Origin of the sequence: Sporocytophaga sp., from assembly GCF_017745095.1 — a bacterium.
In the GTDB taxonomy this organism is placed as follows: Bacteria; Bacteroidota; Bacteroidia; order Cytophagales; family Cytophagaceae; genus Sporocytophaga.
This window is the reverse complement of sequence record NZ_JAGHZZ010000008.1, coordinates 344,515-402,185: the sequence shown is the minus strand read 5'-3', so window position 1 is coordinate 402,185 and position 57,671 is coordinate 344,515. Positions and strand designations below refer to the sequence as shown.

General features: G+C 35.9%; 46 protein-coding genes (2 of these 46 only partly in view). 20 read left to right on the top strand and 26 right to left on the bottom strand.

Features of this window, described 5'->3' with window-relative positions; all coding sequences use genetic code 11:
• The 5 genes from J7604_RS14830 to J7604_RS14810 all read right to left on the bottom strand — a co-directional run.
• Nucleotides 1–1,015: the 5' portion of a RagB/SusD family nutrient uptake outer membrane protein gene (locus J7604_RS14830; protein WP_293897116.1), read on the bottom strand. 521 nt of this gene lie to the left of the window's left edge; 1,015 of the gene's 1,536 nt are visible here — the first part of the coding sequence; the start codon lies at nt 1,013–1,015; the stop codon falls past the left edge of the window.
• A gap of 21 nt (nt 1,016–1,036) precedes the next feature.
• Entirely contained in the window at nt 1,037–4,129 is a 3,093-nt protein-coding gene (locus tag J7604_RS14825; RefSeq protein ID WP_293897115.1) for a TonB-dependent receptor, read from the bottom strand.
• Between the two features lie 474 nt (nt 4,130–4,603).
• A protein-coding gene (gene prfB / locus J7604_RS14820) for a peptide chain release factor 2 (RefSeq protein WP_293897114.1) occupies nt 4,604–5,681 on the bottom strand; the annotation gives its coding sequence in 2 pieces (ribosomal slippage) (nt 4,604–5,620 and nt 5,622–5,681; 1,077 coding nt in all).
• 53 nt (nt 5,682–5,734) lie between these two features.
• Nucleotides 5,735–6,286 carry a cob(I)yrinic acid a,c-diamide adenosyltransferase gene (locus J7604_RS14815; protein WP_293897113.1) on the bottom strand — a complete coding sequence of 184 codons (552 nt, stop codon included), beginning with the start codon at nt 6,284–6,286 and terminating at the stop codon, nt 5,735–5,737.
• Nucleotide 6,287: 1 nt separating this feature from the next.
• Complete coding sequence (locus J7604_RS14810; RefSeq protein ID WP_293897112.1) at nt 6,288–9,308, bottom strand: hypothetical protein; 3,021 nt, start codon at nt 9,306–9,308, stop codon at nt 6,288–6,290.
• A gap of 519 nt (nt 9,309–9,827) precedes the next feature.
• Here J7604_RS14810 and J7604_RS14805 point away from each other — a divergent pair.
• The 3 genes from J7604_RS14805 to nagB all read left to right on the top strand — a co-directional run bounded on the left by J7604_RS14805 (nt 9,828) and on the right by nagB (nt 15,254).
• Nucleotides 9,828–11,201 carry a sugar MFS transporter gene (locus J7604_RS14805; protein WP_293897111.1) on the top strand — a complete coding sequence of 458 codons (1,374 nt, stop codon included), beginning with the start codon at nt 9,828–9,830 and terminating at the stop codon, nt 11,199–11,201.
• A gap of 50 nt (nt 11,202–11,251) precedes the next feature.
• On the top strand, nt 11,252–13,162 hold the full coding sequence (gene acs / locus J7604_RS14800) for an acetate--CoA ligase (RefSeq protein WP_293897110.1): 1,911 nt from the start codon (nt 11,252–11,254) through the stop codon (nt 13,160–13,162).
• Nucleotides 13,163–13,319: 157 nt separating this feature from the next.
• Complete coding sequence (nagB, locus tag J7604_RS14795) at nt 13,320–15,254, top strand: glucosamine-6-phosphate deaminase (protein ID WP_293897124.1); 1,935 nt, start codon at nt 13,320–13,322, stop codon at nt 15,252–15,254.
• A gap of 32 nt (nt 15,255–15,286) precedes the next feature.
• Here the strand turns inward: nagB and J7604_RS14790 are convergent, their stop codons facing one another.
• The 3 genes from J7604_RS14790 to J7604_RS14780 all read right to left on the bottom strand — a co-directional run bounded on the left by J7604_RS14790 (nt 15,287) and on the right by J7604_RS14780 (nt 18,895).
• Entirely contained in the window at nt 15,287–17,407 is a 2,121-nt protein-coding gene (locus J7604_RS14790) for a sensor histidine kinase (RefSeq protein WP_293897109.1), read from the bottom strand.
• 121 nt (nt 17,408–17,528) lie between these two features.
• On the bottom strand, nt 17,529–18,053 hold the full coding sequence (gene idi / locus J7604_RS14785; RefSeq protein WP_293897108.1) for an isopentenyl-diphosphate Delta-isomerase: 525 nt from the start codon (nt 18,051–18,053) through the stop codon (nt 17,529–17,531).
• Between the two features lie 11 nt (nt 18,054–18,064).
• Complete coding sequence (locus J7604_RS14780) at nt 18,065–18,895, bottom strand: squalene/phytoene synthase family protein (RefSeq protein WP_293897107.1); 831 nt, start codon at nt 18,893–18,895, stop codon at nt 18,065–18,067.
• A gap of 253 nt (nt 18,896–19,148) precedes the next feature.
• Between J7604_RS14780 and J7604_RS14775 the strand changes: the two genes are divergently transcribed.
• The 3 genes from J7604_RS14775 (at nt 19,149) to J7604_RS14765 (ending at nt 22,733) form a co-directional block, all read left to right on the top strand.
• Nucleotides 19,149–20,708, top strand: coding sequence for a tetratricopeptide repeat protein (locus J7604_RS14775; RefSeq protein ID WP_293897106.1), 1,560 nt, complete (start codon nt 19,149–19,151; stop codon nt 20,706–20,708).
• 104 nt (nt 20,709–20,812) lie between these two features.
• The gene (locus J7604_RS14770) at nt 20,813–21,793 is read left to right on the top strand and encodes a polysaccharide deacetylase (protein ID WP_293897105.1); all 981 of its coding nucleotides are present in this window, start codon (nt 20,813–20,815) and stop codon (nt 21,791–21,793) included.
• Between the two features lie 175 nt (nt 21,794–21,968).
• Entirely contained in the window at nt 21,969–22,733 is a 765-nt protein-coding gene (locus J7604_RS14765) for an FkbM family methyltransferase (RefSeq protein WP_293897104.1), read from the top strand.
• 65 nt (nt 22,734–22,798) lie between these two features.
• On the opposite strand, the gene J7604_RS14760 is transcribed toward J7604_RS14765, so the two are convergent.
• The 6 genes from J7604_RS14760 to J7604_RS14735 form a co-directional block, all read right to left on the bottom strand.
• Nucleotides 22,799–23,170 carry a hypothetical protein gene (locus J7604_RS14760; protein WP_293897103.1) on the bottom strand — a complete coding sequence of 124 codons (372 nt, stop codon included), beginning with the start codon at nt 23,168–23,170 and terminating at the stop codon, nt 22,799–22,801.
• 131 nt (nt 23,171–23,301) lie between these two features.
• Nucleotides 23,302–23,640, bottom strand: a complete 339-nt coding sequence (locus J7604_RS14755) for a four-helix bundle copper-binding protein (protein ID WP_293897102.1) — start codon at nt 23,638–23,640, stop codon at nt 23,302–23,304.
• Between the two features lie 58 nt (nt 23,641–23,698).
• Complete coding sequence (locus J7604_RS14750; protein WP_293897101.1) at nt 23,699–25,126, bottom strand: cation:proton antiporter; 1,428 nt, start codon at nt 25,124–25,126, stop codon at nt 23,699–23,701.
• A 127-nt stretch (nt 25,127–25,253) separates the two neighbouring features.
• The gene (locus J7604_RS14745) at nt 25,254–26,630 is read right to left on the bottom strand and encodes an FAD/NAD(P)-binding protein (RefSeq protein WP_293897100.1); all 1,377 of its coding nucleotides are present in this window, start codon (nt 26,628–26,630) and stop codon (nt 25,254–25,256) included.
• A 167-nt stretch (nt 26,631–26,797) separates the two neighbouring features.
• Nucleotides 26,798–27,415 (bottom strand): outer membrane beta-barrel protein, encoded by a 618-nt coding sequence (locus J7604_RS14740; RefSeq protein WP_293897099.1) that lies wholly within the window; start codon nt 27,413–27,415, stop codon nt 26,798–26,800.
• A gap of 33 nt (nt 27,416–27,448) precedes the next feature.
• Nucleotides 27,449–28,087: a DUF4136 domain-containing protein gene (locus J7604_RS14735; protein WP_293897098.1), complete on the bottom strand. Its 639-nt coding sequence runs from the start codon at nt 28,085–28,087 to the stop codon at nt 27,449–27,451.
• 168 nt (nt 28,088–28,255) lie between these two features.
• On the opposite strand from J7604_RS14735, the gene J7604_RS14730 reads away from it, so the two are divergent.
• Both J7604_RS14730 and J7604_RS14725 read left to right on the top strand, forming a co-directional pair.
• On the top strand, nt 28,256–28,846 hold the full coding sequence (locus tag J7604_RS14730; protein ID WP_293897097.1) for a hypothetical protein: 591 nt from the start codon (nt 28,256–28,258) through the stop codon (nt 28,844–28,846).
• 74 nt (nt 28,847–28,920) lie between these two features.
• Nucleotides 28,921–29,601, top strand: a complete 681-nt coding sequence (locus tag J7604_RS14725) for a hypothetical protein (protein ID WP_293897096.1) — start codon at nt 28,921–28,923, stop codon at nt 29,599–29,601.
• 73 nt (nt 29,602–29,674) lie between these two features.
• Here J7604_RS14725 and J7604_RS14720 read toward each other — a convergent pair whose 3' ends face one another.
• The 4 genes from J7604_RS14720 to J7604_RS14705 are packed head-to-tail and all read right to left on the bottom strand — an operon-like array spanning nt 29,675 to nt 33,739.
• Nucleotides 29,675–30,400, bottom strand: a complete 726-nt coding sequence (locus tag J7604_RS14720; RefSeq protein ID WP_293897095.1) for a peptidase — start codon at nt 30,398–30,400, stop codon at nt 29,675–29,677.
• Nucleotides 30,401–30,445: 45 nt separating this feature from the next.
• Complete coding sequence (locus J7604_RS14715; RefSeq protein ID WP_293897094.1) at nt 30,446–31,300, bottom strand: transglutaminase family protein; 855 nt, start codon at nt 31,298–31,300, stop codon at nt 30,446–30,448.
• A 9-nt stretch (nt 31,301–31,309) separates the two neighbouring features.
• Nucleotides 31,310–32,251: an alpha-E domain-containing protein gene (locus tag J7604_RS14710; RefSeq protein WP_293897093.1), complete on the bottom strand. Its 942-nt coding sequence runs from the start codon at nt 32,249–32,251 to the stop codon at nt 31,310–31,312.
• A 9-nt stretch (nt 32,252–32,260) separates the two neighbouring features.
• Nucleotides 32,261–33,739, bottom strand: a complete 1,479-nt coding sequence (locus tag J7604_RS14705; RefSeq protein ID WP_293897092.1) for a circularly permuted type 2 ATP-grasp protein — start codon at nt 33,737–33,739, stop codon at nt 32,261–32,263.
• Nucleotides 33,740–34,157: 418 nt separating this feature from the next.
• On the opposite strand from J7604_RS14705, the gene J7604_RS14700 reads away from it, so the two are divergent.
• Both J7604_RS14700 and J7604_RS14695 read left to right on the top strand, forming a co-directional pair.
• Nucleotides 34,158–34,727 (top strand): Crp/Fnr family transcriptional regulator, encoded by a 570-nt coding sequence (locus J7604_RS14700; protein ID WP_293897091.1) that lies wholly within the window; start codon nt 34,158–34,160, stop codon nt 34,725–34,727.
• Between the two features lie 70 nt (nt 34,728–34,797).
• Complete coding sequence (locus J7604_RS14695) at nt 34,798–35,646, top strand: SDR family oxidoreductase (protein WP_293897090.1); 849 nt, start codon at nt 34,798–34,800, stop codon at nt 35,644–35,646.
• Between the two features lie 24 nt (nt 35,647–35,670).
• Here the strand turns inward: J7604_RS14695 and J7604_RS14690 are convergent, their stop codons facing one another.
• Nucleotides 35,671–36,444 (bottom strand): hypothetical protein, encoded by a 774-nt coding sequence (locus J7604_RS14690; protein WP_293897089.1) that lies wholly within the window; start codon nt 36,442–36,444, stop codon nt 35,671–35,673.
• 383 nt (nt 36,445–36,827) lie between these two features.
• On the opposite strand from J7604_RS14690, the gene J7604_RS14685 reads away from it, so the two are divergent.
• The 3 genes from J7604_RS14685 (at nt 36,828) to J7604_RS14675 (ending at nt 39,766) form a co-directional block, all read left to right on the top strand.
• Complete coding sequence (locus J7604_RS14685) at nt 36,828–37,187, top strand: hypothetical protein (RefSeq protein ID WP_293897088.1); 360 nt, start codon at nt 36,828–36,830, stop codon at nt 37,185–37,187.
• A gap of 72 nt (nt 37,188–37,259) precedes the next feature.
• Nucleotides 37,260–38,036: a hypothetical protein gene (locus tag J7604_RS14680; RefSeq protein WP_293897087.1), complete on the top strand. Its 777-nt coding sequence runs from the start codon at nt 37,260–37,262 to the stop codon at nt 38,034–38,036.
• A gap of 98 nt (nt 38,037–38,134) precedes the next feature.
• The gene (locus tag J7604_RS14675; protein ID WP_293897086.1) at nt 38,135–39,766 is read left to right on the top strand and encodes an ATP-binding protein; all 1,632 of its coding nucleotides are present in this window, start codon (nt 38,135–38,137) and stop codon (nt 39,764–39,766) included.
• A 52-nt stretch (nt 39,767–39,818) separates the two neighbouring features.
• Here the strand turns inward: J7604_RS14675 and J7604_RS14670 are convergent, their stop codons facing one another.
• On the bottom strand, nt 39,819–40,475 hold the full coding sequence (locus J7604_RS14670; RefSeq protein ID WP_293897085.1) for a DUF2238 domain-containing protein: 657 nt from the start codon (nt 40,473–40,475) through the stop codon (nt 39,819–39,821).
• A 160-nt stretch (nt 40,476–40,635) separates the two neighbouring features.
• On the opposite strand from J7604_RS14670, the gene J7604_RS14665 reads away from it, so the two are divergent.
• A complete protein-coding gene (locus J7604_RS14665) occupies nt 40,636–42,090 on the top strand; it encodes a glycosyltransferase (protein WP_293897084.1) in 1,455 nt (484 codons plus the stop codon).
• Nucleotides 42,091–42,098: 8 nt separating this feature from the next.
• On the opposite strand, the gene J7604_RS14660 is transcribed toward J7604_RS14665, so the two are convergent.
• The 5 genes from J7604_RS14660 to J7604_RS14640 all read right to left on the bottom strand — a co-directional run bounded on the left by J7604_RS14660 (nt 42,099) and on the right by J7604_RS14640 (nt 46,024).
• Nucleotides 42,099–42,857 carry a universal stress protein gene (locus J7604_RS14660; RefSeq protein WP_293897083.1) on the bottom strand — a complete coding sequence of 253 codons (759 nt, stop codon included), beginning with the start codon at nt 42,855–42,857 and terminating at the stop codon, nt 42,099–42,101.
• An 86-nt stretch (nt 42,858–42,943) separates the two neighbouring features.
• Complete coding sequence (locus J7604_RS14655; RefSeq protein ID WP_293897082.1) at nt 42,944–43,522, bottom strand: lipocalin family protein; 579 nt, start codon at nt 43,520–43,522, stop codon at nt 42,944–42,946.
• Between the two features lie 80 nt (nt 43,523–43,602).
• Nucleotides 43,603–44,475, bottom strand: coding sequence for an MlaD family protein (locus tag J7604_RS14650; protein ID WP_293897081.1), 873 nt, complete (start codon nt 44,473–44,475; stop codon nt 43,603–43,605).
• A gap of 5 nt (nt 44,476–44,480) precedes the next feature.
• Complete coding sequence (locus tag J7604_RS14645; protein ID WP_293897080.1) at nt 44,481–45,212, bottom strand: ABC transporter ATP-binding protein; 732 nt, start codon at nt 45,210–45,212, stop codon at nt 44,481–44,483.
• Nucleotides 45,209–46,024 (bottom strand): ABC transporter permease, encoded by an 816-nt coding sequence (locus J7604_RS14640; protein WP_293897079.1) that lies wholly within the window; start codon nt 46,022–46,024, stop codon nt 45,209–45,211. The genes J7604_RS14645 and J7604_RS14640 overlap by 4 nt, the downstream gene beginning before the upstream one ends.
• A gap of 597 nt (nt 46,025–46,621) precedes the next feature.
• Between J7604_RS14640 and J7604_RS14635 the strand changes: the two genes are divergently transcribed.
• The 6 genes from J7604_RS14635 to J7604_RS14610 all read left to right on the top strand — a co-directional run bounded on the left by J7604_RS14635 (nt 46,622) and on the right by J7604_RS14610 (nt 57,380).
• Nucleotides 46,622–48,988 (top strand): TonB-dependent receptor, encoded by a 2,367-nt coding sequence (locus J7604_RS14635; RefSeq protein WP_293897078.1) that lies wholly within the window; start codon nt 46,622–46,624, stop codon nt 48,986–48,988.
• Between the two features lie 20 nt (nt 48,989–49,008).
• Nucleotides 49,009–49,581: a hypothetical protein gene (locus J7604_RS14630; protein ID WP_293897077.1), complete on the top strand. Its 573-nt coding sequence runs from the start codon at nt 49,009–49,011 to the stop codon at nt 49,579–49,581.
• A 173-nt stretch (nt 49,582–49,754) separates the two neighbouring features.
• Nucleotides 49,755–50,126, top strand: a complete 372-nt coding sequence (locus J7604_RS14625; protein ID WP_293897076.1) for a hypothetical protein — start codon at nt 49,755–49,757, stop codon at nt 50,124–50,126.
• Between the two features lie 100 nt (nt 50,127–50,226).
• Nucleotides 50,227–54,600, top strand: coding sequence for a CusA/CzcA family heavy metal efflux RND transporter (locus tag J7604_RS14620; RefSeq protein ID WP_293897075.1), 4,374 nt, complete (start codon nt 50,227–50,229; stop codon nt 54,598–54,600).
• Nucleotides 54,601–54,602: 2 nt separating this feature from the next.
• Nucleotides 54,603–55,796 (top strand): efflux RND transporter periplasmic adaptor subunit, encoded by a 1,194-nt coding sequence (locus J7604_RS14615; protein ID WP_293897074.1) that lies wholly within the window; start codon nt 54,603–54,605, stop codon nt 55,794–55,796.
• 180 nt (nt 55,797–55,976) lie between these two features.
• Entirely contained in the window at nt 55,977–57,380 is a 1,404-nt protein-coding gene (locus J7604_RS14610) for an aldehyde dehydrogenase family protein (protein ID WP_293897073.1), read from the top strand.
• Between the two features lie 7 nt (nt 57,381–57,387).
• On the opposite strand, the gene J7604_RS14605 is transcribed toward J7604_RS14610, so the two are convergent.
• Nucleotides 57,388–57,671, bottom strand: partial view of an acyltransferase gene (locus tag J7604_RS14605; RefSeq protein WP_293897072.1) — the 3' portion only. 817 nt of this gene lie beyond the right edge of the window; only the last 284 of its 1,101 coding nucleotides appear in the window; its start codon lies off the right edge, out of view — the gene reads right to left on this strand; it ends in the stop codon at nt 57,388–57,390.

Sequence of the window (57,671 nt, the reverse complement as noted above, 5' to 3'; positions counted from 1 at the left end):
GATCTTCCTTGTCATCTTTGGTTTTCTCTTTCTTGAATTCGTCTAGCAGGCTCTTGGTTGGGCAGTTAAATCCCCATCCACCATTATCTCTTCCTCTTGTCATTACGTTAAAGAAAGTTCCTTCATTTCCGCTACCCCAGTTAGAGTTATTGTCACCACCTCTTCCTGCAACTCCTGCTGTGAACTGAATTTCAAATACTGATTCAATTCCATTTTCCTTAGCGAGAGAATGTATTGTAGAGTAATCCGTCTCTAAATCGTATATACCAGAGTTAATAACAGCTTCAGCATTTTTTAATACTTCACTCCATTTTGCAGAATTGTCACGTGTCTGATACAATTGAACTCTTGCAAGAAGGGCTAATGCAGCACCTTTGGTAGCTCTTCCAAGTTCAATTTGTCCTTTATTTGGTAATACTAACGCTTCAGTAAGGTCAGCCTCTATTTGTTTGTAAACATCAGCTTTAGGACTTTTTTCTAGCGTATATTCATCAGGATTTAAGACTTTAGTAACAACAGGCACATCACCAAACATTTTTACGAGTTCAAAATGATAGTACGCTCTTAGGAACTTAGCCTCTGCCATTACACGATTCTTAGTGGTTTCGCTTGCATTTGATTTTGGGGCAAATTGCAATACCAGGTTTGCTCTGTATATACCGGTATAATTCTTTTGCCATACTAAGAGTAGCTCTGGGAAGCTGGATTTTCCATCAAACTTTTCAAAGTAATCAAAATTTACCTGGTCAGGATCTCCACTTCCTCCTTTTAGAGCATCATCTGAAACGACATCTCCAAATAGAAAAGGTAGGCAGAATTGCTGTCCAAGCCTATCAGATTCCATTGTCAATGGGTCATAGGCTGCATTGATAGCCGCAATCATATCCTGATCAGTCTTGTAAAAGTTTTCGTCAACTACTGATACCTGAGGCTTTTTATCAAGGAATTCTTTTTTGCAGCTACTAAATAATGAAGCAGCAAAAATTAAATATATAAGATTAGCTTTTTTTAGCATTTTTTTAGCAGTTTAATTTGATTAAAATGTAGCGCTTACACCAAACATCCAGGTTCTTGCCTGAGGATAAGTACCTCCTTTATCAACTCCAACATCTAGGAAGGATCTTGTACGAGAGAAATCAGGTGTGTATGTTCCAATTTCCGGATCAAGGCCAGAGTATTTTGTAAACGTATACAGATTTTGAGCCATGATATAAACTCTTAGCTTTTCAAGTTTTACCAGCTTTGAATATGTTGCAGGTAAAGTGTAGCCAAGCTGAGCAGATCTAATTCTTAGAAATGACCCATTTTCTATGTAGTAATTAGAGATTTTTCTGTTGTCATTAGGGTCCGCGAATGTTACTCTAGGTACATCATTTGATGTTCCCGGACCAGTCCATCTGTTAAGCATTTCTTCTGAGAAATTTGAGTAAGGAACTCCACCTTCAAGAGTGTACTTGTTACCATTAAAGATTTTGTTTCCGTAAGATCCCTGGAAGAAAATAGAAAGATCGAATCCTTTATATTCTACATCACCGTTGAAACCATAAATGAATTTAGGTAGTGGACTTCCAAGAGTAGTTCTATCATTAGGAGTGATTTTTCCATCTCCATCGCGATCTTTGAATTTGAAGTCTCCTGGACGAACACCTTCTTGCACAGTTTGAAGAGCTGCTGCTTCCTCTGCTGTCTGAACAATTCCGTCAGTTTCCAATCCGTAGAACTGAGCCATTGAAGTTCCTTGCTGAGTGATGTTTGTCAAGAAATTTCTGAATTGACCATCGTAAATGGGATCATCCAGTTTTGTTATTTTATTTTTGATAGCGGTAAAGTTACCACCAACTCTATAGTTTACTTTTCCTATGTTATTTCTGTATTCCGCAGATAATTCAACACCTTTATTGGTCATAGCTCCAGCGTTTACAAATGGAGGCTCTTCAACCCCTGAATATCCAGGTATTCTTCTTTTGTAAATCATGTCTGATGTATTTTTGATGAAATAATCAGCAGAGAAGGTAATTCTGTTGTTTAGGAAACCAAAGTCAACTCCAAAGTTAGACGTTGTTACAGTTTCCCATTTGATGTTTTTGTTTCCTGCTCCAAGTGGTGTGCTACCAAATGCAGATGAGTTATTAAATGAGTAGTTATATCCTTGGTTGATGTTGGTTGTATAAGGATAGTCATTACCTGGGATGTTCTGGTTACCTAATTTACCCCAGCTAGCTCTTAATTTTAAGAAATTTACAATACCTCTGATTGGTTGCATGAAGCTTTCTTCTGAAACAACCCATCCTGCTGCAAAAGATGGAAAAATACCCCATCTGTTTTCTTTGGTGAATCTTGAAGAGCCATCAAGCCTTGTATTTGCAGTAAGCATATATTTGCTCTTGTATGAATAGGTAATTCTGCCTACATAAGAGAATAAGGCTGATTCTGTACCTTCACCCTGAGCGTTAGCGTTTACTGATGCAGAAGTAAGATATTGCTGACTTGGATCATTGCTAAAGGTTCCATCTTTAGATGCTCTGAAATAATTAAATTTAGTGTTTTGCATTCCCACCAAGAATAATCCTTCAAACTGATGATTTTCAGCAAGTGTTTTTGTGTAATTTAATGAGTTTTCCCAAACATAAGTTCTTGTTTGGTTTTGCTGAACAACAACCTGGGCGTTATCAAGCTTTTCACTATTAGAAACATAATACTTTCCATTAAATTGGTTTTGTGTAAAGCGGTTTGAAGTATAGCCAAGGTTAGATTTAATTTTTAACCCTTTTATGATTTGATATTCGGCAAACCAGCTTCCTATGAAGTTCATTCCTCTATACTTATTGTGGTTGTACGTAAGGCGAGCCAATGGATTTGGAATATCGGTTCTAGGAATTCCTGAAGCATATAGAGAGTCTCCTCCACGACCTGAATAAATGTTTGTGACAGGATCCATATTAAGAGCTCCTGAAATTACAGAGTTAAAAGGGTCTGAGTCATATAGCTGGGATCTGTTAAAAGAAGATACGTTCATAAAAGTACCAACTTTTAAATTATCAAGTAGCTGATAATCGATCTTAGTATTAAAGTTTAATCTGTTGTAATCAGAGTTCTTCATGATACCTTCCTGTTGAAGATAGCTTCCAGAAAGATAGTAATTGAGTTTTTCAGTTCCACCAGAAGCACTAAGTGAGTAGTTTTGCATGATGGCTTTTCTGAAAATTTGATCTTGCCAGTCAGTTCCACCTCCGATAGTATCTGTATTATATCTGATTGTTCCATTATCAGCCATTGAAGCTTCATTGGCTAATGTGGCCCACTCTTTTGCATCTAATAAATTATATCTTTTCCATTCACTTGATACACCAGTGAGGGCATTGAACTCATAAGAAGTCTTTCTGTTTGCTCCTGTCTTAGTTGTAACCAGCACAACTCCATTTGCAGCACGAGCTCCATAAACAGCAGCTGCAGATGCATCTTTAAGAATGTTAACTGATTCGATATCACTTGAATTGATAAATCCTAAATCTGGAACTGGAACACCGTTTACCAGATATAGTGGGTCACTATTGTTGATCGTACCAACACCCCTTATACGAACTGATAGTGGTGCTCCTGGAGCTCCTGTGTTTTGTGTGACGCTAACACCGGTAACTCTACCTTGTATAGATTGTACAGGGTCTATAGACACTACTTTTGTCACATCAGAACCTTTTACTGAGGAGATTGAACCAGTTACGTCTGTCTTCTTCTGTGTTCCATAACCAACGACAACAACTTCGTCAAGTTTGTTATCAGCTGGCAATTTCACGTTTAGAATTGTTTGACTTCCTACTTTTACTTCTTGTGTTACAAAGCCAATGTAGCTTACTACAAGCACTGCATTACTATCCGGCACTGAAATGGAGAAATCTCCGTTCTCGTCGGTGATTGTTCCCGCTGAAGTTCCTTTAATCGCAATTGTAACTCCAGGTATACTTTCCCCATCATCAGATACTATTCTTCCTGTGATCGGAATCGCATTTTGTGCCATTGCCTGCATGAAGCCGACAAAAATGACAGCGAGTGTTAACGCAATCTTAAAAATTCTCGGAGATGTAATAAAATTACTTCCCCGAGAGATTTTCGGTGGTAGCTTTTTTCTCATGTTTAAGTGTGATTATTTGGTTAAATAGTTTGAATTTTTTTTGACGAATCTGCGAGAATACAAAGAAAAAAAATAGGAGGCAAACAAAACCCCCTTAAATTCGTTGGACATCAGTTGTATGTTACTACATTTAAAAAAGGTTGCATCTTTTTAGATGAAAAAGTTTTTTTTAAGGGTAAAATTTATTATCCTGCATTTTGGCACTATTTAAATAATAAATTAAACTTATCTGATGCGTTACCTTTGACTAAGAAATTAATTTTGTGTATTATTTTACAGGATTTTTACCATTTGGTAATTTATTTGGAGGATAAAATTTGATTTTTTACTCACGAGCACTTGGGCAAAGACATTCTACCATAACTAAAAGATAAGAAAGATAAAGGGGAAATGAATTTGTGAATGTTTCAAATTGAGGAGTGCCGGATAAAAGGGGATAAAAAAGCCCCTACTTTTGTCGGGGCTTTTCTGAGTTTATGCTTCCATTAAAAATCCTTTAATATATTCGTCAAGATCTCCATCCAGCACATTTTGTACATCGGTGCGTTCTATGCCTGTTCTCAAATCTTTAACAAGTTTGTAAGGATGTAATACATAGTTACGTATTTGTGACCCGAAATCTATTCGCTTCTTTGTGCTTTCTACAGCTGCTCTTGCTTCGTTTTTCTTGTCTACTTCTATTTGATAAAGTCTTGATTTTAAGAGTTTCAATGCCTTATCCTTGTTCTGCAGCTGAGAACGTTCCTGCTGACACTCGATAATAAGTCCTGAAGGCTTGTGTCTCAAACGCACTGCAGTTTCTACTTTGTTTACGTTCTGTCCGCCTGCTCCACCAGCTCTGAAAGTATCCCATTCGATGTCAGCTGGGTTAATATCGATTTCGATAGTGTCATCTACCACAGGATAGGCAAAAACACTGGCAAAGGAAGTATGTCTTCTTCCTCCTGAATCAAAAGGGGAAACTCTGACCAGCCTGTGTACTCCAATTTCAGATTTCAGATATCCGTAAGCAAAGTCACCGGTAATTTCCAACGTAACGGATTTTACTCCCGCAACCTCACCAGCCTGATAGTTGACTTCTTTTACACCAAACTTATGAGCTTCTGCCCACATGATATACATCCTCATAAGCATACCGGCCCAGTCATTACTTTCTGTTCCTCCTGCTCCAGGGTTGATTTCAATGATGGCACTTAACTGATCTTCCTCTCCACTAAGCATTTTTTTGAATTCAAGGCCTTCTACATCTTTGGTGACTTTGGCGAATTCCTTATCAATCTCAGCCTCTTCTACATCTCCAGCTTCATAAAACTCATATAACGTTTCAAAGTCATTAAATGAATTTTCAACTTGGTTGTAATAATCTGTCCAGACTTTTAATGACTTAATGGATTTAAGCGTTACTTCAGCCTCTTTGGGATTATCCCAGAAATTGGCTGCTGTGGTGATTTTTTCTGATTCTGCTATTTGTTCTACTTTGTTATCGTAGTCAAAGATACCTCCTCAAAGCAGCAACTCTGCCTTTTAGATCTTTGTATTGTTCGTTGGTCATATTTATTTTATATATGTATTAAAAAGATAATAACAAAATTTAAATCTCGCTGTTCAGGCTTTTCTGCCTTTCCAAACGTGCTCTTCTATGCCCAGTTCATGGGACATTTTTCTCGCAAGAACAAATAAGTAGTCAGAAAGGCGATTAAGATATATAATTATAATGTGGTCTACCGGATGTTGCTCATGCAAGGCAATCACGAGCCTTTCAGCTCTGCGACAAATACATCTGGTAATATGTGCATAGGAAACAGAAGGATGGCCTCCTGGTAGAATAAAGTTTTTTAAAGGAGAAAGTTCTCCTTCCATGATATCAATAGTAGCTTCCAATTTTTCCACATCCTTATTTAATACCTGAGGCAGTTTCATTTTTTCAGGATCCTTTCCTGCTGCCAATATAGCACCTATAGCAAAAAGCTTTTCCTGAATCTCTTCAAGAAGGTCGGTCCTTACTTTATTTACCTCTTGATCTCTCACCAATCCAAGATAGGAATTAAGCTCGTCAATCGTGCCATAAGCTTCTATTCTTATGTCAGATTTGGAAACTCTTCCTCCTGATAAAAGACTTGTCTGACCCTGATCTCCTGTCTTGGTATATATTTTCATGTTATTCAGCGTCTTGGTTTTTCTTAACCTCTTCCTGGAAGGCTTTAGTGAATTGTGAAAACTCTGAAGGACTCACGTATAGTTTCAAGTCTTCAAGGATACTTTCTCCATAAGAAACAAGGTTTATTCTTACTGCTTGTAGGGCGTATGCTTTAATAAGTGGAACACTGTATTTGTTAATTTCGATCCCTTTTAGAAGAATGTCATAAGCCTTTTCGGACTGATTATTTTTTTGATAAAATAAAGCGGCAGCGATTCGCACCTCTTCATTGAATGGGTTTAATTGCAATGCCTTGTTAAAATTCAACATTGCATCTTTCGTATTATTCTTTGCTTCATCATACAATGCAGAAAAAAATGGCTTAAGCTTTGAATCTCTTTCATTCAGGTAAACTTTAGAGATCTGCTTGTTGAGTTCCTCATATTCGCCTTTATGTGCCAGGTATTTCAAATATGTCCTGTTTAAAAGGCTTTGAGCATCATTTTCCTGTTTCTCAATTACACCCAGAGCACCAAAGAAATAGTCCGCCTCCTGTATTTTATTTTGAGAAAGATAAAATTCCATGAGATCTGCAGTGACTTCTATCTTTGCGTTTCCACGTGACATAGATTTAAAAAGCTCTTTTATTTGCTCTGTAGTTAAAGAACCTTTTTTATAATGGATGAACTGAAGCTTCAACTCATCAGTCCAATTTTTAACATCTTCAATACCAGATGTATTAATGATTAGAAGCAGGTTCTCAGTAATTTTATTTATGTTCTTGTCTGGAACTGAACTTAATTGCATCAGTATGATTTTGCTACCTTCAAAATCTCCGGTTTCCATAAGTGAAATGGCATAATATAGAATATTGGAGCTTTTAAGTTCTGTTTTGCTTTGTGAGAAATAGTCGATGGCAACCTTATAGAGATCGTGCTGCATCATCCAAAGGCCAAGAACAGAATTATATGTCGGAGCAAAAGAAGAATTTAATCTGATGTTGTCAAGTATTTCCTTCCCTTTCAAACCTTCATTATTGTAATAGTAATATAATCCAGATAAATAAGTGAGTTGTTCCTTATAATCTTCATTTCCTTGCCATTTTGCAAATGATTTGATCTGATCAAGGATCTCCTTGTTACCATATTTCAGATGGTTTAATGTTATATTGTTCAGATAGGAAAATGATTCCAGAGATAAAATACTGTCATTGATAAAGTTTTTTGTTAATCCTGACTGGTATTTTTTACCATTGAAATTAAGGATAGAAAGCTTATTGGTTTGATAAGCAATTGCATCTTCAAAGAGTCCTTGACTGCTTATTGAATCGGCTTCTGTGGTAAGTCCTTTTCTGGTAAGGAAATTCAAAATATTGCCAGCAGCTACAGACTTATTCTCTTTAAGATTTTTCTCACTCTGGGTCAAATGAAAATAGGTGGAATCTGACATGCTTTTATTCATATATAGCAGGCCAAGATTGTTTTGAATCATGCCATTATCAGGGAATTTCTGTAAAGCTTCCTGAAGGGTAAAAAGTGCAGGAAAGAACATGTTCTCCTGAAAATATATTCTGCTGAGATTAACGTAAGCCTCTGCCATAGGTCTTTTTACATTGGCCGAAGCGAAATAGTCAACAGCTTCTCTTTTGTTATTTTCTTTTTCTGCAATCACTCCAAGTGAGTAGTTGCTGCGATGGTTCTGAAAGTCATTAATGACGCCTTCTCTATAATAATGTTTAGCTAGAAGAATATTTTGTTCGTGAAGATAAACATCACCTATTCCATTATTATATCCTGACAGGCACAAGTAGAATGCAAATCTGTTTGAATACAAAAAGAGCGCTAGCACTACTACGAATCCAATACCTCTTACCATGAAGAATGGAAGTCTTTTAGGCTGGTAAACGACATCATAGACCTTCACATTTCTTGGAAAAAGGTCATAAAAATTATAGATGATGTATAGGAAATAGGTGGCGCCTATTCCAAGATGTGAGTATATAATAGCATACTCGATAGACTCCTTCAGCGGATCATTTGCGGAAATGAATGCATAACCGCACACAGAAAGGGAGACAATCGCTAACCCTATATAAAAATATGCTCCAAAGGGACGGAATGGGATAATATCATAGAAAAGAGGAGCTCTTTTTTTGTATCCCCAAAGTCCGACAATAGCGGAAATCAGAAATATCCAAAATGCATTTAAGATCAGGCTATCCCATTGGATAATCAACATCTTCTTGAGTAGTAGGAGTAATAGATTACCCAGGTATAAAGCACTTATGATGATGAAATTTAAAATAGAATTTTTGCCTGACATATTTTTGGAGCCGGCAGTGAGAAATACAAAACTGTTAATAATCTCAAAGGAGATTAAAAATAAAAATAGCATTGTAAGGGCAATTGGAACAGCTATTCCGAAATTGGCCATATAATAAAATGGATTGCTTACATCACTGAATTTTCCTATTATAATACCGAGGATTAAAGTAATAATTGTAAATACACCAAGCCTTATAGAAAATGCAGTATTTTTTTTAAATGCCTGGAAATAATAACTGGGGATAAGGTAAATCACTAACATGCCTGCCAGAAATTGATTTCCGTATATTTTAAAAACTCCAAGTAAATCTGTTTTAAGAGTTGATAAAAATAAGGTGAAGACAAGCATCGCCGCTCCATACCAGATAAGGTCAAGATATGTAAAGGTCGTTAATAACAATAGTATTGCTGCCACGGAAAGACCAAAGTAAATATAGGAGGTCAGGGGATAGAGATGAAGATTACTTCCTTTGAAAGTTTGGGATAGGAGATAACTGTCAGACTCAACAGTGTATTTAAAAAGGTGCTTGACGAATGTGTCAACTGGAGTATTTAATGTTTCGGCATTAGAATCAACTTCCCATTGGATAACCAGTTTGTCCTCAAGATACCATCCGGTAAAGAAGTATATCGAAGCAAAAACCGACAGACCCATCGCTGAAATAAAAACTAACTTTTGACTTTTTTTCCAGGACTTCCAGAAATAAATATTATTCATCTTACCTCACATTATTATTAATTGGCAAACTTAAATCTTTAATCGGGTAAATAAAAATTGACATCATTGGAGAATGGCAAATAGTTGTAAGTGGTTAAAGCTGAAAGTTTAAAGTGAAAAGTTAATAGTTGAGTTCGGAAGATAAGGAATCTCGTCAAGCTCAGGAGGGAAGTATTTTGTCTAAAGCAATAGATGGTGTTTTGTAGGGTAAATAGGATTTGCTGAATAATTGTTTTAAACTTATTGGTAGGTTTTATGTAGTTTATCAGATCATCAATGCTGGATTTTTTGGTGAATTAACTTTCATATTCTTCAGGAGAAGGATTTAGGATGAGGCCTTTTTAGGACTTTCATAAAAACAAAGGTTTGAAAATCTTGATGATCTGAAAAAATGTTGTTTTTTTGGGAAATAATTAGGTAGGAATTGAGTATACAAAGGTACTCAGTAAATACCAAAGGACTTAATGTCTCAATTTATCTGAATTTTATAGGTAACTTTTAAAATATTAAATCTAAAGTATGGCCACATTCGGCAAAGATTCCAAACCCGTTGAGATTTCGGGAAATGAAAATACCAATTACAGCGTTCCATTGGCGCTTATGGTATCACTGTTCTTTATGATTGGTTTTATCACCGTAATGAACGATGTCCTGATTCCTAGCTTAAAAGGGTTGTTTGAACTTCGGACCTGGCAAGCAATGCTTATTCAGTTTTGTTTTTTCGGTGCATATTTTCTCATGTCAATTCCATCTGGTTATCTAATTGAAAGAATAGGCTATAAAAAGGGACTGGCAATTTCTCTTTCAGTAATGGGAGGAGGGCTACTGCTATTTGTGCCGGCGAGCATTATTATTTCTTATCCTTTTTTTCTATTAGCTCTTTTTATTGTAGCGGTTGGATTGACTATTTTACAGGTAGCTATCAACCCCTATATTGTTGCTTTAGGTCCCGAAGAAACAGGGGCATCCAGACTGAACCTAGGTGGGGCACTCAATTCAACAGCAACTTTTATTGGTCCTATTATTGGGGGAGCTTTTATTTTTAATCCAGACTTAATTGACACCAGTGAAAAAGCTGCAGCAGTGAGAGGACCTTATATTGGTCTTGCCTTGTTAACCTTTGGAATTGGTGTTATTCTCTACTTTTTAAAACTACCTAAAATAAAGTCGGAAGTTGAAAAGGGTGAAAAATTAGAGGGAAGTATTTTAGATTTTGGTCACTTAATTTCAGGGGCCGGAGCAATATTTTTTTATGTCGGAGCAGAGGTAGCGATAGGAAGTATCTTGATTTTATATCTTGTGGAAGATAATTTGATAAGAGCTTCTTCAGATATACTTTCACAATTCAAAGAAGAGTCACTGGCGTCTTCTCTTTTGTCATATTATTGGGGTAGCGCAATGATTGGGAGGTTAATAGGAAGTGCAATTGGTCAAAAAGTCAGGGCTGAAATCATGTTGCGTATTGTCGCTTTTTTAGCAATTCTGTTTGTAGGCATAAGTGTTACAGGTTTATTTGATGCCGACTTTATAAGCATAAAGATAATGGTACTGGATTTCGATCTTGATTTTCCAGTCGCTTTTAAGAAAATAGAAATTCCATTTTCAATTTTATTATTGATCCTTGTTGGTTTGCTCAACTCTGTAATGTGGCCTTGTATTTTTCCGCTTTCACTTGCTGGTTTGGGAAAGTTTACTAGCAAGGGGTCCGGTATTTTAGTTACAATGGTTGTTGGAGGGGCGATTATACCTTTGATTCAAGCTGGGCTTGCTGAAAAAGTAGGCTATACTTCTAGCTTTTTGGTGGTTCTGCTATGTTATTTATATATTTTCTACTTTTCAGTAAAAGGGTATAAAAACACCAAAATTCTGGCTTCCGGTGAAGCAGTACAATAATAATCTCGAATTAATAGCTATTTAAAAAATTATAAATTTTTATTCAGTTTATGGCATATAAAATCAACAATCTGCAAGAATACCAAGCAGAGTATGCTGCAAGTGTTAAAGATCCGGAAGCATTCTGGGCGAAGCAGGCAGACAGGTTTCAATGGAAGAAAAAATGGGATAGGGTGTTGGACTGGAATTTCTCTGAGCCCGATGTAAAATGGTTTTCAGGAGGTCAACTTAATATCTCCGAAAACTGTCTTGACAGACATTTAAAGGATAAAGGGGATAAAATTGCATTTTACTGGGAGCCTAATGAGCCTTCGGAAGCTGGACGCTCTATCACCTATAAGGAATTACATACTGAAGTTTGTAAGTTCTCAAATGTGCTGAAGTCATTAGGTGCAAAAAAAGGAGAAAGAATCTGCATATATATGCCAATGATCCCTGAAGTTGTTGTTGCAGTCCTGGCTTGTGCCCGCATTGGTGCTATTCATTCTGTCGTATTTGCTGGTTTTAGCGCAGCTTCTCTTTCTGACAGGATAAACGATGCCAAAGCAGAATTAGTCATAACATCAGACGGTTCATTCCGAGGCAATAAAACCATTGCAATCAAAGACATTGTAGATGAAGCCCTGCAAAATAGCCCTGGAGTTAAGAATGTGATTGTTTACAAGCGTACTGGACAACCTGTAAAAATGAAATCTCCCAGAGATCTTTGGTGGAATGAATTAATGGAGAAAGCTAGTACTGTGCATGAGGCTGTAGCGGTCGAGAGTGAAGACCCATTATTCATTTTATATACTTCAGGCTCCACCGGTAAACCAAAAGGAGTTGTTCACACAACTGCCGGATACATGGTGTTTTCAGAGTACTCTTTCAGTAATGTATTTCAATGCGAAAAAGATAGTATTTACTGGAGTACAGCGGATATTGGCTGGATTACTGGACATAGTTATATTGTTTATGGACCTCTCCTTGCCGGGGTAACAAGCGTGCTGTTTGAAGGCATTCCTACCTATCCCTCTCCTGGAAGGTTTTGGGAAGTGGTAGATAAATATAATGTAACGCATTTTTATACAGCTCCGACGGCTATAAGATCTTTGATGGCTTGTGGACTGGAACATGTTACTCCTCACAAACTTGACAGCTTGAAAGTGCTAGGTTCTGTAGGTGAACCAATAAACGAAGAAGCATGGCACTGGTATGATGATCATGTGGGAAAGAACAATTGTCCTATTGTGGATACTTGGTGGCAGACAGAAACAGGTGGAATACTTATTTCCCCTCTGGCTGGAATTACTAAAACAAAGCCATCTTATGCAACCCTTCCATTACCGGGTATACAGCCTGTGATCGTGGATAGTGAGGGTAAGGAACTTGAGGGTAATGACGTGGAGGGAAATCTTTGTATCAAATTCCCATGGCCTTCAATTATACGGACAACTTATGGAGACCATGAACGTTGCCGTCAGACATACTTTTCAACTTATAAAAATCTTTATTTCACTGGTGATGGATGCCGCCGAGATGAAGATGGTTATTATAGAATCCTGGGCAGGGTAGATGATGTGATAAATGTCTCTGGCCATAGAATGGGAACTGCAGAAGTGGAAAATGCAATCAATGAAGATGAGACTGTTATTGAGTCAGCTGTTGTCGGGTATCCACACGATATAAAAGGACAGGGCATTTATGCTTTTGTGATCTGTGAGGATGTAGACAAAGATCATGAACAAATCAGACAAAGTATTCTCGCAACAGTAGCCAGAATTATAGGGCCTATTGCTAAACCTGATAAAATTCAGATTGTAAGTGGATTACCTAAGACCAGATCTGGGAAAATCATGAGAAGGATCCTGAGAAAAATTTCTGAAGGAGATGTTTCCAATTTAGGAGATATTTCTACTTTGCTGGACCCCAATGTAGTAGAAGAAATAAAAAAGGGTGCTTTGGTTCCATTAAAAGGATAAGGAGAAACTCCCATCAAATGCAATCGTAAAGATCAAACTAAAATTAAAGAATACGGTTCAAATAGAATAAAGAAAAACAGGTTGATATATGAGTGAGGCTTCAGTAAAAGGATCTACTATCAATTCAGAAAATGGTATACTGAACAGTAATGATAAAATGGCTGTCTTAATACCTGATTCAGAATTGTCTAAGCGTTTTGAAAAAGTGCCCACGGCAATTTTTTCAAATGCCGGAATTGCTTCAAAAGTTGTAGCTATAGAAATAGCACAAATTATAAGAAGCAAGCAAATGCTGAATAAGCCATGTATACTGGGATTGGCTACAGGTTCTACACCTAAAGGTGTATACAAAGAGCTTATTCGAATGCATAGAGAAGAGGGATTAAGTTTTAGGAATGTGATTACATTTAATCTGGATGAATATTATCCAATGCAGCCTGATTCTTTGTATAGCTATGTGAGATTTATGAAGGAGCAACTGTTCAACCATGTAGATATACTTCCTGAAAACTGTCATATTCCTGATGGTACTCTTAGCAAAGAACGGATTGCTTCATTTTGCAGGGACTACGAAAGTAGAATTGAAATGAATGGAGGAATCGATTTTCAGCTATTGGGAATAGGAGGAAATGGTCACATTGGATTTAACGAACCTGGTTCAACTTCAAATAGTAAAACAAGACTGGTAGCGCTGGACCATAGCACCCGTGCAGCAGCTTCTCAGGAGTTCAATGGATTACACAATGTCCCAAGGACTGCTATTACTCTTGGTGTATCAGCTATTCTTCATGCAAAAAGAGTGGTCCTTATGGCACTTGGAGAACATAAAAGCAGAATTGTTAAAGCATCTATAGAAGGTCCGGTTTCAGAGCATGTGCCTGCTTCATATCTGCAAAACCATCCTCATGCTACTTTTATTTTGGATGAAGCTTCTGCTACGGATCTTACTCGCGTTAAAACACCTTGGCTGGTAGATACATGTATTTGGGATAAAAAGCTTATTAAAAAAGCTGTCACCGGACTTGCGGTATCTCTGAAAAAGCCAGTATTAAAGTTGACTGATAAGGACTATAACGATAATGGAATGGGGGAACTTGTGGCTCAGCATGGTCCTGCCTATGATATTAATCTGGAAGTATTTAATCAGTTACAGAATACTATCACTGGTTGGCCTGGAGGCAAGCCAAATGCTGATGACAGTAAGAGACCAGAGAGGGCATTACCCGCGGTTAAAAGAGTATTGATTTTTAGCCCACACCCTGATGATGATATCATCTCTATGGGGGGGACGTTTATGAGACTTCAGGACCAAGGTCATGACGTTCATGTAGCATATCAGACATCTGGAAATATCGCTGTCTCAGATGAAGAAGCCCTTAGATATGCTGATTTTGTAACTGGTTTTGATCAGAAGTTTGGTTTGAATAACTCGGAGATAGATGCTATTTATCAAAATGCAAAAGAATTTCTGAAGAATAAAAAACAAAGCGAAAAAGATATTGACGAAGTGCGTCAGATAAAGGGATTAATAAGGGTATCTGAAGCCAAGGCTACTTGCAGATTTGTCGGTATTCCGGATAATAATGTTCATCTAATGAACCTTCCTTTCTATGAAACAGGCATGGTTCAGAAGAAACCTTTGGGTGAAGAAGATATACAATTGACAGTAGATTTGATCAAACAAATCAAACCTCATCAGATATATGCTGCAGGAGATCTTGCAGATCCGCATGGCACACATAAAGTATGTCTCGACGCTGTATTTGAGGCTCTCAGAAGATTAAAAGATGATCCTGAAAATCAGGACTGGATTAAAGATTGTTGGTTGTGGCTATACAGAGGAGCATGGCAGGAGTGGGATATACATCAGATAGAAATGGCAGTTCCAATGAGCCCTGATCAGGTATTGAGAAAGAGATACGGCATTTTCAAACATCAGTCACAGAAAGATGGTGTAGTGTTTCAAGGGTCTGATTCACGAGAGTTCTGGCAGAGGGCAGAAGAAAGAAATAAAGCAACAGCAGACCTATACAACAAATTAGGCCTGCCAGAATATGAAGCTATTGAAGCATTTGTAAGGTATTTATACTAGGATACTTTTAAATAGAGAAGTCATTCATAATTTTAATTCTTCTGATGAATGACTTCTTCATATTCTGCAGATGTATCCACATTTTTTTGATTAGGTATCACAACAGAAAAGCAGGAACCTTTTCCTGGTTCGCTTGATAAAGAAATTTTTCCATTAAGCTTTTCCAAAGCTATCTTCACAATATAGAGCCCTAATCCTGTTCCATTTGAGTTCTCATTAGCTTTGCAAAACATTTCAAATATCTTAGTATGATACTCTCCGGATATTCCTAATCCGTTATCTATAAAGACCAATTTGGCTTCCTCATCATTGCAGGTTATTTCTATTTTCAGAAAACTTTCAGATTTTTCGCAATCTCTGTATTTGATTGGGTTTTCGATGAGATTTTGAATAATAGATTTAATTAAATTTTTATCCGAATGAAATTTCTCGGTTTCATTTATATGTATATCAAATGTCATGAATGGAAATTCCGGAAAATTTTTAAAGCTTGACAGAGCATCTGCTACCATTAGATTAAAGTCTATTACTTCATAGGAAAGATTTGTTTTTTTTACTTTTGTGATTGAAAGAAGGTCAAATAAAAGCTTATCAAGTTTCTCTGAACTTTTAAGTATATGCTGCATGTAAGGTTCTGCAGAAGGATCCTGTATGTCTTTCATTCCGATTTTTGTCAAAGCTATAATTGACTTTAAAGGTCCTTTAATGTCATGAGAGGCTTTGAATACAAAAGTATCCAGTTCGATATTTTTTTCCTGAAGTTCCCTGGTTCTCTCTGCAACCTGCGCCTCCAGCTCCTTAGTGATTTTTTCATTCAACGCTTCATTCTTTTTGTATTCAAGAATGAGCTGATCTTTTAAGACCTGATTTTCTTTCAGCTCTTGAATCATTGATTTTTGTGCGCGTTCCTTTTCTCTTTTAATAGTACGGAACCTGTCAGCAAGTGCAAATGAAAGTAATACGACTTCAAACGTGATCCCATAATTGAAGCTATAGGTAGTGAGTATATTGGGTTTTACAATAGATAACACCTGCAGTATTTTAATAATGATACTTACACAAATGAATGTATATGCGATAATAAATATCCTTGCAGGATAATACCCTCTTATAGCCATGTAGAGTGTGCAACAGAGCACAACAAGAAATGGAATTGCATAAAATATGTAGGATGGAAAATTGAATTTTATATAAATGAAGTTCAATGAAAAGAAAAGGAAATAAATAGCAACTGTTCCGAAAACAACAAGTCTTATCGCAGGAAATCTTCTTTTTAATCCCATAAAGGAATCAAAATAGAATACAGAACTACAGAGGAATAAAGATGGAGCGATATACTTATACAAAAAAGGTATGATTTCAGGATAGTTCTTCCAGATAAATTGAAATCCAAACCCATCTTCAGTGAGGGACAGGAGTATAGCAGTGAACACATATATCACATAATAAAGATATACCTTTTCTTTAGTGCTAGTATATATCAGCGCATTGTATAATGTTATTATAAGTAGAATTCCATAATAAATGCCTAAATATAGATACTCATGAGTGGCATAATATGAGAACTGCTGCTGGCTTCTGATCTTAAACTGAAAAGGCACATGATGCTGAGACTTTAGTCTTAATAAGAGTTTGTAGTTATGGTTTGGTTTTAATGGAAGATCAAAAATGATATTTTTGGTTGGATAGTCTCTTTCATAAAAGGAATATTTTTCACCTGTTTTTTTGAATTCCGTTAGTTTCCCATCCTCAATAAGATATAGATCAACTTCTTCAGAGTGTATTGCCAGGACTTCCAATATCCATTTGTTTTTCTGATATGCTTTAAAATGAATATCTGTGTTAATCCAGTATGAAGAAGTGGGATTGTAGTTATAAAGTTTTTGTTTTGTGGGAATTATTAGAAGTGAAGATTTAGCTGGGTCTATGAAATCTTCATAGGCAAGGCGGTCTGAAGGATCTTCTGTAATTGAAAAATGTCTTTCGGATATTGAATAATCAAACCTATTATCAGTAATAATAACTGGATTTTTGGTGCTTGCATATAAGCTACGAGTAGAGCAAATTATAGCCAGTAGCCCCAAAAGCAATTTTAGGGATGCTGATAATCCTGTTTTCTTAAAGTATTCAAGTAAAAATTGTATCTCCCACATAAAAGTATTTTACTGGATAAATAAATTGATTGTGGTTCTCTATATATAGAAGAACTAAGCATAACACTTATCATGAGGAAATGTTTAAAAAAATGAAGAATTAATTTCCGGCGTACAGTAATTACCTTTTTTGGTTCACATATTGTTCAATCTTAGGAAAGCAAATCACAAACCATTTGGTATATCTCTCGGGGTGCTCAATAATGTCCAGTTTCAGTTCTTCGAGTTTTACAAATTTCCAGTCTTCAACTTCTTCAGGATTTATATTGGGAAGGCCATCAAATCTGCCCGCAAAAACATGGTCAAATTCATATTCAGTGAGCCCGTTATCCAATTCAGCTTTGTATATGAATGAAAAGATTTTATGAAGGTTGGTGGTAAATCCCATTTCTTCAAAAAGCCTTTTCTCCGCCTCTTCGGAAATAAGAGTTCCAGGAGCAGGATGACTGCAGCAGGTATTTGTCCACAAACCTCCGGAGTGATATTTCGAAGTTGCCCTTTTTTGTAATAGAAGTTCATTGGCAGAGTTAAAAATAAAAATAGAGAAAGCTCTGTGAAGCTCACCTTTTTGGTGGGCTTCCATCTTTTCCATTAATCCTTTTTCAGAATCATTTTTATCTACCAATATAACAAAGCTATTTGTCAAGCAGATATAGTTTAAAGTAAGTTCAACCTCTGTTTTATTAAAGAATCAAGGGCTAATATAAATTTTCTGTTATATGAAATCCCAATTTTGCTCACTATTATTTTTTCCAATGAAAGTTTTTTAATCTTTTTAAATAAAGCATTGTAATATGCGAATACAATATAAATTGCTCTTTGACTACCTTGTGGGAGTTTCTTTATGTTTTCTTTTACTACTTTAAGGTCAGCCTCTATAGATAGTTCCATAGCTAATTTCATTTCTTCTGAAAGCCAGTCAGAATGGATCCCGATCGATGTTCCTCTATTATAATGTAGCTTAGAGGAATTCTTTAGCCTATTAAGCTTTAAGATTGCAGAAGAAAACTTTTTAGCAGGTGTTTCAAGTGTTTCATATAATTGATGATTGCCATCACATAGAACTTTTAAAATCATTAAACCAAGGGCTTCCGTAGCGCCTGTGGTATATAATTCAAAATGTTTAGAATCGGCTGGTAGTTGATAGATTTTTAATTCAATACCTTTTAAAAATTTGCTTACCAGAGCTGTATCAATTCGGAATTTGTTTATTACCATTTGAAAACTATTGAGAATAGGATTCAAGCTGAACCGTCTTGCAATAGCTTTATAAGTTTCATTACTATAATCTGAAAGTAATTCTTTTTTGTCTCTGTTTTCAAGGCTGTTTACTATTTCTTCTGCTAAAGTCGCGAAGGCATAGATGCTATATATGCTTTCCCTTAATTGGTGGCTTAAAGCTTGTATCCCAATGGAGAAACCAGATCTGTAAGTCTTAGATAGATCTTTGCTGCAATTGGATGAGACTTGATCAAACAGATTACTCATAGTCAAAGTCTTTAATGATGGCTGTTTTGGATGACAATCAAATAGATTTTAAGAATGGATATCTACTATTTATAAATGAGAGATATGTTGCCAAACTGTATGGAGGGAAAATTGTTCTGCGTTCTTTAATAGGCATCTCTCACATAAGTATTATAGAAGTATTTTGAATATTATTTGTTTTAAGTACCAGAATTTCTTCTTAATTTTCAAACTGTTAAAAACTTTTTCACATTGCTTAATTAAGTACAAATTTATGACTAAATTATCCATAATTGCAGCAATTGCTAGTTTAAGCTCCTTTTGTGCATTGGCTCAAGTACCATCTTATGAAGGGAAAATTTATAATATGCAAGGTAAAAGTGCAGCTGCTTGGGACTTCAAGAACGATAAACAGAAGTTTTTATCGGACAGCGATTCTGAAAAAGACCTTGTAAATCTTACTGATAGTATTGACCTACCTGCTTTTAAGCTAAACTTTACAAGTAAAAATCAGACTTCATTTGTAGTAGCGGAGATCGCTAGCCCTGCTTCCATATCTTTCGCTGAAATACAGAAGATCTATTCAGCGGGAAAAGCATTGGTTTCACTTAAAGAGATTAAGAGCCAGAGTTATTATGTAGCAAGACTAAGAGGAGGAGAAGAATATATAGTACTTCGCTTTGATAATATATCAGACGATAAGAAATCTTTGGCTACTGGTGGTGATAATCTTGATTATATCAGTTTTACATATTGGAAGGGTTATTTAAGCTCTAAACAGCTCACTGATTTAAAAAAGGAAGCTTTGGAAGAGCTGAAAAAGGGTAATTATATGTCGGCCTTGCAAAAAGCGGAAACTTTATCAAAGAATGATAAAGAGAGCTATGAAGCCTATTATGTATCTGCGATAGCAAAGTCTGAATTAGGTGATATTGAGGGCGCAATAGAAGATTTCAATAATTGTATTCGTCTTAAACCAGACTATACAGAGGCGTATATTAAAAAGGGGATAGCTGAAAGCAAAAGTGGTATGAGGTCTGAAGCGATTGAAGATTTTACTGCAGCTTTAAAGCAAGACTCCTCTAAAGTGGAAGCGCTTATACATAGAGGTCATGAATATTATCTCTATAGCAGATATTCTGATGCCATTGCAGACTTCACCAAAGTGATATCCAAAGATCCTCAGAATTTCCAGGCATATTATCAAAGAGGTTTAGCAAGAAATGAATACGGAAAATATGAAGAGGCTATAACTGATTTTACTAAAACAGTGGAACTGTATCCTAAATACAATTATGCCTTTTTCTATCGCGGGTTTGCAAAGAGTGCTCTGTATCGATATGCTGAAGCCTCAGCAGATTATGATAAAGTTATAGAGTTGGATCCTAATGATAAAGTAAGCTATTTTAACAGAGGTAATTGCAAGAGAGAATTGAAAGATTTTACTGCAGCTATTGCTGATTATAATAAAGCTATTGAACTTGATCCTAAGTTTAATGATGCTTATTTCGAAAAAGCTCATTCAAGATTTTTATCCGGAGATGTAAAATTAGCTGTTTCGGAGTATAACAACATCATAGAAAAGTTTCCAAATAACAGTCAGGCATATTTCAACAGAGGATTGTTTAATCTTCAGTTAAAGAAAGATCAGGAAGCTTTATCAGATTTTACAAAAGCAATAGAATTAAATCCGAAAGATGGTGAGGCATTTCATAACAGGGCTGTTGCCAAAGAGCAACTTGGAGACGAAAGTGCATGTGTTGATGCTAAGAAAGCGGTAGAACTTGGAGATAAAGAAGCGGCTGATTTGGTTAAATCTATATGCGGTAAATAATCACTAATAAATTATAATGCAAAGAGGCGGTTAATCCGCCTCTTTTTGTTTCAGCATATAATAAACATCATTTTGTCTGAAGTGTATATTTATAAATTTCAGATATGGTGCTTAAAATCTTCATTTGTCTCTTACTCGTTTCTGTATGTTTATCCTCAGTCAGGTATGAAAATAGCTGGCCGGAGAAATATCAGGTTTACTTTGCTGTTTATATAGATGGTTTAAAATCAGAAAAGAAACTCATCCTGAGAAAATTTATTCGGGATAGGAAAGAACATTTTTTAATAGTCGATCCCAATACTCTGAATACAGACATAATCGCAGCTCGGAAGAGATTCTCTCAAAAGATCACATGGGAAGAGGTGAATTCTGAATTTAAAAATTCTCCATATATCAGGTTAATCAATAGTTCAATTAATAATAGCAGCAATCTTCAGGATGCTGGTATTACTCACGTAATGCCCGACCAGAAAGGTATTGATCTTACCATCGATCTTTGTCCATCTCATAGACCTCTTGATAAAAGAATTTTTACTTCAATAATATCAGAATTTGAAAAGTTTGATCATCCTGTTCCCCTAGCTATTTCTGTCTCTGGTTTGTGGATGGAAAAACACCATGAAGATCTTGAATGGCTTAAAGGGTTGGTAAGAGAGAAGAAGATCACAGTTGAATGGATTAACCATAGCTTTCATCATAGGGTAAATGTAAATGAACCGCTTAAGGAAAATTTTCTATTAGAGAAAAACACAAACATAAGTGAAGAAATACTCGATACAGAAAGGGAAATGATCGAAGAGGGATTGATACCTTCCTGTATGTTTAGATTTCCTGGTCTTGTTTCGGATAAAAAACTATATGAAAAAGTAACAGCATTTGGTCTTTTGCCTATTGGTACAGACGCCTGGCTTGCTAAGGGACAGAAAGCGTATAATGGAAGTATTGTGTTGATTCATGGAAATGGAAATGAGCCGGTAGGTGTAAATGATTTTTTAAACCTTATAAAAAACGAGGGATCTAAGGTCAAGGCGGGAGATTGGTTACTCTTTGATCTAAGGCAAAGCCTTACCAATGAAATGCGCTGATAACATTAAAGTAACATAGATTGTTAGTTGAAATATTTATTTTAATCTGATTTTAATTTGTTCATTACCAGGTTGCTAGGAAGTTATTTTTAAATCTTTTTAAACTTCAATTAGAAAAACTGAACTTCATCCTTTACCCTATTTAACAAATGGTATTTTAATATTCTTATTATTAATGATGAGAGTTTTAATGAAAGGAGGGTTGATGAAAAGGGTTATTAAAGCTTATCTTCAAAAACTACTGGGATTCAGATATTATTTACACCTGTTTTCCTTGTATAAAATCTATTCACTAAGGGTAGACAAAGCGGAGAAAGATTTTCTACACTTTATCAAGCTTATCCCTAAGGATGGAATTATACTGGATATAGGTGCTAATATCGGACTCATGACAGTAACACTTGCTAAAAAATTTCCAGAATCTACTGTTTATTCATTTGAGCCGATACCATATAATCTGGGAACGTTGAATCAGAATATCGAGTTGTTTAAACTTGATAATGTTGAAGTGTTTCCAATGGCTTTGGGAAATGAAGATAGTGAAATTGACATGGTGATGCCTGTTGTAAATTCTGTAAAGATGCAAGGATTATGTCACGTAATCCATGATGCTATTCCGAAAAGCAGTGAGGGGGAAACCTTTTCAGTGCCACTTAGAAAACTGGATAGTATCAAACATCTCAAAGATGCTTCTCAAGACATTGTGGCTATTAAGCTGGATGTTGAGCACTTTGAATGGGCAGTTCTTGAAGGAGCTCGCGAGATATTAGACAAACACAAGCCCGTTATCTATTGTGAATTGGGCGAAAACGAAAATAGAACCAAAAGTATGGAAGTATTATGCGGACTCGGATACAAGGCAAAAATTGTTGAAGGTAATGACCTGGTTGATTTTGATCAGGAGGTACATAAAGCTACAAACTTTATTTTTATGCATTAGCATATGAAATAGTCGAAAGCGAAAGGGCAGGGTTTTAAAGCCTTGCCCTTTTTTTTATCTCAGAATTATTTTTTTAAGATCTTCTGTTTTACTTCCCTTACTTTTTGTAATACACCTTTTTCTTCCAGGTAAGCCATGGTATTGCGGTAGTATACTGGTCCATGAGTTTGGAATTTTTCTTTAAGAATTTTTTCAAATATTTCGAATACAATAAAACCTATTAGTATAGATGCAACCCATTCAAGCTCGGAAAAAGCTGATTTGCTGATGATTGTTTTCTTGGCTCTCAGTCCCCAAAGGTTTTTAAAGCTTTTGGTTTCAAAGAAATGAGAAACTAATGTACTTGCCCAGGTCCCGACTACAAATCCAAGTAGCCTTCCTGAAAGAATACTATACAGATAGTTTAGAAGTACATCTTTGGAAAAGTATTTTTTCATAGGTGATTAATCCAGAGTCAATTTGGTTTATTCTGAAACGACAGAATCCAACACTTGTTTCACCTAAATAAAAGAGGTTTTTTTGAAAACGGGAAATCTTCGTGGGGTAAAATATGAAAATAAAAAGTATTCTATAGTGAGTGTTGATGTGCATAGCTTTCGCAGGTCACCTGACATTCATGACAAGCCTCAGCACAGCTTTTGCAAAGTGAAATCTCAGGATGTTTTTCACACTCAGCAGCACAGAGCCTGCAGATCTCAATGCATACCTCCAGTTGTTTGTCAAGAACTACAGATCCTCTTACCGATAATTCCCCTGTAATATTTGTAATTCCAGCGCAGTCAAGAGTAAGTTTGGCACAAATGGAATATTTTTCAAAGTTATTTTCCATTAAACATGCTGCTGCACATTTTTTACATACTATTGAACATGCTGAAAGTATCTCTATAAGTTCATCCTGACTAACCATATTTTGTTTTCTTGGTTATCAGTAAAACTGGCTTGATGCTGCTATTGTTATTCCTACTTCAAACTATGGAATTCACAGTTTTCTCATTTTCAACAAGCTCGTGGTCAGGAATGTTTTTCGTTATAAAATTGAGAAAGGGACCTGTCATAAATGTTGTAACGATTGCCATAATCACCATGATGGTAAAGATCTCCGTGCTCAGTACCCCTAGATCGTAGCCAATATTAAGAACAACAAGTTCCATAAGGCCTCTGGTATTCATTAAAACGCCAATAGATAACGATCTTTTCCAGGAAAGACCGGTAATCCTTGCAGCTAGAGCACTGCCCACAAGTTTTCCAAGCACAGCTAAGACGATGATACCCAGGCAAACGATCCATAAATTAGGATTATTCAAAAGATTGACTTGTGTTCTTAAGCCGGTGAAAACAAAGAATAAAGGGAGTAACAACACTAGCGCAACATCTTCAATTTTTTCGGAAATGATTTTTTTCAGATTAAGCTCTTCCGGCATAATTACACCCGCTATAAATGCTCCGAATAAGGCATGTATGCCTATAAGTTCACAGATATAGGAAGATAAGAGGAGTACAAGAAAAATTATTCCGGTTAATGATTTATTGATTTCTCCATTTTGTGCCTTTGTAATAAAAAGTTTCTTAAGACCTGGTTTTACTACATACAACATGAATATAAGATAAGCAGCAGCAAGAACTAATGTCAGAAGGGCAGAAAGGACAGAAGTGGCTTTTACGATCGCAATTACAGCAGCGAGTACGCACCATGCTGTAACGTCATCTGCTGCAGCACATGTTAGAGACATCATCCCTATAGGATGTTTACTCAATCCTTTTTCATGTACTATTCTTGCCAATACCGGAAAAGCAGTGATACTCATGGCAATTCCCATAAACAGAGCAAAGGCAACGAAAGGTATTGTAGGTGGCGCAAATGTGCTATAAAGAAAGAATGAACTTACAACTCCAAGAAAAAAAGGAAATATAATACTTGCATGGCTTATGATCACTGCCTGATGAGCCTGGTTCTTTATTGTGGTTCCGTCAATATCCATCCCAACAATAAACATAAACAGAATGAGTCCGATCTGACTTAAAAACTGAATATTGCCTAACGAAGCTACAGGGAAAATGAACGATGAAGCTTCGGGAAAATATAACCCTAAAAGTGATGGACCTAATGCTATCCCGGCGATTATTTCTCCTACAACTGAAGGTTGTCCGGCCTTTTGGAAAAGATACCCCAATATCCTTGCAACGACAAGAATTATAGTTATTTGAAGTATTAATGTGCTAAGAGGATTATGTAAGTTACTGTTGAGACCTGAGAAGATTGAATTATTTTCAGCCGATGCCAATTGCGGTAATATTCTTTCTGCCTCCAGGTGTTTCCCGTTATTAAGCAAAAACCAGATTAACAGAGAAAAGCCGCCGGTAAAGAGGGTATAGAAAATCAGATTTTTTTTCATAAAGCTTATTGAATCAAGACAGTTAAAAAGGTATTATCAAAATGTAATGTCTGCTGTCTGATTACGCAAATTTACAAAAAATATTATATATGAATGGCTTGTAGATTTTTAAGTACCACAAGAGAACTCAATATGGTTTTTGTTCAACAGGAAGATCCGAGAATAATAAAATATCTGCCAGCACCTCGGCCTGCAATCGTAATTCCGGAACTGCGGTCGATTCAAACAATACGCCGGTAAGGGGAGAGCCAAGAGCATAAATTATATTTTCATTATAATGATTTTTTACCTTGCCATCAGCAGAAGCATCTACACCCAAATTGAGTGGGCCAGGATGGATCAATCCTTTTTGAAACATGCTTTGTATCAGGCGATCATTAAGTTTTAGATAGTTGAGTTGTGGCCCTGTGCAATTGATAACTTTATGTACACTGATTGTTATCGGTTGTTCGCTTTTATTTTTTCTTATTGTTATATTTAATTTTCTTCCATTTTTTTCAATGGATTCTATTGTACCTGAATGAATCTCAAGCATTTTATTCTTTAGTAATTCATTAATAGTTATTTGATACTCTTGAGGTATCCGGTGCCTTGAAATACTCCATAATCTGTTTAATTTTTTTATAAAAAGTGCCTTGTCTTTTATTGAAAAATTCATCCAGATTTTCTGATTAAATGGTCTTAAACTTTCAATAATGTCCCTCCAGTCTCCTCCCTGCTGTTTGTGGCTTTGCAGATGTTTTTTTACTATTGATAATACTTTGTTTAATGAGTTGGCCTTTTCGATTTCATGGTAAAAGGGAGGATAGTAATTTACTGGTTTATGCACCGCTGGTAAAAGACCATGTCTGCTATAGGTATATATTTTCCCTCTATGAGAATTGTAAAATAAGGTTGTGCATAAATCGATCATCGTTAACCCGCTTCCAAGAATAAGGATATCTTCTTCTTTATGAATTTTCCCTATGATCGCTTGATGGTCCCAGGGATTCGTAAAATATATACCATCACCAATGTACTTTTCAAAAGGATCATTATCTGATTGAGGAGGAAAGTTTCCAGGGGCTATAACTACTTTATCACTGATAATTTTTTTACCACTTTCAAGCAATATAATTGCTTTATCATTATCCAACGTGAGATCAATTGCTTCTTCCGTATGGATATCAACCGCGCCAGGATCTTCATTTAATTCATGGTAGAGAAGACTGGAAAGGTAATTCCCATAAAGCTTTCTGGGAACATAGTCCTCATTGTTATATGGATATTTATTTTCTTTCAACCAGTTAATAAAATTATCTTCGTCAGATTGTAAAGCACTCATTTTGCCAGCGTTTACATTTAGCAAATGAAAGTTGAATTCAGTGGAGTATGCTGCTCCTCTGCACAGTTTTTCAGACTTTTCAATAAGATGTATCTTTATTTTAGAATGTCTCTTTTTTAATAAGTGCAACGTGAGCATGCATCCGCAGAATCCACCGCCAACAATACTGATAGTCTTCATAGCTATTAACCTGTAAAAAGAACTGTATGGAAAATAGATATGTTTAATTCATTTAGTTATTGTTTGTATATGAGGTAGTAAGGATAAGTTTCTTTATAAAAAAATGGCAAAAAAATAAATAATAGAAATGAAGGAGCTCTTCATTTCTATTATATTAACAAGTGATATTATTTTTCAATAGAAAAAGATAGTCCGAAATTAAGTTCGAAGTAGTTCAGACTGCTGAATTCCTGATAGGAATATGTAGCATAATTGTATCTTCCGGAAACAATAAGTCCTAAACCATTTCTTAGCTTTATTAGGGTTCCGATCTCAGGACGAAAGCCGAAACATGTTTTGGTATGTTTTGACTCTAAAGTCGAATAATACTTCTGATAATTGCTTACATATGCGCCTATTCCGATACCTGCATAAGGTTTGAATGCTGATATTGAATTAAGGTAATAGAAGCCTGTTGCAAGTACAGGAACAGTATTAAAATATCTTGTCTGAACAGCAGAAATATTACCACTACCAGTAGAATAAACTTCTCTGTTTAAATACTTTCTGAAATCGTTATATCCGACATTCAAACCAAGAGATATATTTTTGTTGATAAAGAACCTGCCTTCTACTGAAAAGCCATCGAATAATTTTTTGTCTATATAGGATTTTAAATCTCCGGTAGCAAAGCCCATTCCATAGTTATAGGAGAATAATGTTTTTATATTATCCTGAGCATTGCAAGTGTTTTGAGCTGAGATCAGTACTATGGCCATTAAGACCGGTAAGATATATTTTCTCATTTTGAGTATTATGTCTGTTGGAGTTTGTTGAATTTATTGTCCTGCAAGTAGATAAGGAGACTGATTGAAGAGACTGTTGATTCCATCTTTGGTCCTTTGCTCAGTTCCGGGAAATGGACTTGTTAATGCGCCAACAACAATACCATTCCATACAATATTTAAAGATTTGGTTGAGGATTTTACATCGACCATGTCAATTGATAAACTTCCGCTTACTACTGCCGGATTATTGAAATCTGAAGGTACTGCAAATTGATTTTTGAAAAGAATCGTATCAGGATTTGTAAGTCCTGCATAAACCCCTCTATTGATGTATGAAAAATCATTTCCACCTGTGTTAAACAACAAGCGAGAAACGATTACTATAACATCTGGATTTGCATTTTTATCTACTTGTTGAAATCCTCTTTGGGCAAGATTCGTATTAATAAGGGAAATAAAGACAGTGTCTGAAAGATTAATGGTCGCAAGATCAGTAAGGACATTTACAGGTGAAACTTGATTTTGAATAGCATAAGTTTTTACAGTATTGAAATCAAAATTCTTGTCATGATTGGTCACATAAACATCCTGCTCTTCAAAAGAAAGGTCATTAGCAGGGTCAACCTTCTGACAAGAAAAAGCTATTGTTAAGAAAATAATGCCTGTCAGAAACAAATTTATTTTAGACATGGAAAAGGGATTTATTTGAAAATTTAAATTTCCCAAAAATGATAAAATAAGTTTAGAATGACAAAAGCGTGAAGGGGAATGGGAGGAAGTAAAGTGAAAGAAAGTAATCTTTTTGATGAATATTAGTAGTGGAAACAATTGTAGCTGATTTTGATTAATTCCTTGAAAATGAAAGTGAATGTTTACTTTTGGCTCGTTTCGTTTTTCTTATTTTCCTGTCGAGGAAACCAAGAACAATATTTTACTTTCTCTGAAATTCCTGAAAGTTTGGAACAAGTGTTACATTTTAACGATGTTACATTTGATGTTTCAGTAAAAGGGACAAGCAGTTTGAAAAAGTTGACCATAATTATAAAATCACCGGAACTTAATGATACTTTGATAAGGATAGTTAATGGAAAAGTTTATGGAGTAAAAACCGGAGATCTTAATAATAACAATCTTCCTGAGATTTATGCTTTTGTAATAGGCAGAGGTAATAATGCCCAAGGGAGTTTTATCGGCTATGAATTTGGAAGTGATGAGGTTGTTCAGCTTGCGTTTCCTGAACCGAACCCAAAGATTATGGAAGGATATATTGGGCAAGATTCACTCTTTATTCAGGGAAAACACCTGGTCAGACAATTTCCAGTCTATAATGATTCTGATTTAAGTTTAAACCCCACTGCAAACACACGAATAATCGAGTATTCTCTCGACGACTCACATCCCTATAAGGATATTCGCCTTTTGAATTTGGAAAATAGTTATGTGAAATAGGTGCAAAAAATAATTTAATCTTTTTCGTTTCGTTAGCTTTTACCAACCAGCTAATGGAATAATTTGATTGAATTATGAAGAGTACCTTGCTAGCTATTTTAGTCTTGATCACCCTGAATGTTATGGGGCAGGATAGCGTCTGTGTAAATACCAATCTATCGGATTCTCTGGTAGTTTACACACCTGAGTTTAAATTCAAAAGAGGAATTTACCTTACTTATGAGGATTTTAAGAATAATTCACCCTTGCCGCTTTCTGCTGTTAAAACTGATCTGGATTCGAATTCTGTACATTATTTTAAAGACTTATTAAGTCATAAAAAAATTTACATCTATGATAATGGACAGCTAAGGTTGCTTAAGAATACTGAGTATTGGGGATATTCAGACGGAAGAAGGGTTTACTGCAACTCATACGGCCGTTTTTCAAGACTTGATATTATTGGTAGTATATGTTTTTTTGTAAAGATTTCTCCAATGCTGGATTTCAATGATGTTTATTATTCTCATGCATATACCAACATTACGAGAAAGAATATGATGGATCCAGGAAGAAAGACTCAAGCAGATAAATACATTATGAATTTTGAAAACGGGGAGGTTTTTTTACTAAATAAAAAGCAGCTAGTAAGTCTGCTTTCAAAAGATCCTGAGCTGTTAAATGATTATAAAAAATATAAAGGAAAGAAGGATGTTAAGACTTTTATGTTTATCATGAAATACAATCAAAAGCATCCTATATCGTTTCTAAAATAGTATCGTTTAGTTTAATTTTCCTTATAGCCCTTTTCCTTATTTGGAAAAGGGTTTAAAAGGAAAAAGGATATTTTTAAAACTTGCTCAGAATAGCACTTACCCAATCTTCAGGTATATTTTTCAATGCTGCTCTTAACTCTTCTTCCCATTTTGCTGAAATATAATGAAGGTCATCTTTTTCATACCGATGCTCAACCATCTTAAATGTATTAGGCCTGTATAATACAACATCCAGTGGGAAATCAACATCATTTGCACTTACTCGCGTTGAATCGAAAGAAAGAAATCCTGCTTTTAATGCTTCATTAAAATCTGTTTCATAAGTAAGTATTCTGTTGAGTATTGGTTTTCCAAAGCCTGAGTTACCTATTATCACGAAAGGCGTACTGGTAGAGATTTCTATCCAGTTTCCTTCAGGGTATAGTAAAAATAACTTATGCTCTTCATCGCCTTCAAGTTGACCTCCAACTATGGTAAAGAGATTAATAAATAGTCCTGACCTTTCTAGCGAACTTCTGTCTTCTTCTGCTACCCTGCGCAGTTGCGAACCAAAAGCATTAACTACTTTATATAATTTGTCGAAATTTTTACCTTCGTTTTCCTCTATTACTTCTTTAAAGTAGGTAAGAGCTTTATCTCTTACTGATCTCAGGCCACTTGTCATGATGAATACAGAATGCCTTTCTTTTTGATAAACATATACTTTTTTTGCAGTTGTGGTTTCTGATCCCGAAGTTATTCTTGTATCTGATATGGCAAGAAGTCCTGATTTTAATTTAATTCCTAAACAATAGGTCATATAAGTACGATAAACAAAATTTAATAATTTAATCTAATGGTGATATTATTGCTGTTGCTGGCTTACTTGAACCAGATGGTATGTTTTATTTTCTCCAAGTGAAAGCAATACTCCTTTAATTGGGCTGCAATCATTATAATCTCTTCCATGCGCTACTTTTATGTATTGAATATTTACACGGCAATTATTAGTAGGGTCAAAGCCTGTCCAGCCCATTCCAGGTATATAAACTTCTGCCCATGCATGCATGCCTCCAGTGCCCGTATAGGATGATCCCTGGTCAAGATATCCGGATACATAGCGACACGCAAGTCCATTACTTCTGGCCATTGCTAGGAATAGGTGTGTATAATCCTGACAAACACCTTTCTTTAAAAGGATAACATCTGCGGCAGTAGTGCTTACATCAGTTACTTCTTTTTCGTAAGACAAAAGGTTATGGATGTGTGTGTTTAATTCCAGGGAATACTCCAGCAGATCTGAACTCCTTCGGTAAATTAATACTTCATTCTGATTTTCTTTGGGAATAACAGTGAGAGGGGAGGTGTGGAGATAAAGAAAATTTTCTATGTAAAAGTTTGTAGAGTTTATTTCTGCCCACTGTTCATGAGCTGAAGGTCTAAGGTTATCTATATTGTTAAGTTCCTCTTTTCTGACCTTTGCAGAATATTCCAATTTAAAAGTTTTGAAATATCCTGCAGGTCTTATTCTTATCTGATTAAATCCTAAACTGTTTTTGGTAGTGAAAACGTCCGGACCAGTAGAAGTTTTTATATTGAACTCAACTAACGACTGCGAATCACATTCGCAAGGCGAGATGATGAACTCGAAAAATGCCTCCTTAACCGGATATTCATATTCGCTTATGGACTGATATAAAATGTCAAAATACGCAGACATACTTTTGTGTTAAGAAATTTTCTGGTCCACGAGCGATCCCAGTTTATATAAATCATCAAGCGTTTTTTCAAGAAAGGGTAGTATCTGGTCTTGGATCTCTTCTATGGTGAGATAACTATAGGAAGCTTGCAGTTTTCCCGCAAAAAACTCTACAGAACCTTTTTCTTCCCCTTTTACAAGACTGATTTTCTGAAGACAATCATTTACAGCTTCGAGATTAAATATAATGGATCTTGGGAAATCTTTATTGAGTATAAGAAATTCAAGAGCTTTTTTCAGGTTTGGTACGGATTTGTAATGTACTCTACTCATATCAAATCCTTCAGCGCTTTTCAGCATTGCAATACACTGGTACGTTTCCATTGCTTTTCCGAGTTTCAACTGCTCGGTTTTTTCAATGTCACGAACCTTTGCGATTAGCATACGCGTGAGCTGACCTGCAGCCTCAGTATGGATTCCCAGTTGTATGAGAGACCATGTTTCGTTATGAAGAAGACTGTGATCAATATAGCCATTTACAATAGCGCACTGATGGACCACCATTTCAGTGAAGCTAAGGATCTCTTCTTCAGTAAGCGTTTTACCTTGATATGCATTTGCACTATGGTAAAACTTATTGATTGATTCCCAAAGTTCAGAAGAAAGGATGTCTCTGGCTCCTCTTGCATTTTCTCTGGCATTATTGATGAAGGATTTGATAGAAACCGGATTGGTCTCATCCAATGTAATCTTGTAAATAAGATTCTGGTCTTCCAGGTTAAGAATTTCTTCATCATATTCATAACTGAGGCCTGTCATACACGAAATAGAATCCAGTACATATTCCTTTTTGGAGAGGTTTGGTGCATCCAAAGCAGAAAAATAATGGACATTAACATATCGGGCTGTATGTTGAGCTCTTTCAAGGTAACGACCCATCCAGAGTAGACTGTTTGCGATTCTTGATAGCATAAATGATAACTAACCTTCTAATACCCAGGTGTCTTTAGAGCCTCCTCCTTGAGAAGAATTGACGATAAGGCTTCCTTTTTTTAAAGCTACTCTTGACAATCCACCTTTAAGAACAAAGTCTTTGCCCTTGCCCATCAGGCAAAAGCTTCGAAGGTCGATATGTCTTGGTTCAAAAAACTCAGATTCTTCAATGAAGGTAGAATGTACAGACAAAGACATGATTGGTTGAGCTATATACTTCCTCGGGTTGTTTTTAATTCTATCCTGAAAATCTTTTCTCTGAGCGGCAGTAGATTTGTGCCCCATAAATATTCCATACCCACCTGATTCGTCTACTGGCTTAACAACGAGCTCTTCCATATTTTCCATTACGTACTTAAGATCATCTTCCAATTCACAGCGATAGGTGTGTACATTTTTCAGTATAGGTTCTTCAGAAAGATAATATTTAATGATTTCGGGAATGTAGGTATACACAGCCTTGTCATCAACCGCACCTGTACCTGGGGCATTGATAATGGTTACATTCCCTTCTCTGTAGCAGCCCATTAATCCCGGAACGCCGAGAACTGAGTCGGGTCTGAAACACAGAGGATCAATAAAGTCATCATCTACACGTCTGTATATTACGTCCACTCTTTTTGAGCCATGAAGTGTTTTCATGTAGACAAAATTTTTATCGACATAAAGATCTCTTCCTTCTACAAGCTGAATTCCCATGCTTTGCGCAAGGAATGAATGCTCATAATATGCAGAGTTATACATTCCTGGAGTGAGTACCACACAAGTAGGATTATCTACTCCTTCAGGTGCTACAGATTGAATCATGGATAAAAGTTGTTCCGGGTAATCGTGGACTGGCTTTATATTGTAGCTTGAAAATACCTTGGATAAGGTTCTTTTCATAGCCTCTCTGTTAGACAGCACATAGCTTACGCCTGAAGGGCAACGAAGATTGTCTTCCAGTACATAGTACTCCCCATCTTTGTGTTTAATCAGATCTGTTCCGGAAATATGTGTATATACTTTGCCTGGAGGCGTAAAGCCAATCATTTCCTTCAGGTAGTAATTGGATGAAAATATAAGTTCAGAGGGTACGATTTTATCTTTTAAAACCTTCCTGTCATGGTATATATCATAAAGAAACATATTGATAGCCCTGTTTCTTTGAATTATGCCCTTTTCAAGGTTTTCCCATTCTTTTAAGGGGATAATTCTAGGGAATAAGTCAAAGGGAAAAATTCGCTCAACACCTTTCATATTATCCGAATAGACAGCAAAAGTGACTCCCTGATTGAAAAAGGAAGCCCTTGCAAATTCATTCAGCTTCTTCAAGTCCTGTAATGTAAGTTTGTTGAATAAAGATAGAACTTTCTGGTAGTACTTTTTCACCTTTCCTGTTTGGTCGAAGACCTCATCGTAAAGGTTTTTCTCCACCTGGTAAGAGGAGAAAATCTGATTGCCGGTAAGTTGGATGCTGTCTTTCATAAAAATATTAATTTTCTAATAATTTAATTTTAGATATTTTAGGAAAAATATCCTAATTTTTTTGCAATTTTTTTATTATTATCCCTAAAATAATATGTAAATCAGATATATAGTTTATACTATTTGAATGAGATAAGAACTTGGATGTCGCCGAATTGTTATATGATAAAAATAATATTTGTGTTAGTTTTTCGTGAAAAAATTATATTTTTATTTTGTCTGTTCAATTTTTGATTGACTAATGGTTATTTTTAATTAAAAGTGAATTTTTAGGTTAAATATTTAACATTAAAATTAAATAAATGAGTATTCTAGTTAATTTTTGTTTAAAAATTAAATTGATTTTAATAGTTGGTAATATCGTTTTTGGACCAAAAATTTTTGCGGATTATGAATAGAATTTGTTCCTTGGAGATTAATGGAGAATTTGATTGAATTTTTGGAGCAGGTCGAACTTCTTAGTGAGGAAAGTAAAGAGATTTTAAGAAGTTTTTTATATATAGAAAAATTGAAAAAAGGAAGTTTTTTTCTGGAGTTGGGAGCTATATGCAATAAAATTGGTTTTGTAAAATCTGGAATAATCAGGGTGCAGTTTTTTAACGAGTCGGGAGAGGAGTTTACCAGGTATTTTATTAATGAAAAGCATTTTGCTGTAGATCTGACAAGTTTTAATGACAGAAGTCCTTCAAAAGAATATCTGCAGGCTCTTACAGATATGGAGTTGGTTATCATCACAAGAGAAGCTATGGAGTATTTTTCAACCGCTATTTCTAACTGGGATAGCATTATCAGAAAACTGACTGAAAAAGCGCTTTTGGAAAAATTAAAACTTAGTAATGAAATGGTATTAGATGATGCCTATACGAGATATCACAAACTTATGGAAAGGCAGCCTGGGATTGTACAAAGGATCCCACTGAATATTATCGCATCCTACCTGGGAGTGAGTCAATATACACTTAGCCGGATAAGAAATCGATATCGATGAGTTTTTGCCAAAAGGCAAAATTTTTTTAGTGTCCATTCTCTTACTTTGCCTTAAATCAAAATAAATAGCTATGACTCAAAAAACGGTTGTGATTACCGGTGTTTCTTCTGGTATTGGAAACGCCACTGCCAGACTTTTTCTTTCAAAAGGTTATAGAGTGTTTGGATCTGTAAGAAAGGCAGATGATGCGCAAAATCTGAAAGCCTTATTGGGTCTCAATTTTTACCCTTTGGTAATGGATGTTTGTAAGTGGGATGAAATTGAAAAATGCTCAGAAATTGTAAGAAAAGAACTGAATGGGCACCCTCTGGATTGTCTGGTTAATAATGCAGGAATGGCATTGGCTGGTCCTCTGGAATATCAGGATATTCAGGAAATACAGAATATATTTGATGTAAACGTTATAGGGCTGATCAAGGTAACCAGGGCTTTTTTGCCAATGTTGAAAGTTAGGGGTTTGAGTACAAATAGATCGGGAAAGGTAATTAACATCAGTTCCGTTGCCGGGAAAATATCAGCGCCTTTTCTAGGTGCATATGCTTCGTCCAAACATGCGGTTGAAGCCGTATCTGCAAGTTTCAGAAGGGAGCTTATGCCTTCTGGGATAGATGTGATCATTATTGGTCCCGGTAACGTACGCACTCCTATTTGGAATAAAGCTGCAAGGTTAAATGCATTTGACCATACCAGCTATAAAAAAGCATATAGAAGTTTTATTGATTATGCATTGACTGAAGAGAAAAAAGGCATGGCTCCTGAAGAAATTGCTGAAGTGATATTGAAAGCCAGTGAAACAGGGCAAGCCTCTGTGAGGTATGCACCAGTAGCACAGAAAGTCATTAACTGGATTTTGCCAAGGTCATTGTCTGATCGTACTTTAGATAAAATTTTCTACAAAAATTTTAAAATGGGAGTTTGACGAGATGACTGCAGAGAAAGCTTACTATATGTGACGCATATGGTCAGCTTTCTCTTCTTCAAGAGTAGCTTGTCTTATAAGAAAGGGTTTAGGATTTATTGAGAAAATTAAATCCCTAGTTTCTTCTCTACTTAGTCTTTCATTGATGTGGATGATCCCCATATTTGCATCAAAGTCAATTAATCCTTTTTTCTTTAGCGAAGATAGCAGGTGCCAGTCGCATGTCTGAGGATCTTTAACTTCAATTCGTTTCAGAGCATAATTACTAATGGCAAACTCAAATAATTTTATAGTGTTTTCCAGTGCTTCTTTTTCTGAATGATAATACCATTTTGATGCAATATCTGGCATCCGAAAAACTTTGCCACTGTTGTAAAAAGTAATGTCAGGGTTTTTCTCAACAGTATATAAAGTAGGTGTGCCTTCAAATTCGAAGAATAGATGTGTTCTTATTTTTCCTTTATTAATAAGTTCGAGAATTTGTTTGTCTGTGGCAGATACTGGAAGTTGAAATTCAAGTGGGTCAAATAGATATTCAATATCTCCATCAGGATGTTCCTTAACAAGTGCCTTCCCAAATTGATCAAAGAAGTATTCATTAACCATTAAAATTCGTTCATCTGAAAGAGTCAGCAGTATATCGTAAAGGTTACTTTCTCTGACTTTTCGAACTCGCAGTTCATTAAATTTTTTCTCTGCCGTAAGCTTATCCTCAAACTCAAATAAGATAATGCCGGGGCCAAGCTCGGATTTTTCCCTGATGATTTCGCGGATAATAAATTTATTTTGTTTGTCCAATTTTAATACTGTTGTTCATTGGACTAAGATAAAATTATCCAATGGTTTAATTAAATATTTTTTGCTTTTAGAGGAGCCTTTTGTGGTTCAAACTGATTTTTGGGTGGGTGTAATATCATTTTTACCAAGTGATAAATTGATAATACTTCACCTATAATTACTGATAAGCAGTAGAATACAGCGAATATTACGCATCTGAGTATAATTGAGACAATTCTGAAAACTATTTTCATAAGGTATTACGTTTAGGCGTGAAAAATTACATATGATATATGAACAACCTGGGAACTTCTTAATTGTTCTGAAGTCTGTAAATATGACATGGAATTTAGAACAATTCTATAGTTTTATTACTTTTAGATATAGAAGCAAAAAGGAAGGTAATGGAAAAGCATATCCCAAAGATCGAGACAAGGTATGATGACATGGCAGGCGCTGTATCACTGAACTTTAATGAAACCATGGATTTTAATGCCTTTTCTGAATCTGTGATGGGGATTAACCTTCTTCAATATGAACCTGTTTCTTTGCGGATCTATCTGAATCATAAAGATATGGTAGTGACGGTTTTTGCAGTTGATAAAAAGTTATTAATTACAGAACCTCAGCATGTAGGTAAAATCCGTGTTAAGAAGTTTAAAAAGGATGTGTCTCCGGAAATTCTTTTTTCCTATATCAGACAAATTGATTTAACACTTGTTAATGGTGATTTTGATGTCGAATCTTTTGAAGTAGTAAACTAATATTGTTTTTTTATTGAAATTCCTTACAGCAATTATTTTTAAGAGATTTATTTTTATCATCTGTTTAATATTATGAAAAAGAACATTATTTATTTTTTGTCATTAATCGTTTTAATGGCATGCAGGCCAGATCGTGACCCTGATCCAGTTAATCAGATCATTGGTTATGTAGATGGATATGATGAATTTGGAAATGAACTTCCCAATACTAATAGAATATTTGCTACTGTCGAAAGTTCTAATTCAAGTGCTGCAGCAGATACTTCCGGAAAGTTTGTTCTTTATAATTATATATCTGCAGGACCATTAAATATCTTATTTACCGGTGATGGTTTTAATGTAATAAACTATTACGTGTCCAATGTGGGGAGTGGCAGTATACCTTTTTACCTTAATAATAAAGATCAGAAATTTAAGTTGTGTCAACCGTCTACTACTGTTGTACAAACCCTTACATTTACAACTAATCCTTCTCTTTCAGAAATTAAGGTCTCAGGAAAACTTTCACCTGCAGGTACTCCTGAGAAGCCTCGTGGATATTTGATTTTTGCAAGTAAGTCCCCAAACGTATCACCGGAAAACTATGATAAAGTCTTTGGTATAAATGACAAGTACTTTTACTTTACTAATGAAGAGGGAGAGGGTTTGTTTGCTTCAGAAAGTGAAACTTTTACCAAAAGCTTAAAAGATTTACAGAAATATGGTTTTAAAAAAGGATCTATAGTATATCTTAGGGCTTACGGAAGTTCGATTTTTACAAATGCTTATACAGATTTAGGGTCTGGGAAACTTATATTTCCTAATATAAACTTCTTGGGATCCAATGTGATTTCTGTTCAGGTTCCTTGATAGATTTAGTTTCGTTGGATTAATTTATTAATATAAGAGAGATATAGTTGTTATAACTTTCTGAGTATTTTTTAATTTTAATCAAATAAATTAAATCCATGGCAACCAAACCTTCGCCGGATACAAAATCTAAACATTCAGGCTTTCTTTCCGGGGAAGGAGAAATGGTATCCCTCATTAGAAAGTTTGATTGGTCTAAAACTTCAGTAGGGCCAATAGAACAATGGCCTCAAAGCCTCAAGACCATGGTGTCTATGATACTGTTGTCTAAGTTTCCTATGTTCATTTGGTGGGGAGAAGATCTTGTACAGTTTTATAATGACGCGTATCGACCTAGTTTAGGTAATAATGGAAAACACCCTAATGCGCTTGGACAAAAAGGAAAAAATTGCTGGCAGGAAATTTGGAACATAATCTATCCTCTCATAAATCAGGTGATGACTACAGGAGAAGCCACCTGGAGTGAAGATCAACTTATACCAATTTACCGAAACGGGAAAATAGAAGATGTTTACTGGACGTTTGGATATAGCCCAATTATAGGTGATTCCGGGGAAATAAGTGGAGTATTGGTTGTTTGTAACGAAACTACTGAAAAGGTTCTTAATTCAATAAAACTTAAAGAAAGTAAAGACCAATTACATTTTGCAATAGAATCTTCTGAATTGGCTACATGGGAGTACAATCCTGTTACGAACGTTTTTAAAAGTAATAACAGATTAAAAGAATGGATCGGTATTCCTTTGAATACGGAAACAAGTCTGGAAGAAGCTATCACTAATGTTGTAAGCTCTGAACGAGAGGCCGTCAGGGAGGCAATAAAACAATCCTTTGAATATAGCTCTGGAGGATTATTTAATGTTGTTTGTACTATACTTCATCCTTTAACAGGTGTGGAGCGCACAGTAAGGGCAAAGGGTAGAACTTATTTTGATCTGAGAGGTGAACCATATAGATTTAGCGGAATCATTCAGGATATATCTGAAGAGGAAATGGCTAAAAAAGAACTTGCAGATAGCCGGAAAAGTCTTGAGTTAAGAAATGTAGAACTATTAAAGATTAATAATGATCTTGATAATTTTATATATACGGCATCTCATGATCTTAAAGCTCCGATCTCTAACATTGAGGGACTTCTGCAGGCTTACATGATGGATGGTTCATTTAATGAAGAGCAGCAGTCTTTAATTGATATGATGCTTTTTTCCATTGAAAGATTTAAAACTACAATTAAGGATCTGACAGAAATTAGCAAAGTTCAGAGAGTGGGCAATCTAGAGCCGGAAGTACTTACTTTCTCCGAAATGTATAATGAAGTTATTCTTGATATAAGGGAGCTTATAAAGATTAGTAATGATCCTGTTATTGTTACAGATTTTAAAGTAGATACTATAAAATATTCCAGAAAAAACTTAAGGAGTATTATTTATAATCTTCTTTCAAATGCACTGAAGTACTCTTCCTCTGAGCGAAGACCAGAGATACATTTGTCTACCGAATCTGCCGATAATTTTGTATTACTTACTATTTCAGATAATGGTTTGGGGATAAGTTCGGAGAATCAGCATAAAATTTTTAATATGTTTGAACGGGCTCATCAGCACGTGGAGGGCAGCGGAATTGGGTTGTATATCATCAAAAGGATAATAGAAAATTCCGGTGGCAAAATTGAACTTCAAAGCACAGAAGGAGTTGGTACTACCTTTAAAGTGTATCTTAAAAACTTATAACAAAAAGCCAAAACAGCTGTCTGCTTGGCTTTTTATATCACATTGAAATTTTTTATAAATGTTGTTTTGAGGTCCTACTAAATATTTTTTGACAAATAAATACTATTACCAAAATAAGGATAGCTCCGGAGAAAGCAAGTCCCATGTCTTTCTGTGCATCCCAAATATCTCCTTGCGAACCTAAATAGGCAGCTCCCTGCGACGGAAATAAAAGATCTGCAACAGCCCATTCTATGAGCTCATACATTGCACTAAAAGATAATGTTATCTCAGCAGGAAGCAGCCAGCAATATTTGTCAGGAAATTCAAATGTGTTTTTGAAAAGATCCCGCATAGGGTATGCAAGTAAGAAACCAAAGCTAAAATGAACGATCCTATCATAATGGTTTCTTGATGTATGTAAAATTTCCTGAAGCCAAAAGCCAAAGGGGTTTTCAGCATAGGTGTATTTTGCTCCGTAAACGTGAAGGTTAAGATATATAAAAATGAATGTATAGCTAAGATCTGAGAGTCTATATTTTTTGTATGAAAGAAGCAATATAGCACCGAATATGAAGGTCAGTGTATTTTCAAGAAACCAATTGTTTATATCTGAAGTGTCAATCAATGTCCATAGCCATACTCCCATAAATAACAAAAGGAGTACCAATGGAAAAACATTCGATTTTTCTTCCGAAAACTTTAAACTTGAAGCAGTAGAGTAATTCATAATTCAGATTTTCTATGTAACGGTTTGGTTATGATAGTATTTTGCAATATATATTTTTTATATACTGGTATACGTATTTTCAGGGAAACTGATTGCTAAACATTTGAACAGTCGTAGGGTATTTTAATGATAAAGGTAGAATTGCCGCATTGCTATTCAGATGATAAAAACGATTGAAGTAAATATAGGGGTAAAGCTGGATGATTATGACTTATATGCAACGCTTTCTCCCGGATTAAGGGCGCTGCAAAGTGAAGCATGTGTATTGGTTCCAAAACTGAAGGGAAGGAAAGTCTGGATGATCAATTCAACTGCCCAGGGTGGGGGTGTAGCTGAAATGATGCCTCGACTTATAAGTTTGTTTAGGCAGATCGGTATTGATACAGAATGGGTAGTTACAGGATCTGATCAAAAGGAATTCTTTAATGTTACCAAAAAACTTCATAATCTTATTCACGGGGTTTGTTGTGATTTTGTATATGAAGAAGAAAGAGCATTGTACGAGCAGGTAAATAAAGAAAATGCAGAAGCCTTGCTTAAATTATTAAAACCTCATGATATTGTGGTGATTCATGATCCACAACCTGCTGGTATGATAAAATATTTGAAAGGACAACTTCCTTTAAAGTTTATCTGGAGATGTCATATAGGAATAGATCAGCATACAGAGCAGACACAAAACGCATGGGACTTTCTTCGTCCATATACTGAACTTTATAATTTTAATGTATTTTCTGCTACAGCATATATTCCTGGTCATTTATCAGGGAGAGCTTCTGTGATGCACCCCACAATTGATCCTTTGGATCATAAAAACAGATACCTTTCAATTCATAAGACTGTTGGTATTCTTAGTAACTCAGGATTGGCAAGGCCTTATCAGGCGGTTCTTACACCACCATTCGGCAATATGGCCAAACGTCTTCACCCAGATGGAATATTTTCCCGGCCATTTACACCCTCTGATCCTGGGTTATTGTATAAGCCATTTGCATTGCAGGTAGGTCGGTGGGACAGGTTAAAGGGGTTTTTGGAATTGATAAAAGGTTTTGAGTTAATTAAGACTAATGGTTCATATCAATTTAATCACAGACATAGCAAACGATTGGAGATGCTTAAGCTAGTATTGGCAGGTCCTGATCCGACTTATGTTTCAGATGATCCGGAGGGTGAAGAAGTATTAAAAGAAATTATTGATTATTATAAAAGTCTTCCACCGGCATTGCAAAGGGATATTGTAATATTGAATTTACCAATGGAGTCGAGAAAACAGAATCACCTAATTGTTAATGCCCTTCAGCTTTGTGCTTCAGTAGTCGTTCAGAACTCTATCAGAGAGGGATTTGGGTTAACTGTAACAGAAGCCATGTGGAAAAAGAAACCCGTGATCGGAGGGTATACTTGTGGTATCAATGAGCAGATTATGGATGATATCCAGGGGAAAATTGTTAAAAATCCTAAAGATCCTGAAGAGGTTGCAAATGTTCTGAATACTCTCCTTAAAGAGCCTAAAAAGAGAGAAGTCTTAGGGCACAGAGCTCAGAAAACCGTAATAGATCATTTTTTGATTTTCAGACAGATCCTTCAGTGGTTACATTTGTTTGATAAGTTTTAACTTTTACATCATATTGTTGGAACAATCAGGATGGGTGTATCAGTGCAACATGGCATTCTGTCAATGTTATCTTGTTCAATGATCATCTGAAATATTCTGCTTGACTTTTCTATACATATTACATCAGCTCTTTGTTCTCTTGCAAAGGTTTCTAATCGTATAAGAATATTTTTGCAATCATTAATATGGACATCAATAGGCGGGGTTTTCAATGAGTGATGGAGACTTTCGAAGTTTGCGGCTACTTCTTTTTTCTCAAACCATTTAAGCCTCTCTTCTGCAAAATATAATACTTCAAATCTTCCTGAATATGGACGGATAAATTCTGCAATCCATCGGAAACTAAGGTAGTTTTGATCTTTTAAATGACTCACAAAAAGGAACTTGTTAAAGCTTTGAAAATTTGCATCTGGAGGGATAATTAAAATAGGGAAGCTGGACTGGTTAACAATTGATAAAGTAACTTTACTGATGAAGAAATTTTCTTCTTTATTTTTTCCTAAGCTACTTATCCCAACTATGTCCGCATGTGTTTTAGTAATTTCGTTTACGATCTCATCTGTTACATTTCCCCACAGTACCAATTTTTCATGTTTGATATTTTGAAGTAAGTCTTCCGTCTCTTCCGATAAGTGATGAGGTATAGGTGTTTGTACATGTACGAGTTCAATAGTGGCATTGCTTAATGCCGCTAAATCTTTAAGATACTTGATTGCATTTATTGAGTTATCGGAATAATCAGTTGGACAAACAATTTTGCGAATCATGGAACTAATGGTTTAATGTCTTTACACAACCTCATACTACAATAAGTGTTAATGGAAAGGCAGGATAAATATATCCTGCCTTAAAATTAACTGAATGTATTTTTAGCGAAAATTAGTTCAAGAGTGTTAAATCCCTGCTGTGTGGCTTTCTCCACCAAGCTTTTAATTGTTTCAAGGTCAAGTTCAGGTTTCCTGCTCATAATCCATAAGTACTTCCTTGATTCAGTACCAACTAAAGCATATTGATAATCAGGATCAACATCAATGATATTGTAATCGGCTGTAAATGGCCAGAAGAATTGAACTTTTAGTCTTGCATTATCAGATGCGTCTTTAGGCCAAGCAATGCCTTCTTCAGATTTAGTTTCACCTGTAGAATCGATATGACAAGAATTCACCACTTTAATGGTTCCATCTTCATTAATTGAATAGCTGGCTTTGGAAGAATAACAATGCTTCTCAAACCTATTTGGAAGACGCGCAATTTCATACCAGTCTCCGGAATATTTTTGAAGGTCAACGTTGGTCGCTACGTCAAGTGGAAGCCAATGTTCAGCGTTTTTCTTATATAAGTATACAAGGCCTGCAGTTACCCCTGCAGCAGCTATTGCCCCCAGACTTAGCGTCAAGGTTTCTTTTACCTGTTGTTTTTTTCGTCTGTTCATCTATCCCTCATTTACTAATTTAAACATTAATAGCAATCAGGAAGGTTTCGGATTAAAGAAACCAAAAGATTACCAGTGAATTAATCGTTTTTACCAAACAAGCGTATAATCCAGCTATTTCTTACTCTGCAACTTGTGAGCCCTACATCATCGGCCACTGTATTTATCTTACCCATGGTTTTGTCCACGTTCTGAGCCATGACAGTATCTGCGATGAACTTACCAAGTGTACTGCTATCATTATCCAGCTTTGCGGAGAATGAAACAATATTGGATGATGCAGTTATAGCATTGCCACTGGCAACTTTAAGACTATCCGTCAATTGGATCATATTCTCTGATGCCCGTTTTGTTTTTTTTCCTGTCTGCTCAAAGGCAAGAACCATCTCCTGAACCTGATTCAATAGTTGTTTGTCTGTGAGCAAAGTTCCCAGAGTTCCTTCACCATTGTTGATTTTTTCGGTTAAGGTATTAATGTTGTTAGTAATATGTTTAGCATTGGTTCCCATTTGATTTAACTCAGCCAATAATCTGTCAAGATCCAATGGCTCTGTGGTGGAAATTTCTTCACCACTGCCAAGACTTAACTCCTCGGGAGTTCCTGGAGATATCTTTACGTATTTGGTTCCTAGTAACCCTTCATTACTTATGCTGGCCTTAGAATCTTTTTTAATAAATTCAGAAGAATTCTTATCGACTGCCATAGTTACCCGTATGTTCGAATCTGATATAATCTGGATCGATTCAACTGCACCTATTTCCACTCCTGAGTATCTTACAGAGTTACCTTCCTTCAGACCACCTACGTTCTTAAAGTTTGCAATAAGTTTTCTTTTTGTTCCGAACATTTGCTGATTTGAACCAATGTAAAAGATTAGTACAGTAAGCAGTACAATTCCCACCAGCATAAAAACCCCTAACTTTATTCTGTCTAATATCCTTTTCTTTTTCATCTTCTTTATTCAAAGAAAGCCCTTACCCACTCTTGATCTGATCTCTTCAACTCTTCAAAGGATCCTTCCACATCCATCTTACCATTATTCAGGAGCAATATCCTGTCAGCAGTAAGTCTTGCACAATACATATCGTGCGTCACTATTATGGCCGAAATTCCATTGGTGGCCCTCATCTCTAATATTAACTCTATTATTTCTTTAGATGTTACAGGGTCGAGTCCGGTGGTGGGTTCATCATATAAAATGACCTCAGGTTCAAGAATTAATGTACGTGCCAGTGCTATTCTTTTCTTCATCCCACCGGAAAGTTCCTGTGGCATTTTGTTAATGGAACTTAATAATCCTACTCTTTGAAGTGCAAGGCGTACAGCTTCTTTAATTTCTTTATGTGATTTAGGATGAGGTTGTCTTTTAAGAGGAAAGGCAAGGTTTTCTTCTACATTCATTGAGTCATAGAGCGCTCCTTCCTGAAATAAATACCCAACTTTTTTGCGCAATGAAATGACTTCATCTTCATGCAGGTCATCTAGATTTTTTCCGAAGACACTGATAAAGCCTGAATCTGGTTCAAACAATCCTATTATAGATCGAAGTAGAACCGACTTTCCAGATCCGGATTTTCCAATGATACATAAATTTTCTTCTTTCTTTAAGCTTATATTTATTCCGTCAAGAACCACCTTTCCCTTAAAGGATTTGTATAGGTCTTTCACTTCAATGACATTCTCCTTCATACGAAATTTGATTGGTAATAATGCGACAACTGAGCAGCCAGCATGTCAAGAAAAAAGATTATCAATGAGGAAATGACAACCGACGCATTGGCAGCTTTTCCAACACCGACAGTTCCATAGTCAGCCCTGTAACCATAGAAACATGAAACCATAGCTATTGTAAATCCAAAGAAAAACGCTTTAATAATGGATGGTACAAAGTCATAAAAGTACATATAGTCAAATGCTGAGTTGATATACATTGTGACACTCATGTCATCGGTTATGTTTACAGCCACATAGGATCCAATAAGAGATAGTCCTGCAGAATAGATCACAAGGAATGGCATGGTTATAGTCATTGCCAAAACTCTTGTTACAACCAGATATTTATAAGGGTCGACACCTGATATAGACATTGCATCTATCTGATCTGTAACTTTCATGGATCCTATCTCTGCACCTATTCCGGATCCCGTTTTGCCTGCGCAGATAAGGCCTGTAAGCACTGGACCAATTTCTCTTATAACAGCGATAGCCACCATATTGGGTATCAAATCTTCGGCCCCAAAGGTCTTCATGGAGGGGTATAGTTGTAGTGACATTACAAAGCCAATAATGAAGGCTGTAGTAGTTACCAGGAAAAGAGACTTGTAGCCAAGTCTGAAGATTTGAGTGAATAATTCATCCAGCTCATAAGGAGGATGCCATACCAATGCGAAGAAACGAGAGGTGAATACTGTTAGTTCTCCGAGTGTACGAAAGAAATTACCTTTGCTTTTTTCGCTCTTTTCCGGGATGTTTTCCTCAGGTTGTTCGGTATCTTTTTTCATGCCGTAAAAACACTCCCTCTGTTCTTCCGGGAGTATATTTTAATAACATGTTAGAACAGAAAACGGCCATAAAATGAATAAAAAAAATCCTGGAGCCTTTATAATCAGCATTTTTTGAAAAGAGATTTATACAAATTTTTAATGTATCTCAAGAAGTTGGATGGTGAAGTTTATTGTATATATTTGTATAGTTATCATTTATCCTGACTGCTTGGAAAAATTTCTTAAATATAAAATTCTTCCCTTTTTAATCCTGATAAGCATATTGTTTACTCAGGTGGCAGTTAATTATCTCCACCATCATAGTGAGAAATCCTCAAAGGAACTTAGCATAGGAGTTACAAAGGAAAAGTGTAAGGTCTGTTCAATTGATCTTTATCATGATGTTTTCTTTCAGGATAATCATACTTTATCATTCCTGCATAAGCATCTTGATTTAAAGGGAAACTTCATTGTTTTCTCCCTTGATAATACTACTTTTTTCAAGTCAGGAAGAGCTCCTCCTGTTTGTTGATTTTCATTTCTTTATTTTGAATACTCTGTATATGAGTATTTAATTTCTTCTATTACACACTATTTTATTATTCATTCAGGAAAATGAAAGTAAGGATACTTTTGGTATTCGCTCTTTTATTGTTTTCCTCTATGGTCTGCGCTCAGGTAGATTCAGCTAATGCGAATACCTGTAGGTTCAGGCTTGAAGGAGACGTTAAAGACGGAGAAACCAATACTATATTACCTGGTGCCATGATTGTTATTGATGGCGGTGCAGGTACTGTTTCAGATGATGTTGGTCATTTTCATTTCACAAACCTTTGTAAAGGGAAATATAAGATTACTGTTACTTTCCTTGGCTATAAAACTATTGTCCAAACCCTCGATTTGAATGAGAATCTTTATAAAACCTTCATTCTTCATTCGGATTCATGTTTGCTGGAATCTATAATAATAACATCTTCAAAGCCTGTCTATGAAAGTAGTCAGAGTGTGCAGGAAATTTCAGGAAGAGCGCTTGATCGAACACGAGGCTTTTCTTTAGGTGAATCTCTTAAGGGGATTGCAGGAGTTAATACATTACAAACCGGTCCATCAATTTTCAAACCTGTTATTCAGGGAATGTACGGAAACAGAGTGCTGATCCTAAGTAACGGTGTAAGACTGGAAGGACAACAATGGGGCTCAGAGCATGCCCCTGAAATTGATCCCTTTATTGCTGATAAGATTAAGATCGTTAAAGGTGCTTCTGGTGTTTTATATGGTTCTGATGCAATCGGTGGAGTAATACTTGTGGAACCCAGACCTCTGCGCAGTAAAAGCGGAGTGGGTGGTGAATTTAACCTTGCCGGATTTTCAAATAACAGAGAAGGTGTTGTTTCTGGTATCATTGACTATAGTGTGAAGCAAGTCAAAGGTTTAAGCTTTAGAGTTCAAGGAACCTTAAAATATGCAGGTAATTCGAAAACTCCAGATTATTATATGAGAAACACAGCCTTTAGAGAACAGAACTTCTCCTGGGCTGCAGGTTACAAAAGAGAAGAATGGGGCATTGATATATTTTATAGTCAATTCAATTCGAAGATAGGAATACTTTCAGCTTCTCATATTGGAAACCGGGACGATCTTATAAGGGCTATTAAGAGTCCTGTGCCTCTTGAAACTTCAGGTTTTAGCTACGCTATAGAAAGGCCATATCAAGAGATTTATCATGAACTTGGACGGTTGCATGCTTTTCGGAAATTTCATAACAAAAGTAATTTGGAGTTAATCCTTGCCCGTCAGTTTAACGATAGATCTGAATATGACAAGCACAGACCATATAAGGATCAGCTTAAAGATGGTCCTCAGTCAAGGTTTAAAATAACGACGTATACAGGAACAGTCTATTTGAATCAGAACTATTTTAAAAAGTATTCTGGTACGTGGGGGCTTAGTTTTATTCAGCAAGCCAATACTGTTCGTTTTAGATCTTTCATTCCTAATTTCAGGAGTTATGCAGGAGGTATTTTTCTTACAGAAAGGAGAAAGTTCGAAAGTCTTGAGTTAGAAGGGGGCTTGCGATATGATTATAAATGGATGCGTATCTATAAGTATGAAAATGGAGTTATTATTTCTCCTTCATTTGTTTTTTCTAATATCTCAGGAACAATAGGTGCTGTTAAAACAATTGACGATCATCTGAAAGTTAGGCTGAACATAGGTACATGTTTCAGACCACCTGCTGTTAGCGAACTATTCAGCGATGGTCTACATCACGGTACCGGCAGAATTGAAAAGGGAGATAAGAAGCTTAATTCCGAATATGCATATAATACTTCTCTTACATTTGATTATAAGTTTAAGAAAATCTATGGAGAAGTTAATTTGTATAACAATTATATAAAGGATTATATCTATCTGGTTCCTGGTCGTGAGCTTGACAGTTCCGGAATTAATTACGTTCCTGAATTTGAATCATTAATAAGTGGGACTTCCCCTGTCTTCAGGTATGTCCAGACGGATGCTATGTTTACAGGTATTGATTTAACTTTTAATGATTCATTAAGCAAACATTTTATATTCAGCACAAGGCTATCTTTACTGAGGGCATATAATACAAAAGCTAGGGAAAATATTATTCTGACACCTCCTGCTAATATGGAAAATGGATTGAAGTATTCCTTTAATCGTATTCCTTCTTTAAAAGAAGCCTATTTGAAAGTAGGGAATACAATAGTGCTTCAGAAGAAAAATGTTCCTTCTGATCAGGATCTTAAAGCTCCACCTAAAGGATATACCCTATGGTCATTGGAAACAGGCTTTGGAGTGATGGCAGGTAAACAAGAGCTTTATTTTACAATTACTGTTTATAACCTTCTCAATAAAAAGTACAGGGATTATCTGGATGCCTTCAGATACTTTACTGACGAACCCGGAAGAAATTTTGTGGTAAGGTTAAAAGTCCCTTTCGATTTATCTAAAAAATAATTTCTAAACCTTTAAAATTTATGAACTTTAATAATCTTTCAATTCTATTCTTTTTAAGCATTGCTTTATCTTTAACTGCTTGTAAAAAAGATGATGGAAATGTTGCTAATCCTGAGAATCCTAATGAAAATGAAATGATCACAACGGTACAGGTACTTCTCACTAATACTGCAAATTCTACAGATCAGACCAAAGTTACTTTCAGACAGATGCAGGGGCTTAGAACTTCACTTTCTCCATTCGTTGAGACAATGAGGTTGAAAGCAAATACAACTTATTCAGCAGAGATTTTTTTGCTGGATGAATCGAAAACTCCTGCAGATACTATCTCCAATGAGGTTAGAGAAGAAGGAGATGAGCATCAGTTTTTCTTTAAAGTTGAAAATGCAAACCTCACTGTTTCATATGATGATGCAGATAAAAATGGGGTACCTATAGGTCTTAAAAACATAGTCAAAACGGGAGAGCCAAGTATAGGAAGTCTTGAAGTAATCCTTAAACATCAAGGAGAAGAAAAGCCTAAATCAGGAAATGGAAATGAACTACTTGGCTCAACGGATGTGGATGTTAACTTTACAGTAGAAATTGAATAGTATTCTGAATTTGATTTATTGAAAAAAGGCTCTTTGTAAACGCATTGAGCCTTTTTTATGATCTTCCCTAAGGTTTGATTATAAAATAATTGTGTATTTCTGAACATGGGTGTCTGAAAATGGTTTGAAAAATGATTTCCTGAGTATTAAAAAAATATCTTATTTTTATGGAAATGAAATCATTTATATCCATAACGATGGCAATGCTTCTTTTCCTAGGAGGATTGTTTTGCAACGATATGGAGGAGGTTTTTAAAGTGCCCTCTTTGATAAGTCATTATCTGGAACACAAGAAAACAGCCTCTGGAGATTTCAGTTTTGTGGATTTTTTGAAAATGCATTATGGAAGCAGTCATGCGCATGATGCCAATAATCCGGATTTGCCATTTTACCATCACAATTATCCTCCACTGACTTTCACTATTACCTTTCCTTTTGAATTGAATTTTAGGACTTTCAAAAAGGAAACATTCTATTACTCTTTTTATAAAAGGGATTATTTTTTAGAAGTATCACTTTCAACCTTTAAACCGCCTAAGGTTTAATCCTTTCCCTTCTTTATAAGTTTTGTTGCTTCTGTCACCTCTGTCACCTCAGATCCAGGCGGTGATGGTATGCTTTTATTTCATTAAGTAATAGAATATTATGATTAATAAGATCATTCGATTTAGTATTCAAAATAAATTGATTGTCGGGGTTTTTATAGCCATTTTATTGGCCTTTGGAGGGTATTCCCTTAAAAACCTTCCGATAGATGCTGTGCCCGATATTACGAATAATCAGGTACAGGTCATTACATTTTCGCCAACGTTGGCTGCCGAGGAAATAGAACGTTTTATAACCTACCCGGTAGAGCTGCAAATGGCAACAATACCTGGTGTTATTGAAATTCGCTCTGTATCAAGATTTGGGCTTTCTGTAATTACTATAGTTTTTAAAGATGAGGTGGAAATGCTTGATGCCCGTCAGATGGTAGGTGAAAGGATTGCTATGGCTCAGCAAGAAATTCCTCAGGGATTAGGTAATCCTGAAATGGCTCCTGTAACCACAGGGCTAGGCGAAATATTCCAATATATGGTGCAGGCTAAACCAGGTTATGAGAATAAATATTCTGCTATGGAACTCAGAACGATTCAGGATTGGATTGTGAAACGACAGTTGCTGGGCACTAAAGGTGTAGCGGAAGTCAGCTCTTTTGGTGGCTTTGTAAAGCAATATGAAGTAGCTATGAATCCTGAAAAGCTACGCGGAATGAATGTCACCATTCCCGAAATTTTCAAAGCACTGCAGTTAAATAATCAGAATACAGGCGGGGCATACATCGATAAAAAGCCTACTGCTTATTTTATCAGAGGCGTAGGACTTATTGAAGATACAACAGATATTGATGAGATAGTTGTTAAAAATGTCAATGGGATACCTGTATTGATGAGGGATGTCGCGGAAGTCAGAATGGGTTATGCAAACAGGTATGGTGCTATGACCTACAATGACCAGGGGGAGGTGGTAGGAGCAATAGTACTTATGCTGAAAGGAGAAAACTCCGCTGAAGTTGTAGGAAATGTAAAGGAACGGATAGAAAAGATATCCAAAACACTTCCTGAAGGTATTGAGATTGTGCCCTTCCTTGATAGATCAGATCTAGTGGACCGCGCTATAAAAACAGTTTCAAAAAATCTTATTGAAGGTGCCTTAATAGTCATTTTTGTCCTTGTTGTTTTTCTCGGGAATATCAGAGCAGGATTGATAGTTGCATCGGTAATCCCTCTTTCGATGCTTTTTGCGATAAGCCTGATGTATCTTTTCGGAGTTTCAGGTAACCTAATGAGTCTGGGAGCTATAGACTTCGGACTTATTGTTGATGGTGCAGTAATTATAGTTGAAAGTGTTATTCATAACCTTGTACTGAAACATCCATCACTGAACAGAAGGCTTACTCAGAATGAAATGAATGAGGAAATCTATAGCTCTGCTACTAAAATGATGAACTCTGCAGCATTCGGTCAGATTATTATTCTTATTGTTTATCTTCCAATTCTGGCTCTTGTAGGTATAGAAGGAAAAATGTTCAGACCAATGGCTCAGGCGGTTTCATTCGCAATTCTAGGAGCACTTATTCTGTGTGTTACTTATGTGCCTATGATGGCTTCCTTGTTTCTGAGTAAGAAGATATCTCAGCATAAAAACTTATCTGATAAAATAATGGAAGTGCTTCAAAAAGCCTATCATCCTGTCATTAACGCTGCACTGAATGCGAGAATAATTATAGTCAGTGTTGCTGTGGCATTACTTGGAATAAGCATCTTGCTTTTTATAAATATGGGTGGTGAGTTTCTTCCAACTCTTGAAGAAGGAGATTTTGCAGTAGAGACAAGGCTTTTGCCTGGAAGTTCACTTTCTCAAACAATCGAAACTTCATTAAAAGCTTCGGATATTCTTTTAAGAAAATTTCCGGAAGTTAAATTGACAGTTGGCAAAATTGGTACAGCTGAAATACCAACAGATCCTATGCCTATGGAAGCATGTGATCTTATGATCATATTGAAAGATAAGGACGAATGGACTTCCGCAGAGACAAGGGAAGAACTTGCAGAAAAGATGTCCAAAGAGTTAGAGCGCCTTCCAGGAGTTAATTTTGGATTTCAGCAGCCTATACAAATGAGATTTAATGAGCTCATGACAGGAGCTAAGCAGGATCTTGCTATAAAAATTTTCGGAGAAAATATGGAGGTTCTGGCATCCAAGGCAAATCAGGTCGCAAACCTAATCAAAGATATTAAAGGTGTCTCCGATATTTATGTAGAACCTGTAACTGGCCTTCCTCAGATTACTGTGAAATATAAGAGGGGTAAAATCGCTCAGTATGGCCTTGCTATCTCTGATGTAAATGATGTAGTCAGATCCTCATTTGCCGGAGCCGTTGCAGGGGAGGTTTTTGAAGGGGAGAAGAGATTCGATCTCGTAGTACGTTTACAGGAACCTTTCAGAAGAGATATAAAAGATGTTAAAGGCATGTATGTGGTGCTGCCTTCAGGTATGCAAATTCCGATAACAGAGGTTGCAGACATTGAATATTCTGAGGGGCCTATACAGATTTCAAGAGAAGATACAAAAAGAAGAATCGTAATTGGTGTCAATGTGCGCGATCGTGACGTGGAATCTATGGTTCAGGAAATAAGCAGTAAGCTGGATGCAAAGCTTGATCTTCCTGCAGGATATTTTGTCACTTATGGTGGACAGTTTGAAAACCTTGTTGAAGCCAAGCAGAGACTTTCATTGGCAGTTCCTGTAGCACTTGGACTTATTTTAATCATTCTGTTTTTTACTTTCAAATCATTAAAAGAAACCTTGCTGATTTTTACAGCAATACCGTTCTCTGCAATAGGTGGTGTTTTTGCATTGCTCTTAAGGGATATGCCTTTCAGTATTTCAGCAGGCGTGGGATTTATAGCCCTGTTTGGTGTGGCCGTGTTAAATGGTATGGTACTGATCAGTTACTTTAATCAGCTTAAAGCTGAAGGTATTGAAAACGTTTACGAGCGAGTTCTGAAGGGCACTGAAATGAGACTAAGGCCTGTAATCATGACTGCTTCCGTAGCTTCCATGGGATTCTTGCCAATGGCATTGTCCAATACTTCCGGAGCTGAAGTTCAAAAGCCATTAGCTACAGTGGTGATAGGTGGACTTATATCTGCAACTCTACTTACATTGATAGTGTTACCTGTTCTTTATACACTTTTTTATAAAAATGAGGATGAAGGTGGGGGTGCAGGAATAGATAAAGCATTTGTATTGATCCCTTTATTTATTCTGGGTTCTGTCTCTTTAAGTTTAGGGCAAGCTCCGGTCAAGGCTTTGTCAGCTGAAGAAGCATTTAATATCGCCCTTCAGAACAATCCATCTATGGCTGCAGCAAGGTATGACATTAAAGCTCAGGAAGCTTTGAAGAAATCTTATCTTGATATTCCCAAAACCAATGTCAGTCTTATGTATGGACAGTTCAACAGTCTTAATAATGACAATAACATCACTATTAATCAATCTATAGCTTTTCCTACATTTTATTCAAGTCAGAATAATTATTACAGGGAGCAGGTAAAAGCTTCAGAGGTAAAGGCAGATGTTACAGGTAATGAATTAAAGAGAAATGTAAGGAGTGCTTATTACAATTTACTTTATTTTGAGTCTAAGCATATGCTGCTTAATTATGAGGATAGTATCTATCAGGATTTCATGAAAGCTGCTGATCTTAGATTCAAAACCGGTGAATCTACTTACCTGGAAAAGCTAACAGCCGAAGCTCAGGTAGCTGAGTTTAGGAATCTGATTTTAAAGAATCATGCTGATATGCAGATTTATCAAAAACAATTGAGGGTTTATTTGAATGTTTCAGATAGTATCATCACGACTGAAAAATTTGATAAGCTAAATCTTTCTGTGTCCCCTGATTCTGCAACTGTAGAGGCTAATCCATTGTTGAGTTATATACGTCAGCAGGTAAAGGTGAATAAAGCTTTTGTCAGAGTGGAAAGAGCGAGGTTTCTGCCAGATTTTAGTTTCGGATATTTTAATCAGACTTTGCAGGGTGTACAAAGTATAAACGGAACAGAGCGGTATTTCGGACCTGGATACCGATTTCAGGGAATAATGGCGGGAGTTTCTGTACCTGTTATTTTCAAACCCTATTATGCAAGAATTACTAGTGTAAAGTTGAATCAGAAAGTAACCGAGAGCTTACTGGAATACAATACCAAAAACCTTGAAGGAGAGTATGCCATGCTTATGCAGCAGTATAAGAAGAATCTCAGCAGTCTTAGTTATTTCGAATCAATTGGTCTGAAACAGGCTGAGCTTATCATTAGCAATTCGATAAAGGCTTTCCGAGCTGGAGAGATTGGATATGTAGAATATCTGCAAGGATTAGGTAGGGCTCTTTCTATAAAATCAGGCTATCTGGATACAATCAATAATTACAATCAAACCATCATTGCAATCGACTATATAGCAGGAGGAAATTAATCATGAAAGTTTATAATATAATATTGTTTATAGTTTCACTTTTTCTTTTTTCACTATGCAATTCTAAAAAGGAAGAAGTTTCATCTGAGTCTTCTAAAGAAACGAGTGTTTCTGATACTACAAAGAGTGGTGAAGAATTGAAAGTTATAGAATTATCCGGAGATCAATTTACCACGGCAGGTATAGAGCTTGGAAGCTTCGACAGGAAGAATCTCAAAAGTGTTGTAAAAGCTAACGGATATCTGGAAGTACCACCTCAAAAGAGGGCTTTCGTTTCTACTTTTATAGGCGGTGTTGTGAAGTCTGTAAATGTTATTCAAGGTAAGTATGTAAAAAAAGGACAAACACTAGCGGTGCTTGAACATCCTGATTTTACAAGGATACAGGAAGAATACCTTAAGGCCAAAGATAATATGACTTTTCTGGAAAAGGAATATGAACGTCAGAAAGAACTTTATAATGAAAATGTTTCGTCAGGCAAAGTATTTCAACAAGCCGAAGCAAACTACAAGTCAGAGAAAAGCAGACTGGCGTCTTTAAAAGATCAGTTAGATAAGTTGAATATATCCATCGCTAATCTTAATAATGGGATTATAGCTTCATCAGTTTCTGTAAAATCACCTATTGATGGGTATATCACGGAAATTAATGTCAATATTGGAAGCTTTGCACAACCTGCTATTCAGCTTTTTGAGGTGGTTGATAATAGTCATCTTCATGTAGAGTTGAATGTTTTTGAAAAAGATTGGTATAAAGTAAAACAGGGACAAAAAGTATTATTCTCTCTCCCATCTGGTGGAGACAAGAATATTGAGGGGTATGTGTTTTCAGTAGGTAAGACAATTAATCCCCAAACAAGGGCTTTGCCAGTGCATACTGAAATAGCGGGCAATACTGATTTGGTTCCGGGAATCTACGTTCATGGGCTTATTGATGTGGGAGCCAATGAAGTGAATGCATTACCTGATGATGCCATTATAAAAATGGGAGAGAATGAATATATCTTTGTTTTGAGTGAAGAAAAGAAAAGCGAAAAGGCAAAGACCTACATTTTTAGCATGGAAGAGGTTAAAACAGGTGTAAGTGATTTGGGATATACAGAAGTGAATCCCGTTCAATCATTTAATAATAAAATGATTGTAAAGAAAGGGGCTTATTATCTATTTGCCAAGATGAAGCAAGGAGAGGGAGAATAAAAGGAGCAATAGTTTGAGCAAGAGCAACAAAATGTTTCCGAAATGCTTACTGTTGCTATGTTTTCTATTCTGTAAAGGTTGTGGTGCTTATTTTAAAAAATGATTTTCAAAAAAGGAACAAACATTAAGTTCCTTTTTTTATTTTTAAATAGCCGGTAATATTGATAAAACAGAGTTAATATGGATTCCTCACTAAAGCAAATTTTTGAGCATCAGCGTATTTTTTTTAATGAGCATCTTAGGTATCAGGAAATCAGATTCAGAAAACAAAAGTTGAAAAATATCAGGAAATGGATATTAAACAACCAAAAATTAATCAGGGAGGCCTTGTACGAAGACCTGCGCAAGCCGGAGCCCGAAGCTGATTTTGGAGATATTAAACCCGTGCTCTGGGAAATCGATCATACACTGGAAAAACTTGATGATTGGGTGAAAGAAAGAAGAGTTGAGAATATTACTGCTATGTATGGGGTGAAACCTTCAGTTGTATTCGAGCCTATGGGAGTTGTGCTTATTATTGCGCCCTGGAATTTTCCATTTAACTTATCGATCGGGCCGCTGGTCTCCGCTATTGCTGCTGGCAATTGTGTAGTTCTTAAACCTTCAGAATATTCAGGTGCAACTACAAAAATCATCATTAAGATGATAGAAAGTTTGTTTTCTGAAAAAGAAGTAAAAGTAGTCTCAGGAGAAGCTGACGTTGCAGAAGAGTTATTGAACCTGCCTTTTAATCACATCTTTTTTACAGGCAGCACAGAAGTTGGAAAAAAGGTAATGAAAGCTGCAGCAGAAAACCTGAGCTCAGTGACTCTGGAATTGGGAGGTTGCAATCCTCTTATTATTGATGATAGTGCTAATCTTAAAGATGCTGCTCAAAAGGTTTTGTTCGGGAAGTTTGTGAATGCAGGACAGTCATGTCTTTCTGTAAATACAATCTTTATTGATTATAAGGTTAAAGAAAAGTTTGAGAAAATTCTATTAGAACATTTTTACAAATTTTATCCTGATTTTAAAAGCGGAAAAATGAAAGATCTGGCTTCTATCATCAATCAAAAGCATGTAGATAGGTTGTGCAAAATGATAGATACCTCAATAGCTTCAGGAGCAATAAATCTTCTTGATAAAATCCCTCCACAAGAAAATTTTGTGCCTCCTGCGATCCTCACAAATGTATCATTGGATGCCACTATTCTTAAGACTGAAGTATTCGGACCTGTGCTTCCGATTGTGGGGTATAAGAAAATTTCGGAGGTAATCAATTTTATAAGGACTAACCACAAACCATTGGCGCTTTATATATTTTCAAAAGATCAGGATACTGTGGATTATATATCACAAAGCCTTTCTTCAGGTGCCATATGCATCAATGATACTACATTGCATTTTGTGCATCCTTACCTTCCTTTTGGAGGCGTAAATTATAGTGGTATAGGCAGGTCGCACGGATATAGCGGTTTTAAGGCTTTCTCTAATGAACGTGCAGTTTTAAAACAAAGAGTGGGATTTACTGGAGTAAAGCTCATTTATCCGCCATATAGTAAGAAAGTAAAATTTTTTATCAGGTTTATAATGAGGTTTTTATAATTGGAAATTACTTTTTTATGTAAGCTAATGCATCTGATTTTGTCGGTTTTTCTCCTAAGTTTAGAAAATGCTTTTCAAACAAATGATAAGAGGTAATGCTAATGGCAATGGTTATCAGAAGGCTTGATATAGAAAGGAGGAGTGTATTAAACGTATTATTTTCAGCTAATCCCGATAAGCTAAAAATCTTTATCATGAGGTTTATCACGATAGTGTGATATATATACATTCCATAAGTGAATGCTCCAAGATAAGTGAAAAGATTTTGTCTGTTTGTTTCTTCTGTTTTTA

Excerpts from the sequence above, each read along its gene's own strand:
- J7604_RS14825 (WP_293897115.1), bottom strand. The coding sequence starts at position 4,129 with ATGAGAAAAAAGCTACCACCGAAAATCTCTCGGGGAAGTAATTTTATT.
- J7604_RS14815 (WP_293897113.1), bottom strand. The coding sequence starts at position 6,286 with ATGAAAATATATACCAAGACAGGAGATCAGGGTCAGACAAGTCTTTTA.
- J7604_RS14810 (WP_293897112.1), bottom strand. The coding sequence starts at position 9,308 with ATGAATAATATTTATTTCTGGAAGTCCTGGAAAAAAAGTCAAAAGTTA.
- J7604_RS14805 (WP_293897111.1), top strand. The coding sequence starts at position 9,828 with ATGGCCACATTCGGCAAAGATTCCAAACCCGTTGAGATTTCGGGAAAT.
- acs (WP_293897110.1), top strand. The coding sequence starts at position 11,252 with ATGGCATATAAAATCAACAATCTGCAAGAATACCAAGCAGAGTATGCT.
- nagB (WP_293897124.1), top strand. The coding sequence starts at position 13,320 with ATGGCTGTCTTAATACCTGATTCAGAATTGTCTAAGCGTTTTGAAAAA.
- J7604_RS14790 (WP_293897109.1), bottom strand. The coding sequence starts at position 17,407 with ATGTGGGAGATACAATTTTTACTTGAATACTTTAAGAAAACAGGATTA.
- J7604_RS14780 (WP_293897107.1), bottom strand. The coding sequence starts at position 18,895 with ATGAGTAATCTGTTTGATCAAGTCTCATCCAATTGCAGCAAAGATCTA.
- J7604_RS14775 (WP_293897106.1), top strand. The coding sequence starts at position 19,149 with ATGACTAAATTATCCATAATTGCAGCAATTGCTAGTTTAAGCTCCTTT.
- J7604_RS14770 (WP_293897105.1), top strand. The coding sequence starts at position 20,813 with ATGGTGCTTAAAATCTTCATTTGTCTCTTACTCGTTTCTGTATGTTTA.
- J7604_RS14765 (WP_293897104.1), top strand. The coding sequence starts at position 21,969 with ATGATGAGAGTTTTAATGAAAGGAGGGTTGATGAAAAGGGTTATTAAA.
- J7604_RS14760 (WP_293897103.1), bottom strand. The coding sequence starts at position 23,170 with ATGAAAAAATACTTTTCCAAAGATGTACTTCTAAACTATCTGTATAGT.
- J7604_RS14755 (WP_293897102.1), bottom strand. The coding sequence starts at position 23,640 with ATGGTTAGTCAGGATGAACTTATAGAGATACTTTCAGCATGTTCAATA.
- J7604_RS14750 (WP_293897101.1), bottom strand. The coding sequence starts at position 25,126 with ATGAAAAAAAATCTGATTTTCTATACCCTCTTTACCGGCGGCTTTTCT.
- J7604_RS14745 (WP_293897100.1), bottom strand. The coding sequence starts at position 26,630 with ATGAAGACTATCAGTATTGTTGGCGGTGGATTCTGCGGATGCATGCTC.
- J7604_RS14740 (WP_293897099.1), bottom strand. The coding sequence starts at position 27,415 with ATGAGAAAATATATCTTACCGGTCTTAATGGCCATAGTACTGATCTCA.
- J7604_RS14735 (WP_293897098.1), bottom strand. The coding sequence starts at position 28,087 with ATGTCTAAAATAAATTTGTTTCTGACAGGCATTATTTTCTTAACAATA.
- J7604_RS14730 (WP_293897097.1), top strand. The coding sequence starts at position 28,256 with ATGAAAGTGAATGTTTACTTTTGGCTCGTTTCGTTTTTCTTATTTTCC.
- J7604_RS14725 (WP_293897096.1), top strand. The coding sequence starts at position 28,921 with ATGAAGAGTACCTTGCTAGCTATTTTAGTCTTGATCACCCTGAATGTT.
- J7604_RS14720 (WP_293897095.1), bottom strand. The coding sequence starts at position 30,400 with ATGACCTATTGTTTAGGAATTAAATTAAAATCAGGACTTCTTGCCATA.
- J7604_RS14715 (WP_293897094.1), bottom strand. The coding sequence starts at position 31,300 with ATGTCTGCGTATTTTGACATTTTATATCAGTCCATAAGCGAATATGAA.
- J7604_RS14710 (WP_293897093.1), bottom strand. The coding sequence starts at position 32,251 with ATGCTATCAAGAATCGCAAACAGTCTACTCTGGATGGGTCGTTACCTT.
- J7604_RS14705 (WP_293897092.1), bottom strand. The coding sequence starts at position 33,739 with ATGAAAGACAGCATCCAACTTACCGGCAATCAGATTTTCTCCTCTTAC.
- J7604_RS14700 (WP_293897091.1), top strand. The coding sequence starts at position 34,158 with ATGGAGAATTTGATTGAATTTTTGGAGCAGGTCGAACTTCTTAGTGAG.
- J7604_RS14695 (WP_293897090.1), top strand. The coding sequence starts at position 34,798 with ATGACTCAAAAAACGGTTGTGATTACCGGTGTTTCTTCTGGTATTGGA.
- J7604_RS14685 (WP_293897088.1), top strand. The coding sequence starts at position 36,828 with ATGGAAAAGCATATCCCAAAGATCGAGACAAGGTATGATGACATGGCA.
- J7604_RS14680 (WP_293897087.1), top strand. The coding sequence starts at position 37,260 with ATGAAAAAGAACATTATTTATTTTTTGTCATTAATCGTTTTAATGGCA.
- J7604_RS14675 (WP_293897086.1), top strand. The coding sequence starts at position 38,135 with ATGGCAACCAAACCTTCGCCGGATACAAAATCTAAACATTCAGGCTTT.
- J7604_RS14670 (WP_293897085.1), bottom strand. The coding sequence starts at position 40,475 with ATGAATTACTCTACTGCTTCAAGTTTAAAGTTTTCGGAAGAAAAATCG.
- J7604_RS14665 (WP_293897084.1), top strand. The coding sequence starts at position 40,636 with ATGATAAAAACGATTGAAGTAAATATAGGGGTAAAGCTGGATGATTAT.
- J7604_RS14660 (WP_293897083.1), bottom strand. The coding sequence starts at position 42,857 with ATGATTCGCAAAATTGTTTGTCCAACTGATTATTCCGATAACTCAATA.
- J7604_RS14655 (WP_293897082.1), bottom strand. The coding sequence starts at position 43,522 with ATGAACAGACGAAAAAAACAACAGGTAAAAGAAACCTTGACGCTAAGT.
- J7604_RS14650 (WP_293897081.1), bottom strand. The coding sequence starts at position 44,475 with ATGAAAAAGAAAAGGATATTAGACAGAATAAAGTTAGGGGTTTTTATG.
- J7604_RS14645 (WP_293897080.1), bottom strand. The coding sequence starts at position 45,212 with ATGAAGGAGAATGTCATTGAAGTGAAAGACCTATACAAATCCTTTAAG.
- J7604_RS14640 (WP_293897079.1), bottom strand. The coding sequence starts at position 46,024 with ATGAAAAAAGATACCGAACAACCTGAGGAAAACATCCCGGAAAAGAGC.
- J7604_RS14635 (WP_293897078.1), top strand. The coding sequence starts at position 46,622 with ATGAAAGTAAGGATACTTTTGGTATTCGCTCTTTTATTGTTTTCCTCT.
- J7604_RS14630 (WP_293897077.1), top strand. The coding sequence starts at position 49,009 with ATGAACTTTAATAATCTTTCAATTCTATTCTTTTTAAGCATTGCTTTA.
- J7604_RS14625 (WP_293897076.1), top strand. The coding sequence starts at position 49,755 with ATGAAATCATTTATATCCATAACGATGGCAATGCTTCTTTTCCTAGGA.
- J7604_RS14620 (WP_293897075.1), top strand. The coding sequence starts at position 50,227 with ATGATTAATAAGATCATTCGATTTAGTATTCAAAATAAATTGATTGTC.
- J7604_RS14615 (WP_293897074.1), top strand. The coding sequence starts at position 54,603 with ATGAAAGTTTATAATATAATATTGTTTATAGTTTCACTTTTTCTTTTT.
- J7604_RS14610 (WP_293897073.1), top strand. The coding sequence starts at position 55,977 with ATGGATTCCTCACTAAAGCAAATTTTTGAGCATCAGCGTATTTTTTTT.